We start from the raw sequence: 54,563 nt of genomic DNA on the forward strand, positions 1-54,563 counted from the left end.
TCTGTCGCGCACCAACGTGGTCGACGGCCAGGAAGTGGTGATCGTGCGCGACAAGGCGCTGCCGCTGTTCTACCTCAAGCGCTGGCTGGTCCAGGGCCAGGTGCATGAAGAACAGCGCGAAGGGCATGTGGTGATCCTGTCGGTCGGCACCCAGCGTATCGGCTTCGTGGTCGATCAACTGGTGGGCCAGGAAGAGGTGGTGATCAAGCCGCTGGGCAAGATGCTGCAGGGCACCCCGGGCATGTCCGGCGCCACCATCACCGGTGACGGTCGCATCGCGCTGATCCTCGACGTGCCGAGCATGCTCAAGCGTTACGCGGCACGGCGTATTTGATTTCGGCGGCGCACCCTGGCGGGCTGCGCCGCCTAATGGAGTGTTTATGGCAGTCAAGGTCCTGGTGGTGGATGATTCCGGTTTCTTCCGCCGCCGTGTCTCGGAAATCCTCTCGGCGGACCCGACGATCCAGGTCGTGGGCACTGCGACCAACGGCAGGGAAGCGATCGACCAGGCTCTGGCGCTCAAGCCCGATGTCATCACCATGGACTATGAAATGCCCATGATGGACGGCATCACCGCGGTGCGGCACATCATGCAGCGCTGCCCGACGCCGGTGTTGATGTTCTCGTCGCTGACCCACGAAGGCGCCCGGGTCACCCTCGACGCGCTGGATGCCGGCGCGGTGGATTACCTGCCGAAGAACTTCGAAGACATCTCGCGCAACCCGGAAAAGGTCAAGCAGCTGCTGTGCGAGAAGGTGCACACGCTCTCGCGCAGCAACCGCCGCTTCGCCAGCCATGCCAGCCCGGCGCCGGTCGCCGCGCCAGCTGCGACTGCCCCCGCAGCGGCCAGCAGCCTGGCCAACCCGGCACCTGCGCGCGCACCGTTGCCTGCCCGTGCGGCGACAACGGCAGCGGCGTCGACTCACTCGCCAGCCCCCAAGTGCAAGCCCTACAAACTCGTGGCCATCGGCACCTCCACCGGCGGACCGGTAGCCCTGCAGCGGGTGCTGACCCAACTGCCGGCGAGCTTCCCGGCGCCGATCGTGCTCATCCAGCACATGCCGGCCGCCTTCACCAAGGCGTTCGCCGAACGCCTCGACAAGCTGTGCAGAATCAGCGTCAAGGAAGCCGAGGACGGCGACCTGCTGCGCCCGGGCCTGGCGCTGCTGGCCCCCGGCGGCAAGCAGATGATGATCGACGGGCGCGGTGCGGTGAAGATCCTGCCCGGCGACGAGCGCCTCAACTACAAGCCCTGCGTGGACATCACCTTCGGTTCGGCGGCCAAGTCGTTCGGCGACAAGGTGCTCTCGGTGGTGCTCACCGGCATGGGCGCCGACGGCCGTGAAGGCGCGCGTCTGCTCAAGCAGGGTGGCAGCACGGTGTGGGCCCAGGATGAAGCCAGCTGCGTGATCTATGGCATGCCCATGGCCATCGTCAAGGCCAACCTGGCCGACGCGGTGTACAGCCTGGACGAGATCGGCAAGCACCTGGTAGAGGCTTGCGTCTGATGGATGTCCTCAGCCTGATTGGCCTGATCCTGGCCTTCGTCGCCATCGTCGGCGGCAACTTCCTCGAAGGTGGCCATGTCGGGGCGCTGCTCAATGGCCCGGCAGCGCTGATCGTGCTCGGCGGTACCCTGGCGGCGGCCTTGCTGCAGTCGCCGCTGCCGTCGTTCAAGCGCGCGCTGCAGATCCTGCGCTGGATCATCTTCCCGCCACGGGTCGACCTGGCCGGCGGCATCGACCGGGTGGTGAACTGGAGCCTGACGGCGCGCAAGGAAGGCCTGCTGGGTCTGGAGGGCGTGGCCGATGCCGAACCCGACCCATACGCGCGCAAGGGCCTGCAATTGCTGGTCGATGGTGCCGAGCCGGAGTCGATCCGCAGCATCCTCGAAGTCGATTTCCTGACCCAGGAAAGCCGTGATATCCAGGCTGCCAAGGTGTTCGAGAGCATGGGCGGCTATGCACCGACCATCGGCATCATCGGTGCGGTGATGGGCCTGATCCACGTCATGGGCAACCTGGCCGACCCCTCGCAATTGGGCAACGGCATTGCCGTGGCCTTCGTCGCCACCATCTACGGTGTGGCCAGTGCCAACCTGATCCTGCTGCCGATCGCCAACAAGCTCAAGACCATCGTGCTGCGCCAGTCGCGCTACCGCGAGATGCTGCTCGAAGGTTTGCTGTCGATTGCCGAAGGTGAAAACCCGCGCTCGATCGAGCTGAAGCTGCAAGGCTTCATGGAGTAACCCATGCGTCGCCGTCGTCACACCGAGGAGCATGAGAATCACGAGCGCTGGCTGGTGTCGTATGCCGACTTCATCACCTTGCTGTTCGCGTTCTTCGTGGTCATGTATTCGATTTCCTCGGTCAACGAGGGCAAGTACAAGGTCATTTCGCAAGCGCTGCTGGGGGTGTTCAACGATCCCGAGCGGAGCATGAAGCCGATCCCCATCGGCGATGAGCAGCCGCTGAGCGTCAAACCGGCCGAGCCGCTGATCAAGGACAGCGAGCAGACCGATGCGGGTCTGGCGCAGACCAACGTCGACCCGCTCAAGACCATCAGCGACGACGTGCGCGATGCCTTCGGCGACTTGATCAAATCCGACCAGATGACCGTGCGCGGCAATGAACTGTGGGTCGAGATCGAGCTCAACTCCTCGCTGCTGTTTGGCAGCGGCGATGCCATGCCCAGCGACAAGGCGTTCACCATCATCGACAAGGTGGCGAATATCCTCAAGCCGTTCGCCAACCCGGTGCATGTCGAAGGCTTCACCGACAACCTGCCGATCCGCACGGCGCAGTACCCGACCAACTGGGAGCTGTCGTCGGCGCGTGCGGCGAGCATCGTCCGCCTGCTGGCCATGAATGGGGTCAACCCGGGGCGCATGGCTTCGGTGGGCTATGGCGAGTACCAGCCGCTGGTCAGCAACGACACTGCCGAAGGGCGCGCCCGTAACCGCCGGGTGGTGCTGGTGATTTCCCGCAACCTTGAGGTGCGCCGCAGCCTCACCGGTACCGGCAGCGCCAATGCCTCCCCGGACGCCGCGCTGCGGCGGGCTGGCACACAAAGTGCACCGGCAACGCCAGCAACGAAGGCGGGGCAATAACTCGTCAATTCTCTGTCACCGCGTACGTTGTGGGAGCCGGCTTGCCGGCGATGCAGGCCACGCGGTGTGTGGCACCGGCTCCGCCGGTGATCGCCGGCAAGCCGGCTCCCACAGGGGTTCAGCGGCATCAATGAGTCAAGAGTTGTCCTATGAGAGTCTGGGCAGTAGCCAACCAAAAAGGTGGAGTCGGCAAGACCACCACCACCATCGCCCTGGCCGGCTTGCTGGCCGAGGCAGGCAAGCGCGTGGTCGTCGTCGACCTCGACCCGCATGGCTCGATGACCAGTTACTTCGGGCACAACCCCGACGCCCTGGAGCACAGCTGCTACGACCTGTTCCTGCACAAGGGGCAGGTCCCCGATGGCCTGCCCGGGCAGCTGCTGCTGCCCACCAGCGATGAGCGTATTTCGCTGCTGCCCTCGAGTACCGCGCTGGCAGTGCTGGAGCGCCAGTCGCCGGGGCAGAATGGCCTGGGCCTGGTGATCGCCAAGAGTCTGGCGCAGTTGTGGCAGGATTTCGACTTTGCCCTGATCGACAGCCCACCCTTGCTGGGCGTGCTGATGGTCAATGCCTTGGCCGCCAGCCAGCAGCTGGTGATCCCCGTGCAGACGGAGTTTCTCGCGGTCAAGGGCCTGGAACGCATGATCGGCACGCTGGCCATGATCAACCGCTCGCGCCGGCAGGCCTTGCCCTACCAGATCGTGCCGACCTTGTTCGATCGTCGTACCCAGGCCTCCCTGGGCACGCTCAAGGTGCTGCGCGATGCCTATGAGCATCAGGTGTGGCAGGGCTATATCCCGGTCGACACGCGCCTGCGTGATGCCAGCCGCAACGGCGTCACGCCGTCGCAGTTCGATGGCAAGAGCCGTGGCGTGATTGCCTACCGGGCGCTGCTCAAGCACCTGCTCACCTACAAGACCGCAGTGCAGGTGGCGTCATGACGTTGAAGACCGGCAGCCGGCCGCAGATGGCCTTGCAGTCTTACCTGGACGGCCTGCTGCAAGAGGCCACCGAGTGCGCAGACCTGCTCGACCTGCCGCCAGCCCATGACGAGTTCGCTGACGCCGTGCGTGAGGAGCAGGCCCGCGATGCGCGCCAGCCGGCGCCGGTCGCCAGCATCGCGGCCAAGCCTTTCGCCGAGCCGCAGCTCAAGATCTTGCCGACCGTGCTCCCCGTCGAGGAGCCGGTCGTGGTGGTGGTCGAGGCTGAGGTAGTGGCCGAGGCCAGCGTCCCGGTATTGACCGAGGTGCAGGCGCCCGAGCCGGTGGCGCCGCTGGTCGAAGTGCACCTGCCGGCAGCCGAATCGCCGCCGCCACGTGCCACGGTCGATGGCCGCCCGGCCTGGGCCGCCGAGCCATTCGAATGCCTGCTGTTCGACGTCGCCGGGCTGACCCTGGCGGTGCCGCTGGTGTGCCTGGGCTCGATCTACAGCCTGGAGGGGCAGGAACTGACGCCGTTGTTTGGCCAGCCGGACTGGTTCCTTGGCATCCTCACCTGCCAGGCGGGCAACCTCAAGGTGCTGGACACCGCGCGCTGGGTCATGCCCGACCGCTACCGCGACGACTTCCGCCAGGGCCTGAATTACGTGATTTCGGTGCAGGGCTACGAATGGGGGTTGGCGGTGCATCAGGTCAGTCGCTCGCTGCGCCTGGACCCGTCGGAAATCAAATGGCGCAGCCAGCGGGGCCAACGCCCGTGGCTGGCCGGCACGGTCATCGAACACATGTGTGCACTGCTCGACGTCGCCGAACTGGCCGAATTGATCGCCAGCGGCGCGGTCAAGCAGCTGCACGGCAAACACAAATAACTGTGAACACACCGCCATTGGCGGCATTTGAGGGCTAGGGGAATGAAAAAGTCGTCTGCACAAGGTTCCGAAGATCCGATCCTGCAGTGGGTAACCTTCCGTCTGGACAACGAGTCCTACGGCATCAACGTCATGCAGGTGCAGGAAGTGCTGCGCTATACCGAGATCGCCCCGGTACCGGGCGCGCCAAGCTACGTGCTGGGCATCATCAACCTGCGTGGCAACGTGGTCACGGTGATCGACACCCGCCAGCGCTTTGGCCTGATGCCATCGGATGTGACCGACAACACCCGTATCGTCATCATCGAGGCGGACAAGCAGGTGGTCGGCATCCTGGTCGACAGCGTGGCCGAGGTGGTCTACCTGCGCCAGTCGGAGATCGAGACGGCACCGAACGTCGGTAACGAAGAGTCTGCCAAGTTCATCCAGGGCGTGTGCAACAAGAACGGCGAACTGCTGATCCTGGTCGAGCTGGACAAGATGATGACCGAGGAAGAGTGGTCCGAGCTGGAGAACATCTGAGTTGATCTTCGAGGTTGCTGTCATCTTCCTGGCGCTGCTGTGGGCGCTGAGCCTGTGGTTCTTCCTCAACTACAGCAAGCGCCAGCGCGAACTGGCCGCCCAGCAGGCGGTCGGCGATGCGCTGCGTGACCAGCGCATCAAGGACCTGGTGAAAAGCCTGGAGGACTACCAGAACGGCACCGTGCGCATGGGTGATGCGATCCATGAGTTGCGGGCAACGGTAGCGACCCTGCCTGATCGCCTGGAACGGCTCGAGCAGCGCGACCCGAGCAATGTCACCTTCACCCAGGCCGCCAGGCTGGTGGGGATGGGGGCCAGTGTGGCGGAGCTCACCGAGACCTGCGGGCTGACCCAGGCTGAAGCGGAATTGATGAGCAAGCTGCATCGCAGCGAGTGAGGTCTGAGGCCGCGCCGCAACACTGGTCGGGGTCCAGTTCTGTGGTCATCCGTCGGGGGCGCAAAGTGCTTGAGTCTGGCGCTAACTCGGCGGCAGCAAACGGGGCAGGGGCGTGATGTCGCGCGGCGAGGTGGGCGGGTCGTTGAAGCCCGGCGGGACTTTGCCGCGCAATTGCCAGGCAAATGCAATGACTTCGGCAATGGTCAGGTACAGGGCCTCGGGAATCTGCTCGCCTAGCTCCAGTCGCGCCAGCAAGCGCACCAGTTCGGCGTTTTCGTAGATGGGCACCTCATGCTCACGGGCGATGGCGAGAATGGCCTCGGCCAGATCGTCGTCGCCTTTGGCGCTCAGGACAGGGGCCTGCTGGCCGTCGTAGCTCAGGGCAATCGCCTGGCGGGGCTGCTTGTCGGTCATGCGGTTTCGTCCACCCAGCGTTGATCCAGCCGTGTGCGCGGGCCTTGCGGCGGTGTGCCAGGGTGACAGGCCAGGTCGCCGACCTCCAGGCCCCGGGCTAGCAGGCGTTCGCGCAAGGTGCCCAGCTGACTGTCGATCAGGCGTGCGGTATCGGGCAGTTCTGCCCATAGCTGGCCGCTGAGGCGGCCCTGGCTCAATTGTGCCTGCACCTGCAGCGGCCCCAATGGTGGCAGGTCAAAAGCCAGTTCGATGCGCCACAGCGACTCCAGCGGGTCGCGTTGTGCGCGCTTGGGATCGCTTTGCTGCTGCGGGGTCTCTTCGCGCTGCAGCTTGGCCTGCAGCGGGATGAACTCCTGGCCGTGCCGCACCGGGATTTCCGTTTGCCAGGTGGTCTGCAGGTTGCCGTTTTCCAGCGTGCCGGTCTGCTGCAGGCTGCTCAGGGCATGGCTTTGCAGGCGTGAGACGGCGGCGGCGGCCAAGCGCAACAGTTGTTGCAGGTCGCCTTCGTCTTGCATGGCCTGCAACAGGCGCGAGGGCAGGGGGAACGCGCCTGGAGACTGGCGGGGGCTGACCCGCTCGAGCATGCCCAGAGCGCTGCGGGCCATGGCCGGCATGACTTGGGCCAGGGTCGAGGGGCTGCTCATGGCGATCGCGCCGTCGAGCGGGACCTGTGCCACCAGGCGCAGCAACTGGGCCTTGAAGTCCACACCGGTGGCCAAGCCGCCGAGCAGCTTGGCCTCGAGAAAAGCGCCGCTGTTGTTCAAAGCCTGGGCAAGGCTTTTGGCGTCGCCCAGTTGGCGCGCATCCGGCAGGCTGGCCAGCAGGCGTTCGGCGTTGCCGCGCAGCTCGCCATCGCCACTGCTGGCCAGCTGCTGCAGGGCACCGAGCAGCCCTGGCAGGGAGGCTTGCCGGGTTTGCTGGGTGGCCAGTTGCTGGGAAACGTCGAGTTGAGCCTGGCGTCCGCTCAAGGGCACGAAGCGTAGCGACTGGTCGCCTTGCACCAGGGCGCTGAGCAGGCTGCCGACCGCCAGTGGACGTGGGCTGTCGAGGGTCAAGGTGGCGCCGGCCTGGGCGCTGTTGAGCAGGCTGACCAGCGAGCGGAAAGTGGTCGACGCACCTGGATCCTGCAGCAGTTGGCTGGTCAGTACCTTCCCCTGCAGCAGCGTACCGACCGGCACCTTGCCGGTGTCGAGCTGGGTCAGGGTGGCGACATTGCTGGCATTGGCCTGTTGCACCATCACGGCCAGGCGATCGCTTTGCGGCTGGCTCACCGTGACCTGGCTGCCCGGCGCAAGCGGCTGGCTGGCATTGGCCTGCACCTGGGCCTGGTTGCCATTGGACTGCAGAATCCGCAGCAGCATCTGGAATTCGCTGCCGCTCTGCTTGAGCGTCAGCACCTCGGCCTGCGCGGTCTCGCCAGGCTTGAGCAGGCCGGGCTGCGGCTGGGTCAGGTTGATCAGCTCGCCGGTCATCGCCGCCTTGATCGCCTGGGGGCTTACCGCAGTTTGTGCGCCGAGACTATTGATTTCAGTCATGATTGTATACAACCTGTCGAGCCCGCCCTCTTGGCAGCGAAGCCGTGCATGTAATAATGCCGTCCGTCCGCCACTGCCAGTTTAACGGCAGCGAAGAGGGCGACTTGAGAATTGCATAAGGCGAAACCGTGACCTTTCACCTCCAAGCCGTGGGCCTGGCCTGCGAGCGCGACTGGCGCCTGCTGTTCGAGCAGCTGCATTTCGAACTGCGGCCCGGCGACATGCTGCAGATCAGCGGCCCCAACGGCAGCGGCAAGACCAGCCTGCTGCGTTTGCTCGCCGGGCTGATGCAACCGACTGCCGGGCAGATCCTGCTGGGCGGCCAGCCGTTGGCCGAACAGCGCCATGCGCTGGCCAGCATCCTGCTGTGGATCGGCCATGCCGCGGGCATCAAGGACCTGCTGACCGCCGAGGAGAACCTCACCTGGCTGTGTGCCCTGCACCAGCCGACCACCCGCGATGCCATCTGGTCCGCCCTGGAAGCCGTGGGTCTGCGTGGTTTCGAGGACGTGCCTTGCCATACCCTGTCGGCTGGTCAGCAGCGCCGCGTGGCCCTGGCTCGCCTGCACCTGGACAGCCCGCCGTTGTGGATTCTCGACGAACCCTTCACCGCCCTCGACAAGCAGGGTGTGGCGCAGCTCGAAGCGCACCTGGCGGCCCATTGCGAGCAGGGCGGCACGGTGGTGCTGACCACCCACCACACCCTGGAACGCAAACCCTCCGGTTACCGTGAACTCAACCTGGGGCAATGGGCAGCATGAGCGTATTCATCCTGTTGGTGCGCCGCGAAGCGCGTCTGCTGTTCCGCCGTCCGGCGGAGCTGGCCAACCCGTTGGTGTTCTTCGCCATTGTCGTGGCATTGTTCCCGTTGGCGGTAGGTCCGGAAAGCCAATTGTTGCAAACTTTGTCGCCCGGACTGGTCTGGGTCGCGGCATTGCTGGCGGTCCTGCTGTCACTCGACGGCCTTTTTCGCAGTGATTTCGAGGACGGCTCGCTGGAACAGTGGGTACTCTCGCCACACCCTTTGGCCATGCTGGTGCTGGCCAAGGTGCTGGCGCACTGGATCTTTTCCGGCCTGGCACTGGTATTGTTGGCGCCTCTGCTGGCACTGATGCTGGGTTTGCCCAGCCATTGCCTGCCGGTGCTGCTTGGCTCACTGTTGCTGGGTACACCGGTGTTGAGCCTGCTGGGCGCGGTAGGCGCGGCGCTGACGGTCGGCCTCAAGCGCGGTGGTTTGCTGCTGGCATTGCTGATTCTGCCGTTGTATATCCCTGTATTGATCCTGGGCAGTGGTGCGTTGCAGGCGGCGTTGCAGAATATGCCAGCCACCGGCCATCTGCTGTGGCTGGCGAGCCTGACTGCCCTGGCGGTCACCCTGGCACCCTTTGCGATAGCGGCCGGCCTGAAGATCAGCGTCGGCGAATAACGAGTCCCGGGCTTTCAAGCCCGGCTAATACCCTGGATGTACCCTGATGAAAATGAGCTGGACGTGGTTCCACAAACTGGGTTCCCCCAAATGGTTCTATGCCATCAGCGGCCGCATGCTGCCGTGGCTGACCGTCTCCGCCATCCTGCTGCTGGCCACCGGCGTGATCTGGGGCCTGGCCTTCGCTCCCGAGGACTACCAGCAAGGCAACAGTTTCCGCATCATCTATATCCATGTGCCGGCGGCCATGCTCGCCCAGTCGTGCTACGTGCTGCTGGCGGTAGCCGGGGCGGTGGGGCTGGTGTGGAAGATGAAGCTGGCCGACGTCGCCCTGCAATGTGCAGCGCCCATTGGTGCCTGGATGACCGCCGTGGCGCTGGTGACCGGGGCCATCTGGGGCAAGCCGACCTGGGGCAGCTGGTGGGTCTGGGATGCACGGCTGACCTCGATGCTGATCCTGCTGTTCCTGTATTTCGGCATCATCGCCCTGGGCCAGGCCATCACCAACCGCGACAGCGCGGCCAAGGCCTGTGCGGTGCTGGCTATCGTCGGCGTGATCAACATCCCGATCATCAAGTATTCGGTCGAGTGGTGGAACACCCTGCACCAGGGCGCCACCTTCACCCTGACCGAAAAGCCTGCCATGCCCGTCGAAATGTGGCTGCCGCTGCTGTGCACGGCACTGGGCTTCTATTGCTTCTTCGGCGCGGTGCTGCTGGTGCGCATGCGCCTTGAAGTGCTCAAGCGCGAAGCACGGGCCAGCTGGGTGCGGGAAGAAGTGTTGAACACCCTGGGTCGGAGGGCCGCGTGATGAGCTTTTCTTCATTCGGCGATTTCCTCGCCATGGGCCACCATGGCCTGTATGTCTGGTCAGCCTATGGCATCTGCCTGACGGTGCTGGCGATCAATGTCGCAGCGCCGCTGCTGGCCCGCCGTCGCTATCTGCAAGAAGAGGCGCGCCGTCTGCGCCGGGAGAACAACCTGTGAATCCGCAGCGTAAGAAACGCCTGTTCCTGATCCTCGGCCTGCTGGCCGGGGTCGCGGTGGCCGTCGGCTTTGCCTTGAGCGCCCTGCAGCAGAACATCAACCTGTTCTACACCCCGACCCAGATCGCCAATGGCGAGGCACCGCTGGATACGCGCATCCGCGCCGGCGGCATGGTCGAGAAGGGCTCGGTGCAGCGCTCGGGCGACTCGCTCGACGTGCGCTTCGTGGTCACCGATTTCAACAAGTCGGTGCCGATCACCTACCGCGGCATCCTCCCGGACCTGTTCCGCGAAGGGCAGGGCATCGTCGCCCTGGGCAAGCTCAATGGCGACGGCGTGGTGGTGGCCGACGAGGTGCTGGCCAAGCACGACGAGAAGTACATGCCACCTGAGGTCACCAAGGCCTTGAAGGAAAGCGGCCAGGCGGAGGCCAAACCATGAACGCAGCCCTGGTGATACCCGAACTCGGCCAGTTGGCGATGATCCTGGCGATCTGCTTTGCCGCCGTGCAGGCCACCGTGCCGCTGCTCGGCGCCTGGCGCGGCGACAGCTTGTGGATGGGGCTGGCACGCCCGGCAGCCTGGGGGCAGTTCGCCTTCCTCGCGTTTGCCTTCGCCTGCCTGACCCACGCGTTCATGACCGACAACTTCTCGGTGGCCTACGTGGCCAGCAACTCCAACAGCGCCTTGCCCTGGTACTACAAGTTCAGTGCCGTGTGGGGCGCGCATGAAGGCTCGCTGCTGCTCTGGGCGTTGATCCTCGGTGGCTGGACCTTTGCCGTGTCGGTGTTCTCGCGGCAATTGCCGCAGGTAATGCTGGCCCGGGTGCTGGCGGTCATGGGCATGATCAGCGTGGGCTTCCTGAGCTTCTTGATCATCACTTCCAACCCGTTCGAGCGCCTGCTGCCGCAAGTGCCGATGGACGGTCGCGACCTCAACCCGCTGCTGCAGGACTTCGGCCTGATCGTTCACCCACCGATGCTGTACATGGGCTATGTGGGCTTCTCGGTGGCCTTCGCCTTCGCCATCGCCGCCTTGCTCGGCGGGCGCCTGGATGCCGCCTGGGCGCGCTGGTCGCGGCCCTGGACCATCGTCGCCTGGGCGTTTCTCGGGGTAGGCATCACCCTGGGCTCCTGGTGGGCCTACTACGAGCTGGGCTGGGGTGGCTGGTGGTTCTGGGACCCGGTGGAAAACGCCTCGTTCATGCCGTGGCTGGTGGGCACTGCGTTGATCCACTCGCTGGCAGTGACCGAAAAGCGCGGGGTGTTCAAGAGCTGGACCGTGCTGCTGGCGATTGCCGCCTTCTCGCTGAGCCTGCTGGGCACCTTCCTGGTGCGCTCCGGCGTGCTGACCTCGGTGCACGCGTTCGCCGCCGACCCCTCGCGCGGCGTGTTCATCCTGATCTTCCTGCTGTTCGTGGTCGGTGGCTCGCTGACCCTGTTCGCCCTGCGCGCGCCGGTGGTCAAGAGCCAGGTCGGCTTTGCCCTGTGGTCGCGCGAGACGCTGCTGCTGGCCAACAACCTGGTGCTGGTGGTGGCCGCCTCGATGATCCTGCTCGGCACCCTGTACCCACTGGTGCTCGATGCCTTGACCGGTGCCAAGCTATCGGTCGGGCCGCCTTACTTCGATGCCTTGTTCCTGCCGCTGATGGCGCTGCTGATGGTGGTGCTCGGGGTAGGCGTGGTGGTGCGCTGGAAGGACACGCCGGGCAAGTGGCTGGCGAGCATGATGACGCCGGTACTGATCGGCAGCGCCGTGCTGGCGCCGCTGGCCGGTTTCATCGTCGACGACTTCGACTGGCCGACCCTGAGCGCCTTCGCACTGGCCGCCTGGGTGGTGCTCAGCGGGTTGCGCGACATCGTCGACAAGACTCGCCACAAAGGCCTGGCCAAGGGCGTGCGCGGCCTGACCCGCAGCTACTGGGGCATGCAGCTGGCGCACCTGGGCCTGGCGGTGTGCGCCCTGGGCGTGGTGCTGTCGAGCAACAACAGCGCCGAGCGCGACCTGCGCATGGCGCCGGGCGAAAGCGTGGAGCTTGGCGGTTACCACTTCCTGTTCCAGGGGGCCAAGCACTTCGAAGGGCCTAACTTCATCTCCGACAAGGGCACCATCGTGGTCAGTCGCGACGGCCGTGAAGTGACTACCCTGCATCCGGAGAAACGCCTGTACACCGTGCAGCAGTCGATGATGACCGAAGCGGGTATCGATGCCGGCTTCACCCGCGACCTGTACGTGGCCCTGGGCGAGCCGCTGGAAAACGGCGCCTGGGCGGTGCGGGTGCATATCAAGCCTTACGTTCGCTGGATCTGGCTGGGCGGTCTGCTGACCGGCCTGGGCGGTTTGCTGGCGGCCCTCGACCGGCGCTACCGCGTCAAGGTCAAGACCCGGGTGCGAGATGTCCTGGGCGTGTCTGGAGCAGCTGCATGAAGCGTTGGATCATGGTTGTGCCCCTGGCGGTGTTCCTGCTGGTGGCGGTCTTCTTGTACAAGGGATTGTTCCTCAAGCCCGATGAGCTGCCCTCGGCGATGATCGGCAAGCCTTTCCCGGCGTTTTCCCTGGCGTCGACCCAGGGTGATCGCAACCTCACCCAGGCCGACCTGCAGGGCCGCCCGGCGCTGGTCAACGTATGGGCCACCTGGTGCCCGTCGTGCAAGGTCGAGCACCCGTACCTGAACCAGCTGGCCGAGCAGGGGGTGGTGATCTACGGCATCAACTACAAGGACGACAACGCCGCGGCCTTGAAGTGGCTGGCCGAGTTCCACAACCCATACCAGTTGGACATCCGCGACGAGCAGGGCAGCCTTGGGCTGGACCTTGGCGTGTACGGCGCGCCGGAAACCTTCCTGATCGACGCCAAGGGCATCATCCGCTACAAGCACGTCGGCATCGTCGATGCCAGCGTCTGGCGCGAGCAGCTGGCGCCGCTGTACCAGGGGCTGGTCGATGAGGCCAAACCATGAGGCGCTGGATTGCAGCTGCCGTGCTGGGCATGAGCCTGGCCGGCGTGGCCAAGGCGGCCATCGACACCTATCAGTTCCGCGATGAGGCCGAGCGTGAGCGTTATCGGGAGTTGACCAAGGAGCTGCGCTGCCCCAAATGCCAGAACCAGGACATCGCCGACTCCAACGCACCGATTGCCGCCGACTTGCGCCGCGAGATCTTCCGCATGCTCGGCGAGGGCAAGAGCAACCAGCAGATCGTCGACTTCATGGTCGACCGCTATGGCGACTTCGTGCGCTACAAGCCAGCGCTCAGTGGGCGCACCTGGTTGCTGTGGTTCGGTCCCGGCATCTTGCTGGTCGGTGGTTTTGCGGTGCTGGCGGTGATTGTCCGCCGGCGCCGTCGGCCAGTGACCCAGGGCGCGGAGCACCTGTCCGTGGAAGAACGCGAGCGTCTCGCCAAACTGCTGGAAAAAGAACAGAACCATGACTGAATTCTGGCTAAGCGCGGGCCTGTTGCTGCTCGCCGCCCTCGGCTTTCTGCTGATCCCGATCCTGCGCGGCCGTCGCCAGCAGCAGGAAGAAGACCGTACTGCCCTGAACGTGGCCCTGTATCAGGAACGCGTTGCCGAACTGGCGGCCCAGCAGGCGGCCGGTGTGCTCGACGAAGCGCAACTGGCCACCGGTCGCGACGAGGCGGCAAGGGAATTGCTGGCCGACACCGAGGGCGCCGACAAGCCGCGCCAGGGGCACCTTGGCAAGGCCCTGCCGTTGCTGGCTGCGGTGCTGGTACCGGTGCTGGGGTTGGGGTTGTACCTGCACTTCGGTGCGTCCGACCAGGTCCAGCTGACCCGCGAATTCGCCAATGCACCGAAGACCCTGGAAGAAATGACCAAACGCCTGGAAAAGGCGGTCGAAGCCCAGCCCGATTCCGCCGAAGGCCTATACTTCCTCGGCCGCGCCTACATGGCGGACGAGCGCCCGGCGGATGCCGCCCGTGCGTACGAACGTGCCGTGGCACTGGCCGGCCGTCAGCCCGAGCTGCTCGGGCAGTGGGCGCAGGCCTTGTACTTCGCGGCCAACAAACAGTGGAATGCACAGGTACAGGCACTGACCGACGAGGCGCTCAAGGCCGACCCCAACGAGGTCACCAGCCTTGGCCTGCGCGGTATCGCGGCCTTCGAAGGCGAGCGCTACCAGGAAGCGATCGATTACTGGACGCGCCTGCTGGCGCAGCTGCCAGAGGGCGATGAATCGCGCATGGCCTTGCAGGGCGGCATCGACCGCGCCACGGAGCGCCTGGGCGGGACCGTCAGCAAGCCGGTCGCAGCGCGCCTGAAGGTGCGGGTGGAACTGGCCGCAGCGCTCAAGGACAAGGTCAAATCCGACGACACCGTGTTCATCTTCGCCCGTGCCAGCAATGGGCCGCCCATGCCGCTGGCGGCCAAGCGGGTGACCGTGGCGCAGCTGCCGTTGGAGGTCGAGCTGTCCGATGCCGACGCAATGATGCCGCAGATGAAACTGTCGGACTTTGCCGAAGTCCAACTGGTTGCGCGTGTATCCCGCGCCGGTCAGCCCACCAAGGGGGAATGGATCGGCAAGGGCGCACCCCTGGCCACATCGACCCAGGCCACCCAGCAACTGATCATCGACAGCCCCGACCCGTAAGAGACCCATGCCATGCACAGTACCGTTCGCCTGACCCTGATCACCCTGGCCCTGGGTTTGTCCGCGTGTACGGTGCGTGAGCCGTACGAGCAGCCTTCGCCACCGGTCGAAACGGCGCCGCCGCACCCGGGGCCGGTGGTCAAGCCGCTGCCCGGTGGCCAGCCCTCGACCCAGCCGAGCAAGCCAGCGGCGATCCCCAAGCCGATGCCGCGTACCTCAGCCAGTTTCGCCCCGCCACCTGGCGGTGCCAGCCATTGGGACCCGAAGCTTGGCGTGTATGTGCTGGAGAAGCAGCCCAACACGTTCTACCGGCAGCGTACCTACTACCGTTATGACAATGGCTGGAGCTGGTCGCTGAACCCGGACGGGCCGTGGCAGGAAACCGACAGCAGCGGTGTGCCGGGTGGCCTGGGGCGGGCGTTCGCGCAGTAGGTGCATGGGCGATGATTATTTGGCGCCTATGAAATCGAGCGCCGCCCGCGCGGCGCATCGCGGGCGGCGCTCGATCTAAAGGCCGACAAAAACGCATCGGCATACACCCCCCAATTCCGCATAATGCCTCCCTGACATTCAAGGAGGTGGCATGCACAAGACAGTCCTGGTGCTGGTAGAAACCGTCGACGATTACCTGCCTTTGCTCGAAAAGGCCGGTTATCGCCTGATCCGCGCCCCCTCTCCATTGCTGCGCGCCGAGGCGATCCAGCGCCATGGCGCCGAGATCGACGCCGTGCTGACCCGTGGCCCCCTGGGCCTGACCGCCGCTGAAATCCAGGCACTGCCTGCGTTACAGATCATCTGCGTGATCGGCGCCGGTTACGAGCAGGTCGATCTGGCTGCCGCCGCTGCACGGGGCATCACCGTCACCAATGGCGCAGGGGCCAACGCTGCCGCCGTTGCCGACCACACCCTGGCGATGCTGCTGGCGCTGTTGCGCGATATCCCCCGTGCCGATGCCAGCACCCGCCGTGGCGAGTGGAACCGTGTCATCAGCCCTTCGGTCAGCGGCAAGCGCCTGGGTATCCTCGGCCTGGGTGCAGTCGGCCAGGCCATTGCCAAACGTGCCAACCTGGGCTTCGACATGCGCATCGGCTACCACAGCCGCACCCCGCGCCAGGACATGCCCTACAGCTGGTATGACAGCCCGCTGCACCTGGCTGAAGCCGTCGACATCCTGGTGGTGTCCACCCCGGGCGGCGCCAGCACACGTCACCTGATCGATGCCCAGGTACTCGACGCGCTGGGTGCCGAGGGCTACCTGGTGAATATCGCCCGCGCCAGCGTGGTGGACACCCAGGCGCTGGTCGCAGCCTTGCAGCAAGGTCGCATCGCTGGCGCTGCGCTGGACGTGTTCGACGATGAGCCGGCCGTGCCCGAAGCCCTCAAGGCCCTCGCCAACACTGTGCTCACGCCCCATGTGGCTGGGCAGTCGCCTGAGGCCGCGCGCGACACCGTCACCCTGGTGTTGCGCAACCTGCAGGCGTTCTTCGCCGGTGAACCGGTGCTCACACCGGTCCGCGGCTAGCCTTCGCTTTCGATACTGCCCGGCGCCGCCCGGGCCTCAAGGAGTGTTTGCATGCAACTCGAGATCTTCCAGGTCGATGCCTTTTCCGCCGAACCGTTCGGTGGCAACCCTGCGGCGGTAATCCCCCTCGAAAGCTGGCTGCCCGATGCCGTGCTGCAGCGTATCGCCGAAGAGAACAACCTTTCCGAGACCGCCTATTTCGTGCGCAACGGTGATACCTTCGACCTGCGCTGGTTCACCCCGACGGTGGAAGTCGACCTGTGCGGCCATGCCACGCTTGCGTCGGCCTACGTGCTGTTCGAGCAGTTGGACGAGCAGGCCGCCGTGCTGCGCTTCAACACGCGTAGCGGTGAACTGCGAGTCAGCCGAGACCCGCACGGGCTGCTGGCCATGGATTTCCCGGCCAAGCAGCCGGTAGCCGTGGACATTCCATCAGGTTTGCTGGAGGCCCTGGGCTTGAGTACTGCCAGCGCTGTGTATCGCTCCGACGACTATGTGGTGATGATCGAAGATGCCACCTTGCTCGACCCACTCAAGCCTGACTTCGTTGCCTTGTCGGCCTTCGAGGTACGCGGCATCGCGGTGACGGCCCCGGGCCGCGGTCACGATTTCGTTACCCGTTGGTTCGGCCCTCGGGTGGGTGTCAACGAAGACCCAGTCACCGGCTCCGCCCATACTTCGCTGGCGCCCTTGTGGGCGCAGCGGTTGGGCAAGCACGCGCTCAGCTGCGAGCAGGGCGGTACCCGAAAAGGCCAGTTGCACTGCCAGGTGCCGGGCAATGGCCGGGTGATCATCAGCGGGCGAGCGGCCTTGTACCTGCGCGGCAGCATCTTCATCTGAGCCTGCGAGTGGGGTGACGGGCCTTCATCGGGGCCCGTTCTATACTTGTGCACCCACCCCTCGCAAGGAGCTTCACCATGACCCTGGAAAAAAGCGGCAGCTGCCTGTGTGGCGAAACCCATCTGCACGTCACTGTCGACAACACCCATGTCAGCGCCTGTCACTGCAGCATGTGCCGCAAGTGGACCGGTGGCCCGCTGTTGGTGGTGGATTGCAGCCAGCCCCCGGTGATCGAGGGGCGTGAACCCAGTGTCTACGAGTCGTCCGACTGGGCCCAGCGCGGCTTTTGCGGCAAGTGCGGAACGCACCTCTACTACCGGCTCAAGGCCAAGGACTTCTACGCGGTACCCGTGGGCCTGCTCGACGGCGATGAAGATTGGCATTTCGACATGCAGATCTTCGTAGAGCAGAAACCTGCCTGGTACTGCTTTGCCAACCAGACCAAACAACTGACCGGCCAGGAAGCCTTCGAGCAACTGGGTTGACCCCTCTGGCTTGCCAAACCACTGTATTCCTGCGAAAAGGGCGGCCTTGAATTTCAGCGATGGAGCCTGCCCATGAGCAGCGAACTGCATGTCACCGATATCGTCGAAGGCGACGGCAAGGCCGTCGTCAAAGGCGCCCTGATCACCACCCAGTACACCGGCTGGCTCGCCGATGGCAGCGAATTCGATTCGTCCTGGTCGCGGGGCAAGCCCTTCCAGTGCGTGATCGGCACCGGCCGGGTGATCAAAGGCTGGGAGCAGCCTCTCGGTAAATGACACTGTGGTGTATCCTGTCTTTTTGAACAGCAGGAAGCAGGTCAATGCCAGCCGCCATTCCCTACATTCGATTCAGCAGTGCTCGTCAGGCGAGCGGCACCAGTACTGAACGCCAGCATCAAATGGTGATGACGTGGATGGGGCAGAACCCCGATTACACCTTGTCTGACCTCAACTATCGAGACCTCGGCAAGAGCGGGTACAAGGGTGAGCACACCAAGGACGGTGGTGGATTTGCCATGCTCCTAGACGCCGTCAAAACTGGTGGTATCAAAGCTGGTGACGTTGTGCTGGTCGAGGCGATCGACAGAGCCGGACGTCTTCACCCACTCATAATGTTGAACGAAGTTATTACACCAATCCTTGCAGCTGGTGTATCGATCATCACGCTCGACGACAATACTACTTACACCATTGATTCAGCCGCTGGCGGTCACTTGTTCTTGTTAGTTGCGAAGATTCAAGCAGCACACGGGTACTCCAAACAACTGAGTGAACGAGTAACTGCTAGCTATGAAATACGAAGACAAAAGGCAATCAGTGGTGAGCCCGTAAAGCGGTGGACCCCAATCTGGCTGACTGTTGATGGTGTATTGAAAGAGACCATTGCACCTAACATCAAGAACGCATTTGAATTGTATGTGTCAGGTGTTGGTAAAAATACAATTGCTAATCGACTTCGTGCTACTGGTGTGCCTGAGTTAGCAAGTTGTTCAGGTCCAACGATTGAAGCATGGTTGCGGAACAAAGCAGCTATTGGCTACTGGAATGAAATTCCTAACGTATACCCTGCTGTTGTTTCTAATGAATTGTTTATGCAGGCACAACTACGTAAGAAGCAAGCAGCGACGAAGCCTAGAGAACGTACATCAAAGCATTTCCTTGTCGGTTTGGTTAAGTGTGGAACATGCGGTTCAAACTACGTCATTCATCACAAGGATGGTAAACCGAACAACATGCGATGTGTTAGGCATCACCGATTGAAATCGGCTGGTTGTACCAATGCTGAGACCGTGCCTTATCAAGTGGTGTATAAAATGTATACCGCTACTGCACATATGTCTATCGGCAAGGCGTTGAATGCAATCCGGCTTACTGAGAATGATAAAAGAAAGCTAGCTCTCACCGTAGAAAGGGACGAAGTGATCGCCTCTTTTGCACGACTTGCAAAGGCGCTGGCTAAATACGATTCACCAGCGATTGAGGCAGAGTTGGATGAAGCTAACGAACGTCGTAAAGCGATTGATGAGGAGTTGAGTATACTTGATCGTGTGGTTGAGCAACCTGTTAGAAGGCAAGCATTCGATATCATTCATGACTCGGCGGTGGAGCATGATCGAATGTTTAAAGACGATCCAATACAACTGAGTGCTTTGCTGCGGCAAGCAGAATATGCAATCACTGTACATGAGGGGCGTACACTATTTGTAACTGGCGATGATGTCCCGCTCATTTACGTTGGTACAGTAAGGAAAGGAAATCAGACATTGGGCTACCGCGTTCTTGAAGGTGGCCATGAATTTGTTATTTCACCTATCATTCCAGAAATACCAACTGCATTTAACCACGATGACAAATCAAACTATGTGGTCAGTCGATCAGGTAAGGTTTTGAGTATGAAGTTGGCGGTCCACGAAGTGGATGGAGAGTGAAATAAAGTTCAAAAAACATATGTAACGTATGGACAAATTCAATTTAAAATGATACAATTTACACATTGAGAGAATGAAAGCTAACCGCTTACAGGTTGACCATTTCCCTGTTCTCTCAGTGATCCCATAATGTCGTGTTCTCGACGTTAATGAGCAACGTGGTCTTGCCTTCCTTCATGATCAGCGTTGCTCCCTACCACTGCGATTCTCCCATAGTGGTCCATTTTCTCCTTAGCCTCCCTCTTACACTTAATTAGGTGGAGAGGGGGCTTTCTTTTGTCCATCGGAACATGCGTTCTGATAGACACCACTACACATATTCATATGGAGGTTTCATCTATGGGGCAAAATCGACTGTGCCTGTCTTGCCACTTGCCACTAACAAACAAACGAATTGATGCTGTAACTTGTAGTGGCAAGTGCAGAAGTAAGAAATGGAGAGCCTTGAAAGAGCAATCAGTTTTGATTCCCTTTCGTCTGCCAACTTCTGTGCATCTTGATTTGTTCCTAGCGGCCTATGCAGCTAACAAGGGCGTAGACGCCTATTTGACTTCGTTGGTGAGTAATCACCTGTCTAGCAATTTTTGAAGGGTATCTACAATGACTAACAAAGAGATTTACCATCAGATGAAGCATTACAAATCGTTGCGAGCAGCGGCAGCCTGTACTGGTAACCGTGCAGAGCATCAACGGTGCAGTGATATTCTAGAGCTGCTGTCTTCATACATTACAGTTGGAGCGAGGCATGAGTATTGACTCTACTATTCAAGGTTTGAACCGTGCGTTCGCTCGACTTAAGCAACGCCAAGCCATTCAGCAACAAACTGACGCAGCAAGTAGCAAACCAACTGGTATCAAGTCAGTGTTCGATGAACGCTCTCCTGCACTCACTAGCATGCCAGCGTTTGATTTGGAGCTATACCGCATCGACATCATTGCGAAGGCAATTGCACACATCATACGCAACAGACAAAAGCAATAACGAACATTGCAGAGAGAATCAAGATTAGTGGTACGCACTCCCCAGTGGAGTCAGGAAGAGTATGGCCGTCGAGTAGAAGCATGAGCAGTTCAGTTGAACAGTTCCGACGTTCTCTCCTGCGGGCAAGTGATCGAGTTCAGAAAGAGAAGAGTACGGTGGCAGATCAACTTGTTGGTGAAGATCCTGTTGATCCCGATAAGGTGTACCGCACCAGCATCCTGAACAAGATGCGCAATCACATTAACGAAATGAAGAAGGAGCAAAATCAATGAGCACCAAAAGCGTAACCATCCAAGGAGTTCCACCTGTCTGGGAGGATTCAGAATACCAGCGACGCCTGACGCTCGAACTGCACCGATATCGTAATACACGCGACTGCATGGAATTCATTCACACAGCATTAGAGTATGACTTTCTCAATCTCTTGATTGAAAAGCACGGTCAAGGCTATCGACTGAACAAGCACTACCCTGCCAGCCATGAACAATTGTCCCACGCGATCTGGTTAACCAAGCCAGATGATCAACAGCAAGCCGATATTGAACAGGTTAAAGAGAAGGTCAAGTGCGAGTATGTCGAACATTTACGTGTGCAGCATGACAAGTACAAAGAGCATTTACGAAAACAACTCCTACAAGCTCAGGAAGAGAAAGAACGTAAAGCAGTTGAACAAGCCCAAGCCAAGAGGTTGGCAGCCATCGACAAAGAAGTTTCCGAGTGCTTCGGTGAGCTGGTGGTTCCAGATGGTATTCCAGAACAGAAGCCTGCCGAGGCTACTCCTGCTGAGTTCTCTCTGGCCTTCGCGTGAAACAGGACGCCCCTGTCGATCTACTGGCATTTGCTGGTTGGTCGTCAGGGGCGCTTTTGCATCTGGAATATGTTCGAAGCCTGATTCCTACCGGTGTTGCAAGTTGACAGGTCAAGCACTTCCTTGCCATTCACCGCTGAATTCATCGTAGCAGCACGGTTTCTACACCTTTTCGACTGGAAAGTATCGGTGAGTCAATTGAATCGCAGTGCCTAGCGCCCTGTGAGCGCCATTACAGGGTGAATCTGCTCGCGGCAACCCTGACCCACAGGCTCCAACAGATCAAGCCGTAGATCGCGCAGGAGGAGCTTCTGGGATGGGTAGGCGAAGTCGGAACGTCCACTTCGGGGAGACACACGCCTCAAACACACCTTGCAGTTCGACTGGAACGAGCCGATGTGAACAGCATCGGAGGTTGACGAGCGTGTAGATGGCGCATCAACAAATGCCGGTAAGTGCAGGGAAGTCACGGAAGGATGTTCAGCATTAGCGCCACAAGCGTTTGTGGGCTCCGTGGGAAGTCATATCGCACTCTGCCTAGTCGTCCCCGGCCTTTTCAAAAGTCTTTGCCCTGTGATCCTCCAGCGCAACCTCAGGGCCATCGGTCTGGCTGGTTCGAGCGCATCGGAGCAAAGAACGTGCCAAGGGTATTGACAGATTCAAATTGTTCATGTATGCTAGGGAAATCCCGCCGAGCGAAGCGAGGTGGGTGGTGCTTGTCTTTCAATAAATATGATTATTTCAAAGCGTAAGCTTTGAACTACATTCTCTTTAAAGAATATGTAAGGAAGGAGAGAGCAGTAGCTCGAACAAATCAAAAAGAATGTTATCTCTGTACTACGTACAGAATATTCATCTTTGTACTACGTACAGAAGACAGATCAAAAGCTTGGTAGGCTGTCTGCCTCCCTATTGAAAAGCATTCACTCACTCCGTTCGCTCACCTGCGATCACTGGGTGTATGAGAGTGATGATGTTCTGATTGTCAATCAGTGATCGCCAAGGAAACCGGTAGGTTGACGTTGTTGAGGAACCATCCTCCATGATCAGCCTTCAGTGTCAACGCTGAACGGGATTAGCCTAGATCGTTGAAAGTGAGAGAGAAACAAACTCACAAGCACCGTGTCATCATCCTCACCGTCGAACGGTGGAGAGTGTTCGCCAACACCTGTTGACGTACACCAATGTCTCCACACTGTCCCTACAATTTCGCTAGGGAGTGGTTTGATTTTCACGCGATCTCAAATTCGATCACTGGTTGTTTCAACATTCCCAACTCATGCTGATGATGGTCACCGGCTTACGATGATCGATTAGCGAACAAACTGAATCTGTCAAGGGAATTTATTTTCTCGGTTTCCAATGCTTCGTTGTTCCACCTAGCTTTGACAATCCATGGGTTGGAATGTAAAATCAGCACCATCAGGAAGAGACTCAGCCGAGTCAGACAGGATTCAGATTCAAATGAAAAACGTGATCGCATACCTTCGAATCTCCAGTGGTAAACAGGAGCGGAGCGGTTTAGGGATCAAGGCTCAGCGTGAATACATTGCAACCGCTGCCAAGTCGAATGGCTGGAACGTTGTTGCTGAGTTTGTCGAAACTGTCAGCGGCACCATCGCACCAGCTGACCGCCCTGAATGCTTCAAAGCCATTGCAGCCTGCAAAGAACATGATGCCGACTTCGTGGTCGCCAAGCTGGACAGGGTTGGTCGAGACGTTGAGCACGTTGCTGGTCTGATGAAGCGTGTAGATGTAAAGGTGGCCACCATGCCGAACGCTGATAACTTCGCACTGCACTTGTTCGCCGCCCTAGCTGAACAGGAACGTGAGTTCATCGCCCAGCGTACCAAGGATGCAATGGCAGTTTTGCAGCGTGATGCTGATGCTGGTAAAGCTGAGGCCGTGGCGAAGGTGCAACGTCGCACACATGGACTTGAGAAAGGTCGTGGTAAAGCTACAGGTAGGGATGGTAAGGCAACCATGGCAGCAGTAGCGAAAGCAGCCGCGTTGAACGCTGTGGTTCGTCCGCATCTAGAGTCGTGCCTGTACAACAAACTCACCACGTTGCAGGCAGTAGCTGATTGTTTGAATGCCAAGGGCTTGCGTACTTCGCGCGGTAGCGAGTTCAATCCTACGGCAGTACGTCGTTTGATGCTGGCTCTCAACTTGTCATTCGATAAGACAGCATAAAATAGCCCCATACAGCAACGCTGGCTGTTACCCTGTGGGGTAAGGGTAGACATACATTCAATCGCACCTCTAGGAGCTTCCTGTAAGCTCTGGCGAGGTGTTTTCGTTCTCGTCTGCCATCAATCACCACTGGATTTCCATAATCTCAGGCTTCGAAGTGTGCTGACAGTGCGGTCAGGTTAGGCAGGTTCGATCAATATCCCTGCTTATACCAGATCGTACCACTCGAGTTCGAGTGGGGTGCACGATTTGTTTTGCGGCCTACCATGTTCCATCACTTTTGATAATTTCATCCAAAACACTATCCATTCCAAATACCTTCCCTTTGACGAGGGTGTGAAGTTCTCTCAGCGAGTCTTTCGCCTCTTTGGTTCCTAGGTCTTTTGAATTGTATGAAACCATGTCGTTAAAGTCGTGCCAAACTTCATCTGGCCAGCTTGCCATGTCTTTTAATTCATATCTTCCGGAATAGTAGCTAAGATAGTAATCCCCGGAGTCATTTTTTAGTATCGACCATTTGTACTTATTGGCATATCTAAAAAAAACTTCGCCTGCATAAGTGCCTTGATACACCTGATCAATGTTTGCATGATTCGAAATCATGACATTTATTGCCTCAATAATTTTGCTCATGAGTTTTCCTCTCCAATCAGATTGTCGATGCTCGCAACGTTCAAGTTTCTCAGTCTTTCTCTTAGCTCACTTACCACGGCTCGTTTTTTCGGCTCGGTGAGTTTCTTTCGATTGGATGTAAGTTCTTCCATTCTTACCACAAGCTCCGCAAAGTGACCGTTAAGTTTGTCGTTCCCGCGGATTTGACCAATTATTTCATGGAATATGTTTTCAATGATTTCGCAACTTTCTTGGTCTTTCGCATTGTAATCATTCAAGCGTTCAAGCTTTTCTTTGATTTCCGAAAGAGACATTTGAAAGGTGTAGTTAACTAGCAAGGAAAATACAGATGATATTTCCTTGCGTTTGGTAATGAATAAATAAATAGCGATAGATGAAGCTGCGATGGTTAGCAAATTTGAGCTAAATGATGCAGCGTCTATAATGAATTTCATCACACCATTCTCCGCCACCAATCGCCTCCTAGCTCTTGCGTTCTAATCATAATCCGATGGAGGATTGTGACTTTATAATTTAGCAGAGGGTTGTTAGATGCCACCCTATGGCCATCATACCTGAACCTTTTACCGATTCGAAGCAGTGAGCGCCGAGCAATGCCACGCGAAGTGTGGGATGATTCGTAGTGTGACTTACGAAAATGTTGTGACCAGGGCCTGATGGGCATGCGCGTCGGCGGCAAGCGCAAGCTGCAGGTGCCGGCGCACCTGGGGTATGGCGAACGCAGCGTGGGCTCGATACCACCGAATTCGGATTTGACGTTCGAGATCGAGTTGCTGGAAGTGTTGACCCGGGATGATTGAGTGGGTATGGCTTGAGATTTGAGTCGCCGTTGAGATCGAGCGCAGCTCGCGATGCGCCGCGCGGGCGGCGCTCGATCTCAACGGCGATGCAAAGCGCCTGTCGAGCCCATGGCAGCCATACCGCGACCTTTAATAATCCAGCAACACAATCCCCCTAAGGTGATCCATGCCCAGGGAACGGCATCCACACCTCGGAGGGAACCAAACGGGCTGATGGCACTCTGAGCCCTACTCGTTGCCAGGGAAGGCACTCACTCCAGGGGCGTCTTGGGCACAGTCCGCAGGGCAAGTGGCGGGTAAACCGATACCTTTTTGCCACAAGAGCTGCCTTTCCATGAAGTTGCCATCTTTCCTCCGGCGCCGTCGCCACCTGCTGCTGAGCCTGGCCTTGATCGGCGCGGCGGCGCCTCTGGCACTGGAGGTGGTCGAAAGTCGGGCGCAGCCGGTCGACGGTACCCAGACCCTGGTGTTCCTGCGTCACGCCGAAAAACCTGGCGAAGGATTGGGCCAGCTGAATTGCCAAGGGCTCAACCGCGCACTGGACCTTGCCACGCTGCTGCCGGAACGCTTTGGCAAGGCGGATTACGTATTCGCGGCCAACCCAACGCGGGAAGTCGAGGAAGGTAGCCAGGACCAGAGCTACAGCTACATCCGCCCATTGATGACGATCACCCCGAGCGCGATTCGACTGGGGCTGCCGGTGAACATCGACTTCGGTGCCAACGACACCGACGAGCTCGCCGAAGAACTGCTCAGCGAAAAGTACCGCAACGCCACCGTCTATACGGCCTGGTCCCACGGTTACCTGCCGGAGCTGATCAACACGGTAGCCGGTAAGGCACTGGGTGAGGATCGGGTGATCACCGAGGACTGGAACGGGGATGACTTCGATAGCCTGTATGTGCTGACCCTGACCTGGCACGACGGCAAGGCCAGCCTGCTCAGCCGTAGCGTGCGCCAAGGCTTGGACGGCGGGGAGCATGCTTGCCCGACTTGATACCCTGCTGGGCCTTATCGCCGCGGTTCGTCGCCACGACAAGCCGGCTCTCACAGGTACACCACAGGCCTTGAAAGCAGTGGTTTCGCTGTGGGAGCCAGCCTGCTGGCGATGAGGCCCGAGGCTTAGCGCCCGAACCGCATCGGCCAGCCCACCACTTTCTTCACCCGCGGCGTGGCATAGGTGCGCACCTTGGAGGTGCTCAACCCCATGCGCACCAGCGACTCGGCAATGGTCACCGCCGCACTCACACCATCCACCACCGGCACCCCGGTACGCTGGCGAATCTGCTCATCCAGCCCGGCCATGCCGCCGCAACCCAGGCAGATCACCTCGGCCTTGTCATCGCGCACGGCCCGTTCGGCCTGCTCGACGATTGCCTCCACCGCACGTTGCGGGTCGGCTTCCAGTTCCAGCACAGCCAAGCCACTGGCGCGTACCGACGCACAGCGGTCGTACAGCCCGGACAACTTCAGGCGGTCCTCGATCAGTGGCACGGTGCGGTCCAGGGTGGTCACCACCGAATAGGCGTGGCCCAGGTACATCGCCGTGCTGGCGGCGGCATCGGTAATGTCCACCACCGGCACATCGAGCAGTTCCTGCAGGCCTTCGCGACCATGTTCGCCGTAGCCGGCCTGGATCACCGCATCATAGGGGCCGTCATAGGCCAGCACGCGGTCCATCACGGCAATGGCGGCCAGGTAACTCTCGAAGTTGCCCTCCACCGACTCGGCACCGAACCACGGCGTCAGGCCGATGATTTCGGTACCGGGCGATGCCACGCTGCGTGCCTGTTCGGCGATGGCTTCGGTGATGGCGGCGGTGGTGTTGACGTTGGCGATAAGGATACGCATGGACAGTCCTCCCTGATCAGTGGCTGCTGTGGTCGACGGCGATGCATTCGCCGCTGACGTCGAGGTATTGGCGATTGCGCGGGGCGATCAGCAGGTACACCGCGGCGGCGATGCCGGCACCGATCAGCCAGGAAAACGGCGCGATGGCGTGGAAGTTCGGCACCAGGGCCAGGACGATGGCCAGCAGGGCGGCCGGCAGGAAGGCGGCCACGGCGCGCAGGTTGATGCCCTTGCTGTAGTGGTAGGCGCCGGCCGGGTGCTCGCTGTACAGCTCCGGCACGTTGATGCGGCCTTTGCGCAGCAGCCAGTAGTCGGCCATGATCACGCCGTACAGCGGGCCGAGCAGGGCACCCAGGCCGGACAGGAAGTACACGATCACCAGCGGGCTGTTGTACAGGTTCCACGGCAGGATCAGCACGGCGAGGGTGGCGCTGATCAGCCCGGCGCGGCGGAAGTTCAGATGACGCGGCGCCAGGTTGCTGAGGACGAAGGCCGGGGCGACGAAGTTGGCCATGATGTTCACCGCCACGGTGACGATCAGGAAGGCCAGGCAGCCCAGGACCAGGAAGGGCGTGCTGGGAATGCTGGCGACGATCTGGGTCGGGCTGTCGATGATCTGGCCGTTGATCTGGAACTGCGCGCCGCATAGCACCACGGTGATCATGGCGAACACCAGGATATTTACCGGCAAGCCCCAGAAGTTGCCGACGCGGATGGTCTTGCGGCACGGCGAGGAGCGGGCGAAGTCGCAGAAGTTCAGCACCAGGGTGCCGTAGATCGCCAGCCACAGGGCGCCACCGGCGAAGATGTTGCGCCACATCTCATAGCCGCTCAGCGGCTCGGTCACCGACCAGGCGATGCGTGCACCGGCCTGGAAGTACATGAACACCGCCAGGCTCGCCACGGTCAACAGGATCACCGGGCCGGCGAAGGCTTCATAGCGGCGCACCATCTCCATGCCGTAGGCCAGGATCACCAGTTGCACCAGCCAGATCGCCACGAAGCACACCCAGCCCAGGCTCGACAGGCCCAGCACGCTGTCGTGGTCGAAGCTTGCCAGTTGTGGCTACACGGCGGTGAGCAGCACGCGTAGCACCACGGAGGCGAGATAGGTCTGGATGCCGAACCAGGCAATCGCGATCACCGCGCGGATCAGCGCCGGGATCTGCGCGCCATGGATGCCGAACGCGATCCGGCTGATCACCGGGAACGGCACGCCGGTCTTCTGGCCCATGTAGCCGGAAAGGTTCATGAAGAAGTACACCAGCGCCGCACCGATCGCCAGCGACAAGAGAATCTGCCAGCCACCCAGGCCCAGGGCGAACAAGCCCATGGCGAAGGAGTAGTTGGCGATGTTGTGCACATCGTTGGTCCACAGCGCGAAGATGCTGTAACGCCCCCAGCGCCGGCCTTCGATACGGGTCGGGGCAAGGTCGCGGTTGTGCAGGCGCGGGCTCAGTTCAAGCAGCGGAACTTCGCCCGCATGGGTAGAGGAGGGGGAAGTGCTGGCGACGGATAGTTCAGGGGCAAGGTCGAGGCTGGTACTCATTCCGGCAGGCTCCTGATGCACGTGGACTGCGATGAGCGGGCATGCGCACGGGCTCGCCATCTCGTCGGTGCAGCGTTGGCATCACTGGGTTCTGGGCGCGGCGGTTGACTTTTGGGTCAACGTCGCGAGTTCTTGTGTATTTATGTTTTGTCGAATTTGTATACAAAACACGAACACACAAAAGCGAGTTCCATGCCAGGCACAAGGCGACTTTGCGGGTGCCAGTATTTTGAATCTATGTAGTTGATAGATAAGTGAATGAAATAGCGAAACTATAAGTTGACCAAATGAACAGGTTTAAATTTTTAGTTGGTAGACTAGTTGATCAATTGGTCAAATTTAGTTAAACGGAATGTGTAACGTATTGGGGCGTTACCTGGGTAAGTGCACACAAAAATGGCACCTATGGTGACATTTTTGTGTACAAAAATTAGTCAGCTTTTTCTGCGCTGGCTCTATCGCCGGCAAGCCTCATTCCATCGGCGGCAACCGCCGCTTCACCGGTGATTTCTTGATGATTGCAGTATTGGTCTCGGCCAGCACATTGATCCGGTCCAGCAGGGTATCGAGCTGTTCCATCGAGCGCACATGCAGCCGGGCAACGAAGCAGTCCTCGCCGGTCACCTTGTCGCACTCGGTAAACTCCGGGATGGCGATGATCTGCCGCTCCACCTCCTGCAACTGCCCCGGCAGCGGGCGGATCCGCACGATGGCCTGCAGTTGGTAGCCGAAACTGCGTGGGTCGACATCAACGGTGTAGCCCCGCAGCACGCCTCGCTCTTCAAGGCGCCGCAGCCGTTCGCTCACGCTGGGGGCCGACAGGCCGCTGATTTGCGCCAGTGCCTTGAGCGATCGGCGTGAGTCTTCCATCAGGGCATTGATCAGCAATTGGTCAATGGCATCGGTCATGGTCACCTCGTTAGGCATATTTGCGGATTTGCCTTGATAGTAAAGGTGAACGGTTCACAAGGCCTTGGTTATCCGCTGGAAGGCAAGCAGTGGCCCTGCGCATACTAGGCCCATCGTCAACGGGAGGTGTGAGATGGACAGTTCATTGCGCCGCGGCTCGCTGGAAATGATCGCCGCCATGCTGATTTCCGGGACCATCGGCTGGTTCGTGCTGGTCAGCGGTCAACCCGTGCTGGAGGTGGTGTTCTGGCGTTGCGTGTTCGGCACCGGCACCTTGCTGCTGATCTGCGCAGCGCTCGGCTTTCTCAAGCCCGGCATCATCACCCGCAGCGCGCTGCTCCTGGCGATTGCCAGTGGTATCGCCATCGTCGGCAACTGGGTGTTGCTGTTCGCGTCCTATTCGCGGGCGTCCATCACCATCGGCACTGCCGTGTACAACGTGCAGCCGTTCATGCTGGTGGGGCTGGCGGCGCTGTTTCTTGGCGAGAGGATCACCTTGCCCAAGGTCACCTGGTTGAGTGTCGCCTTTCTCGGCATGCTGGCCATCGTCAGCGCCCATGGTGCCGGGCAGGCCAGTGGCGAGGAGTATCTGCTGGGCATTGCCCTGGCCTTGGGCGCGGCCTTGCTGTATGCCATCGCCGCGTTGATCATCAAGCGCTTGAAAGGGACGCCACCGCACCTGATCGCCTTGATCCAGGTGGCCACCGGCGTGCTGCTGCTGGCGCCCTGGGTCAAGCTGGGCGGCCTGCCGGGCGAGCCCTCGGCGCTGGCCAGCCTGCTGACCCTGGGCATGGTGCACACCGGGTTGATGTACGTGCTGTTGTACAGCGCCATCCAGCGCTTGCCCACTGCCCTGACCGGCGCATTGTCGTTCATCTACCCGATCGCGGCGATCCTGGTCGACTGGGTGGCGTTCGGCCACCGCCTGGCACCGCTGCAGTGGTTGGGCGTGGCGTTGATCCTGCTGGCGGCGGCGGGCATGCAGCAGGGTTGGTGGTTCCGTTCGGCGCAGGTCGCGGCCAAAGGGTAGAATGCCCGTCTTTCACTTGCTTGCGACCCGCCATGACTTCGCCGATCCAGACCCTCGAACAGCACCTGCTCACCGCCCTCGACCCCGCCCCGCAGGAAACCCGCCGCCTGTTCCATGGTCGCGGCCGCTGCTGGCCGGGGTTGGAGCAGGTGACGGTCGATTGGCTGCAGGGTGTGCTCTCGGTGGCGCTGTTCCGCGAACCGCCACAAGGCCAGCTGGCGGAGCTCGAGGCCATGCTCGGCCACCTGGCGGCGCAGCCGCAATGGGTTGGCCAAGCCATGCTGATCCAGCACCGCTACCTGCCCGACAGCCCAGGCCAGTGGGTGTGGGGCGAGCCGTGCCAGCAACGGGAAGTGATCGAGGACGGTCTGAGCTATCTGCTCGACCTCGGCGTGCGGCAGAACAATGGCCTGTTCCTCGACATGCGTCACGGCCGCCGCTGGGTGCGCGAGCAGGCCGCGGGCAAGCGCGTGCTCAACCTGTTCGCCTATACCTGCGGCTTCTCGGTGGCGGCGATAGCCGGCGGTGCCGAGCAGGTGGTCAACCTGGATATGGCCAAGTCGGCGCTTTCACGGGGGCGTGAGAACCACCGGCTCAACGGCCACGATGCGTCGCGGGTGGCTTACCTGGGCCATGAACTGTTCAAGTCATGGGGCAAGGTGCGCAAGTACGGGCCGTATGACCTGATCATCATCGACCCGCCGACGTTCCAGAAGGGCAGTTTCGTGCTGACCCAGGACTACGCCAAGATCCTGCGGCGATTGCCGGAGCTGCTGAGTGAAGGTGGCACCGTGCTGGCGTGCGTGAACGATCCAGGGATCGGGCCGGAATTTCTGATCGAGGGCATGGCCGAACAGGCGCCGTCGCTAAGCTTTGTCGAGCGGCTGGAGAACCCGCCAGAGTTTCCTGATGCGGATCCGGCGGGGGGCTTGAAGGCGTTGGTATTCCGCCAAGGTTGATGTTGTTTTTACTGGCCTTATCGCCGGCAAGCTGCCGGCGATGGGGCCAGCTCAATTACTGATTGGTGTAGATCTGGTCGAACACGCCACCGTCGTTGAAGTGGGTCTTCTGCACGGTGCGCCAGTCACCAAAGGTCTTCTCCACCGACAGGAAGTCCACTTTCGGGAAGCGGTCGGTGTACTTGGCCAGTACCGTCGCATCACGTGGGCGCAGGTAGTTCTGCGCGGCAATTTCCTGGGCCTCTGGCGACCACAGGTACTTCAGGTACTCTTCGGCCACGGCCTGGGTGCCTTTCTTGGCCACCACCTTGTCGACCACGCTCACCGGCGGCTCGGCCTCGGCCGACACGCTCGGGTAGACCACCTCGAACTGGTCGCGACCGAACTCGCGAGCGATCATTTCGGCTTCGTTCTCGAAGGTCACCAGTACATCGCCGATCTGGTTGGTCATGAACGTGGTGGTAGCGGCGCGGCCGCCGGTATCGAGCACCGGCGCCTGCTTGAACAGCTTGCCGACGAAGTCGCGGGCCTTGGTTTCGTCGCCACCCTGCTTGAGCACATAGCCCCAGGCCGACAGGTAGGTGTAGCGACCGTTACCCGAGGTCTTGGGGTTGGGCACGATCACCTGCACGCCATCCTTGAGCAGGTCCGGCCAGTCCTTCAGCGCTTTCGGGTTGCCCTTGCGCACGATGAACACGGTGGCCGAGGTGAACGGAGCGCTGTTGTTCGGCAGGCGGGTCACCCAGTTGTCCGGCACCAGCTTGCCGTTGTCGGCCAGGGCGTTGATGTCGGTAGCCATGTTCATGGTGATGACATCGGCCGGCAGGCCATCGATCACTGCGCGCGCCTGTTTGCTCGAACCGCCGAAGGACATCTGCACATTGACCTTCTCCTTGTGCTCGGCTTCCCAGTGCTTCTGGAATGCCGAGTTGTAGTCCTTGTAGAAGTCGCGCATCACGTCATACGAAACGTTGAGCAGGGTAGGGGCAGCCTGGGCGAGGTTGCCGAGGGCCATGCCTGCGACGAGCAGCGAGGCGGTGAACAGTTTTTTCACTGAGGCTTTCCTTGTTGTTCAAGTGTTTGGCAAATTGCCAGCGACTATAGCGTTTCGTTCCGGAGCGATTAAAGACCCAATGGTTCTTTGCTTATTTGGTTTTCGGGAACAGCGCATTGCCACAACGCGAGCAGAAAGCCGCACCGTGTTCGTGGCTGTTCTTGCGGCAGGTCGGGCAGTCGTGCTGCAGCTGTTCGCCACGCATGGCGTTGGCCAGTTCAGCGGTGAAAATCCCGGTGGGTACGGCGATGATCGAGTAACCGGTGATCATCACCAATGACGACAGCACCTGGCCCAGCGGCGTCTTCGGCACGATGTCGCCGAAGCCTACGGTGGTCAGAGTGACGATGGCCCAGTAGATGCCCTTGGGGATACTGGTGAAGCCATGCTCCGGGCCTTCGATCACGTACATCAAGGTGCCGAACACGGTGACCAGGGTCGACACGCTGACCAGGAACACGATGATCTTCTGCTTGCTGCCACGCAGCGCCTCCATCAGGTAGTGCGCCTGCTTGAGGTACGGGCTGAGCTTGAGCACGCGGAATATCCGCAGCATCCGGATCACCCGGATGATCAGCAGGTACTGGGCGTCGCTGTAGTACAGGGCGATGATCCCCGGCACGATCGCCAGCAGATCCACCAGGCCGTAGAAGCTGAAGGCATAGCGCAGGGGCTTGGGCGAGCAATACAGGCGCGCCAGGTATTCGACCAGGAAGATGGCCGTGAAGCCCCATTCGATGCCCGCCAGCAACCCTGCGTAGCCCCTGTGCACCTCGTCGATGCTGTCGAGAATGACCGTGACCAGGCTGGCGAGAATGATCAGCAAAAGGATCTTGTCGAAGCGTCTTCCAGCCACGGTGTCGGTCTGGAAGACGATGACGTAGAGCCGCTCGCGCAGGCTCGCAGGGTTGTTCATGAGCTCGTTCCATTGAGTGATGGGCTGAGCCTAGGGGCTGGCTTTCAGCTGTGCAAGCGGCGGGTGTTGCCGCGCAGGTTGTGCTGTGTCAGGTGGTTGCCCAGGTGCATGAGCCAGCAGGCGACGACGAAGGGTGCGGTCAGCCCGGCCACTGGCAGCAGCTTGAACAGGGGCTGCAGCAGCAGGGCCAGGGCAATTGCCAGCAGAGTCACCCAGGGGCGTTCGCCCTGCCGGCTGAAGGCCAGCGCCGCCAAGGCCGCGTTGAAACCGTACAGGCCCAGCCAGGCCGCCTGGGCCTGGTCGGCGAGCAGCGCCACGCCGCCGCCGATGGCCGAGGCGATCACGGCCCACATGGCCGCATAGGGGTTGGCGATGAACATCCCGGCGATGATCAGCAGGCCGGCCAGTGGCTGGTCGAGCAGGAAGATCTGCCCCACGCCCCGCGCCAGTGCATGCAGCGGGTCGGCTTCGACGAAGCCGCCGGGCGCAGGCGTGGCGATCAGCAGCGTGGCCCAGCCGAGCAGCACGAAGGGCGCCGTGTAGGCGATCAGCAGCTTGCCACCGCGCTTGCGCCACTGGTGGGTGATGATGCTGGACAGGCCGCCGGCGGCGATGATCAGCGGTGGCAGGATGGCCGACCAGGGCAGCACGGCGCTGATCAGGATGCCGATCAGCACGCCGTTGTAACAGTACAGCCCCGCCTGGCGGTCGGCGCGGTCGTAGCCCCGGCGTTGTGCCGTGAGCAGGCCTGCAAGGGCACCGAGCAGGGCGCCGCCGACCAGGTTGGGGGCGGTCAGCAGGATGGCCAGCAGGCAGCACAGGCCGCACAGGGGATTGCGCAGCAGCAGCACCTGGCTGAAGCCGTTGAGCAAGGCCGTGGCCCAGTCGGGGCACGGGTTGACGAAATTCTTGGTGTACATGGGCAGTCGGTAAGGTTGAGGGAAGAGCGGTGGGCCTCTTTGGGCCTCGGTTTTCCGCGTGAAGGGGAGGGCTTCGCCCTCCAATCGCTGGCAAGCCAGCTCCCACAGGTACAGCAGTGCTTGCAGAAGCAGCAGAGAACGCTGTGGGAGCCGGCTTGCCGGCGATTGGGGCGCAAAGCGCCCCCAGGGATTTCAGACCAAGGTCTCGATCCGCAGCGTATTAGTCGAACCCGGCTTGCCAAAAGGCACACCGGCGGTAATCAGCAGCGTATCGCCACGGCTGGCCATGCCCTGCGCCTGGGCAATTTCCAGTGCAGTGGAAACCACCTCGTCCACCTGGCGCAGGCGGTCGTTGACCACCGAGTGCACGCCCCAGGCCACGCTCAGGCGGCGTGCGGTCTTCAGGTTCGGCGTCAGGTTGAGGATCGGTGCCCGCGGCCGTTCGCGCGCCGCCCGCAGCGTCGAGGTCCCCGACTCGCTGTAGTTGACCAGCACCGCCACCGGCAGGATGCCGCTGATACGGCGGATCGCGCAGCTGATGGCGTCCGACACGGTCGCCTCGGCCTTCGGCCGGCCCACGTCGAGCTGAGCCTGGTAATCCGGGCCGTTCTCCACCTGGCGGATGATCTTGCTCATCATCTGCACCGCTTCCAGCGGGTAGTCGCCCGAGGCGGTCTCGGCCGACAGCATCACCGCGTCCGTGCCTTCGGCCACGGCATTGGCCACGTCGGTGACTTCGGCGCGGGTCGGCGCCGGCGAGAAGCGCATGGATTCGAGCATCTGCGTGGCCACCACCACCGGTTTGCCCAGTTGGCGGCAGGTGTCGATGATGCGCTTCTGGATCTGCGGCACGCTCTCGGCCGGCACTTCCACGCCCAGGTCGCCACGGGCGACCATGATCGCGTCGGCCAGCTCGGCGATGGCCTGCAGTTGCTCGACCGCCGACGGTTTCTCGATCTTGGCCATCAGGTAGGCGCGGTCGCCGATCAGCTGGCGAGCCTCAAGGATGTCTTCCGGGCGCTGCACGAACGAAAGCGCTACCCAGTCCACGCCCAGTTCCAGGCCGAAGGCCAGGTCGCGACGGTCTTTCTCGGTGAGCGGGGAGAGGTCGAGCACCGCTTGCGGCACGTTGACACCCTTGCGGTCGGACAGCTCACCGCCGGCCAGCACTTCGGTGTCGATGGCGTCACTGTGCTTGGCGGTGACCCGCAGGCGCAGCTTGCCGTCGTCCAGCAGCAGGTCCATGCCCGGCTCCAGCGCGGTGATGATTTCCGGGTGCGGCAGGTTGACCCGGCGGCTGTCGCCCGGGGTCTTGTCCAGGTCCAGGCGCAGGGCCTGGCCGCGCTGCAGCTGGACCTTGCCTTCGGCAAAGCGACCCACACGCAGTTTCGGGCCCTGCAGGTCCATGAGGATGCCCAGCGGGTAGTTGAGCTGCTGCTCGACTTCGCGGATCCACTGGTAGCGCAGGGCGTGGTCGGCGTGTTCGCCGTGGCTGAAGTTGAGGCGGAAGATGTTCACCCCGGCTTCGACCAGCTGGCGGATGTCGTCTTTGCCTTTGATCGCAGGGCCGAGGGTGGCGAGGATCTTTACTTTTTTATCAGGCGTCATGATTGGGCAGTCTCGAGGATCAGGATGGCGCGGAAGTCGTTGACGTTGGTGCGGGTCGGTTCGGTGACGATCAGCGCATCCAGCGCGGCGAAGTAGCCGTAGCCGTTGTTGTTGTCCAACTCGTCGCTGGCTGACAGGCCGAGGGCCTCGGCGCGGGCGTAGCTGGCCGGGGTCATGAAGGCACCGGCGTTTTCTTCCGAGCCATCGATACCGTCGGTGTCACCGGCCAGGGCGTACACGCCCGGCAGGCCTTTGAGGCTTTCGGTCAGGCTGAGCAGGAACTCGGCGTTGCGCCCGCCACGGCCATTGCCGCGCACGGTCACGGTGGTCTCGCCGCCGGAGAGGATCACGCAGGGGGCCTTGAGCGGCTGGCCGTGCAGGACGATCTGCCGGGTGATACCGGCATGCACCTTGGCCACTTCGCGCGATTCGCCTTCCAGGTCGCCGAGGATCAGCGGGCTGAAGCCGGCCTGGCGGGCCTTGACGGCGGCGGCCTCGAGCGACTGCTGGGGCTTGGCGATCAGCTGGAAGTGGCTGCGGGCCAGCGCCGGGTCGTCGGCCTTGACGGTTTCCGAGGCGGGGTTGTTCAGCCAGTCGATGACGGCCTTGGGTGCTTCGATGTTGTAGCGCTTGAGGATCGCCAGGGCATCGGCCGAGGTGCTCGGGTCGGCCACGGTGGGGCCGGAGGCGATGACCGTGGCCAGGTCGCCGGGCACATCGGAAATGGCATAGGTGTAGACAGTGGCTGGCCAGCAGGCCTTGGCCAGGCGGCCGCCCTTGATCGCCGAGAGGTGCTTGCGCACGCAGTTCATCTCACCGATGGTGGCGCCGGACTTGAGCAGGGCCTTGTTGATCTGCTGCTTGTCGGCCAGGGTCAGGCCTTCGGCGGGCAGGGCCAGCAGGGCGGAACCGCCGCCGGAGAGCAGGAAGATGACGCGGTCGTCTTCATTGAGGTTGCTGACCAGTTCCAGCACGCGCTTGGCCACGGCCAGGCCGGCAGCGTCGGGGACCGGGTGGGCGGCTTCGACCACCTCGATCTTCTGGCAGTTGGCGCCGTGGCCGTAGCGGGTCACGACCAGCCCGGAGACTTCGCCCTGCCAGCTTTTCTCGACCACTTCGGCCATGGCGGCGGCGGCCTTGCCGGCACCGATGACGATGACCCGGCCGCTACGGTCGGCGGGCAGGTAGGGTTCGAGGACTTGGCGCGGGTGGGCGGCGGCGATGGCTGTGTCGAACAGCTCGCGGAGAAGTTTTTGCGGATCGACCGACATGGCAGGCTCCCAGAATTCTTGTTGTTCTCAAAATCGAAAACGCCCCTGGAACTGCCTCCGTGCAGGCCGAACCAGGGGCGGGTGTTGCTCGGTGTCACTGACTGATCTGTGGTCGCAGGTCAGCCAGCGTGTGCTGCATCGCGAGCTGCGCTCGCTCCTACAGGTCGCGGATCGAGAAGTTGGCCATGTGCTCCAGCCCTTTGATCAGCGCCGAGTGGTCCCAGTTGCCGCCGCCCAGGGCCTGGCAGGTGTTGAACACTTGCTGGGCGTTGGAGGTGTTGGGCAGGTTGATGCCCAGCTCCTTGGCGCCTTGCAGGGCCAGGTTCAGGTCTTTCTGGTGCAGGTTGATGCGGAAACCTGGGTCGAAGGTGCCTTTGATCATGCGCTCGGCGTGCACTTCGAGGATCTTCGACGAAGCGAAGCCGCCCATCAGTGCTTCACGCACCTTGGCTGGGTCCGCGCCGTTCTTGGCGGCGAACAGCAGGGCTTCGGCAACGGCCTGGATGTTCAGGGCAACGATGATCTGGTTGGCCACCTTGGCGGTCTGGCCGTCGCCGTTGCCGCCGACGCGGGTGATGTTCTTGCCCATGGCTTCGAACAGCGGCAGGGTGCGCTCGAAAGCTTTCGGGCAGCCACCGACCATGATGCTCAGGGTCGCGGCCTTGGCGCCGACTTCACCGCCGGACACCGGGGCGTCCAGGTAGGCGGCGCCAGTGGCCTTGATCTTCTCGGCGAAGGCCTTGGTGGCGGTCGGCGAGATCGAGCTCATGTCGATCACCACCTTGTTCGGACCGACGCCTTCGGCGACGCCGTTTTCACCGAACAGGACGCTTTCCACCTGCGGGGTGTCCGGGACCATGACGATGATGAATTCGGCTTCCTGGGCAACCTCTTTCGGGTTGGCCAGGGCCACGGCGCCAGCGGTGACCAGGTCGGCCGGGGCAGCATCGTGGTGGGTGGAAACGAAGATGCTGTGACCTGCTTTCTGCAGGTTCTGAGCCATGGGCTTGCCCATGATGCCAGTGCCGAGGAATCCGATTTTAGCCATGAGAAATTACCTCTTTTATATTTGTTCGCGGGCCCGAAGGCGCGGTGATTCAGATCGCGTTATGGGTCTTCAGCCAGCCCAGGCCTGCTTCAGTGGTGGTCAGCGGCTTGTATTCCGCGCCCACCCAGCCCTGGTAACCGATGCGGTCCAGGTGTTCGAACAGGAAGCGATAGTTGATCTCGCCGGTGCCTGGTTCGTTGCGGCCCGGGTTGTCGGCCAGCTGGATGTGGTTGATCAGTTGCAGGTTGGTTTCCATGGTGCGAGCCAGGTCACCTTCCATGATCTGCATGTGATAGATGTCGTATTGCAGGAACAGGTTGTCGCTGCCCACCTCGGCCTGGATTTCCAGGGCCTGCTTGGTGGTGTTCAGGTAGAAACCCGGGATGTCGCGGGTATTGATCATTTCCATGACCAGGCGAATACCGGCGGCCTTGAGCTTGTCGGCGGCGTAGCGCAGGTTCTCGACGAAGGTCTTGCGCACGCTGGCGCAGTCCGGGCCTTGTGGACGAATGCCGGCCAGGGCGTTGACCTGGGTGTTGCCCAGCACCTTGGCGTACTCGATGGCCTTGTCGACACCGGCGCGGAACTCTTCGATGCGGTCAGGGTGGCAGGTAATGCCGCGTTCACCTTTCGACCAGTCGCCAGCCGGCAGGTTGAACAGCACCTGGGTCAGGCCATGGGCATCGAGCTGCTGTTTGATTTCGGCGGCGCTGAAATCATACGGGAAGAGGTATTCGACACCGCTGAAACCGGCGTCGGCTGCAGCCTTGAAGCGGGCCAGGAAGTCCTGTTCGGTGAACAGCATGGACAGGTTGGCAGCGAAGCGAGGCATGAGTTGTCTCCTTGCGTTGAAGGCCCCCGGGCAGCCCGGGGGCGTCAGGCGATCAGTCGAGCAGCGAGATGGCGGTTGGCGCGTCGTTGCCGACCAGGGCCAGGTCTTCGAACTCGTTGACCGCGTTGATCTCGGTGCCCATGGAAATGTTGGTCACACGCTCGAGAATCACTTCGACCACCACCGGTACGCGGAACTCTTCGGCCATCTTCTGCGCCTTGAGCAGGGCAGGGGCGATGTCGTTCGGCTCGAACACGCGAATGGCCTTGCAACCCAGGCCTTCGACCACGGCCACGTGGTCGACACCGTAGGTGGCGGCGTCGGTGGAGTTGATGTTCTCGAACGCCAGTTGTACACAGTAATCCATGTCGAAGCCACGCTGTGCCTGGCGAATCAGGCCCAGGTAGGCGTTGTTCACCAGCACGTGGACGTATGGCAGGTTGAACTGCGCACCCACCGCCAGCTCTTCGATCATGAACTGGAAGTCGTAGTCACCCGACAGCGCCACAACCTTGCGTTTCGGGTCGGCCTTGACCACACCCAGCGCGGCAGGGATGGTCCAGCCCAGCGGGCCGGCCTGGCCGCAGTTGATCCAGTGACGTGGCTTGTACACGTGCAGGAACTGCGCGCCGGCGATCTGCGACAGGCCGATGGTGCTGACGTAGCAGGTGTCCTTGCCGAACACCTGGTTCATCTCTTCGTACACGCGCTGCGGCTTGACCGGCACGTTGTCGAAGTGGGTCTTGCGCTGCAGGGTGGCCTTGCGCTGCTGGCAGTCTTCCAGCCAGGCCTTGCGGCACTTGAGCTTGCCAGCGGCTTTCCACTCGCGGGCCACTTCGAGGAATACGTCCAGGGCCTTGCCGGCATCGGAAACGATGCCCAGGTCCGGGGTGAACACACGGCCGATCTGGGTCGGTTCGATGTCGACGTGCACGAACTTGCGGCCTTCGGTGTAGACGTCGACGGAACCGGTGTGGCGGTTGGCCCAGCGGTTGCCGATACCGAACACCAAGTCCGACTTCAGCATCGTGGCGTTGCCGTAGCGGTGCGACGTCTGCAGGCCGACCATGCCGACCATCAGTTCGTGGTCGTCCGGGATGGTGCCCCAGCCCATCAGGGTCGGGACCATCGGCACGCCGGTCAGTTCGGCGAACTCGACCAGCTTGTCGCTGGCGTCGGCGTTGATGATGCCGCCACCGGCTACCAGCAGTGGGCGCTCGGCGTCATTGAGCAGGGCCAGGGCTTTTTCGGCTTGTACGCGGGTAGCGGACGGCTTGTTGACGGCCAGCGGCTCGTAGGCGTCGATGTCGAATTCGATCTCGGCCATCTGCACGTCGAACGGCAGGTCGATCAGCACAGGGCCTGGGCGGCCGGTACGCATTTCATAGAAGGCCTTCTGGAAGGCGTAAGGCACCTGGCCTGGTTCCAGAACGGTGGTGGCCCACTTGGTGACCGGCTTGACGATGCTGGTGATGTCGACGGCCTGGAAGTCTTCCTTGTGCAGGCGAGCACGCGGAGCCTGGCCGGTGATGCAGAGAATTGGAATGGAGTCGGCCGACGCACTGTACAGGCCGGTGACCATGTCGGTGCCGGCTGGGCCGGAAGTACCGATGCACACGCCGATGTTGCCCGGGTTGGCGCGGGTGTAACCCTCGGCCATGTGCGAGGCGCCTTCGACGTGACGAGCGAGGACGTGATCGATGCCACCCACTTTCTTCAGGGCCGAATACAACGGGTTGATGGCAGCCCCCGGGATGCCGAATGCGGTATCTACACCTTCACGGCGCATGACCAGAACGGCTGCATCGATTGCTCTCATTTTGCTCATGGTTTGTGCCTCATCGATTTTGTAATTGTATACAACTTGCTTTGTGCCAGAGTGTATTCATGGCTGGCGGCTCAGGTCAACGGGTTTTCGTCGGAGGAGGGCGCTTTCGTTCGAGCGCCCATGAAAACGGCTGTTTGCGGTCTCGCATACGATCGTTTCAATTTATTGTATACAAAAATACATTCAGTTGTGTTCTATTGCCTTATCGGTTTTTCACCTGCCCTCAGGGCTTCTGACAACAAGAAGAGGACCTTTCCATGAACGCTTTGAACCTGAAAGTCGCTGTCAGCCTGGTCAACGCCGCGCTGGCGGCGGGCCGCAAGATCGATGCCGCACCTTTGACGGTGGCGGTGCTGGATGCCGGTGGGCACCTGTTGGCGCTGCAGCGCGAAGACGGGGCCAGCCTGATTCGCCCGGAAGTGGCCACGGGCAAGGCCTGGGGTGCGATCGCCCTGGGCAAGGGCTCGCGCCTGCTGGCGCTGGATGCGCAGCAACGGCCGGCGTTTTTTGCGGCGTTGAACGGGTTGGGGGAGCGGCCGGTGGTGCCGGCGCCGGGCGGCGTGCTGATTCGTGATCAGGACGGCAAGGTGCTGGGCTCGGTGGGGATCAGCGGCGATACGTCGGATATCGACGAGCAGTGCGCGATCAGTGCGATCGAGGAGGTGGGGTTGAAGGCGGATGCTGGGGTGGCTGCCTAAATCCCTCTTGCCGGCGATGGGGCTGCAAAGCAGCCCCATTGGCCCTGTCAGGCGGCCTCAGGCTCACATCCCTTGAGCACCAGGCGAATGATGGTCTGCGCCGCCGCTTCATAATCACTGTCGGCCAGCTTGGCCTTGCCGGTGATGACCGAGATCTGCCAATCGAAATCGGCATAGGTCTGGGTCGCCGCCCAGATACTGAACATCAAGTGGTGTGGGTCGACATTGGCGATCTGCCCACGCTCGATCCAGCGCTTGATGCATTCGATGTTGTGGTGAGCCTGATCGTTCAGCTGCTCGACCTGGCTCGGCGACAGGTGCGGCGCGCCGTGCATGATCTCGCTGGCGAACACCTTCGAGGCATGCGGCAGGTCGCGCGAGATGCGGATCTTCGAACGGATGTAGGCACTCAGCACTTCCTTTGGGTCACCGTCGGCATTGAACGGCGTCGACGCCTGCATGATCGGCGCGATGATGCTCTCCAGGACCTCGCGGTAGAGGTTGTCCTTGGACTTGAAGTAGTAGTACACGTTCGGCTTGGGCAGGCCGGCCTTGGCCGCGATATCGCTGGTCTTGGTGGCCGCGAAGCCCTTGTCGGCGAATTCCTCGCTGGCCGCGCGCAGGATCAGTTCCTTGTTGCGCTCGCGAATGGTGCTCATGGTCGGGGGTCTTCCTCGTGTCTGGCCACCTCTAAGAGTGACCGGCCATGTTAGCACCGGCTTCGACAGGCGCTCAAGGCAGCGACTTTCGGCTAGACTCCGGCCCATTCATTTCAACGGAAACCCACAATCATGGCAGGCAGCAGTCTACTGGTACTTCTCGACGACATCGCCACGGTACTCGACGACGTCTCGCTGATGACCAAGGTCGCGGCGAAGAAGACCGCGGGCGTGCTGGGCGATGACCTGGCGCTCAATGCCCAGCAGGTCACGGGGGTGCGCGCCGAGCGCGAGATCCCGGTGGTCTGGGCGGTGGCCAAGGGGTCGTTCATCAACAAGGCGATCCTGGTGCCGGCGGCGCTGCTGATCAGCGCATTCATCCCGTGGGCGGTGACGCCGCTGCTGATGATCGGCGGCGCCTACCTGTGCTTCGAAGGGTTCGAGAAGCTGGCGCACAAGTTCCTGCACAGCAAGCAGGAAGATGCGCTCGAGCACAATGCGCGGGCCGAGGCCATGGCCGATCCGAACGTCGACCTGGTGGCGTTCGAGAAGACCAAGATCAAAGGGGCGGTGCGTACCGACTTCATCCTGTCGGCGGAGATCATCGCCATTACCCTGGGCACTGTGGCGGATGCGCCGCTGAGCCAGCAGATCATCGTGCTGTCGGGCATCGCCATTGTCATGACCGTCGGCGTCTATGGACTGGTGGGTGGCATCGTCAAGCTCGATGACCTGGGCATGTGGATGACCCAGAAGGCCTCGAAGGTTGCCCAGGCGGTAGGCAACGGCATCCTGCGTGCCGCGCCGTACATGATGAAAAGCCTGTCGGTGATCGGCACCGCGGCGATGTTCCTGGTGGGCGGCGGGATTCTGGTGCATGGCATCGCGCCCCTGCATCACGCCATCGAGGCGTTCAGCGTGGGGCGCGGTGGCGCACTGACCGGTGCGTTGCTCAACGGCGTTGCCGGTGTGCTGGCCGGGGCCGTGGTATTGGCTGTGGTCAGTGCCGTGTCCAAGCTGTGGCGTGCGGTCAGGGGCTGACGACCACATCGCTGTCGGCCGGTTTCCAGCTCAGCAGGCCCTGGCTGAAGCCGTAGGCTGCGCTCTGGTAGTAGGCGATTGCCCGGCGTACCAGCGGGTTGTCATGGTTCACCGTGATCTCGCGGCTGTTGCCCAGTGCATCCTGATGCACGCGCATGCCGCCACGCGGGCTGAGAATGGCCAGGTCCTGGCCATCGAACAGGCCCAGGTGCTGGTAGTTGCCGATCAGTACCCGGGGTGGCAAGTCGTCTTCCTTGAGCAAGTCCCGGCCAAAGAAGGTCGAGGTGTAGTCCAGGTTCAACAAGCCCAGCAGGGTAGGCGCCAGGTCGATCTGGCTGGCCAGCCTGTCCACCTCGCGTGCCTTGACCAGCTTTGGTGCGTAGATCCACAGCGGGATCTGGTAGTTGTTCACTGGCAGGTCTTCCACGCCGGCACTGCCCGCGGTGTGGTCGGCGACGAAGATGAACAGCGTGTTGTCGAACCAGGGCTTGCCCTTGGCTTCCTCGAGGAACTGGGCGATGGCGTGGTCGGTGTACTTCACGGCGCCTTCACGGCCTTCGCCGGAAGGAATGTCGATACGTCCATCAGGGTAGGTATAGGGACGGTGGTTGGACGTAGTCATCAGTTGCAGCAAGAACGGCTGCTGCTTGGCATGGTCGGCATCGGCCAGTTTCAGGGTCTGCCGGTACAGGTCCTCGTCGGCCATGCCCCAGGCATTCTTGAAGCTGATTTCGCTTTCATCGACGCTGCTCTGGTCGACGATGCGGTAACCGTTACCGCTGAAGAACGCGTTCATGTTGTCAAAATAGCCGCGGCCACCATAGACGAACACGGCATCGTAGCCCACCGCCTTCAATTGCTGGCCAAGGCTGGCATAACCGCTTTCGCGGCCGATGCGCTTCACGATCGAGCGTCCCGGGGTGGGCGGAATCGATAGAGTGATAGCTTCCAGGCCGCGGTCGGTACGGGTGCCGGTGGCGTAGAAGTTGTTGAAATACAGGCTTTCACGGCGCAGTGCATCCAGGTTTGGCGTGAGGTTGCGCGCGTCGCCGTTGCTGCCCATGTACTTGGCGCTGAGGCTTTCGATGGTTACCAGGATGATGTTCGGTGTGCGCTGCGGGCCGTCGGCGACGACCTGGCGGCGAATGTCCTGCGGGTCGCTGCCGGCGAGCTGCACGCGCGGTTCGGCCAGTTCCTTGTGCATCTGTACGCCGACATCGGCGGCGTCGAGGCTCGCATAGAACTGGGTGTAGTCCAGCTCATTGTTGCGGAAGGCGGCGAAGAACTGGTATGGACCATTGCTGCCCAGCTCGCGCTGGTAGGCATTGCCACCTTCTCCGCGCGGGAACTCTTGATCGATCACCAGCGTGTTCAGGCCGACCAGAGCAGCCAGCAGGGCGACACCCGACAGGCGCTGACGCGGCGTTGCAGAGGGGGCGGCCAACGCCTTGGCCAGCGGCTTGCGCAGCAACAGGGCAAGCACGGTCGCGGTCACTGCGATGGCGCTGAGCAGGGTGGGCAGTGGGTAGGATTCGCGGATGTTGTCCAGCACTTCCTTGGAGTACACCAGGTAGTCGACGGCAATGAAGTTGAAGCGTACGCCGAACTCGTCCCAGAACAGCCATTCGGCCACGGCGACGAACAGCATGATGAACAGACTCACCACCAGCAGCACGCTCAACAGCCGGCGATGCAGGCGCGAACGCCACAAGGCGGCAGGGCACAAGGCTGCATAAAGACCCAGCGGCAGGGCCGCATAGATCAGGAAGCTGAGGTCGTAAATGGCGCCGGTGAAGAATAACGAGAAGTAGTTGCCATTCACTTCGTCCAGATGGGTGACTAGCAGGACGATCCGTGTCAGCAGGAAAACCCCGAGCCAGAGTGAGCAGACAAGTAGCAGATACCGCCAAGGGGCGGCAATGGATGTACGCATAGTGTTGGTCCGATGTTCTTTTTAACTTTTGAAGCCCGGCAGTTTAAAAGAAAGTGTGCGAAAAAATCTGTCAAAATTTCGCAGTGCGTACATGGCAAGTAAGAATTATAGTCGTAAATTATTAACACTTTCTGAATGGGAGGTCTGAATCATGTTTGGCGGCGTACTGACTTACGATGCCTACCACCTGGCGCTTTATCTGCTCACGGTCCTGGCCTGGGCAGCCCTGGGGTGTTTCATTCTGCTGCGAGGGCTCGACGTACTGGCGTTGTACCGGTGTTGCGCGATGTTTGGTCTGGCGCTGACGATCAGTTCGGTGATGCTGGTGCTGGATATCTTGCGAGTACTTGAGCATACCCAGGTGGAGATGACGTTGTTGATACTGGGTATCGTCTTGCCGGTGTCGATTATTTTGACTTCAAAGGCAACTTACTTGCTGAGTAAGCTTTTTCCTAGGCAGTTGTAAGTTATGCCTTACACGATAGTCGGTGACAGCGTCGCTGCTGCACGACGCTGTCACGATTCAGCCGCTTAGAAGTGCACTTTGACCAGGAAGCTTGCGGTGTTCTGGTCGGTGGTGAACCCGTCGGAATCCTTGATCCCGTACTTGTCTTTCCAGTAGTCGTATTCGAAACCGACGTACAGCTGCTTCGCGCCCAGGTGCAACGCCTTGCCCAGGTCGTACTTGACCTGCGGGTTGAAGTGCAGGTTGGCGTGGTATTCGCCGCGGCTGTTCACGTCGTTGTCGACCACCCAGTCCATGTAGCCGTCGATGAGGATGTCGGACGAGCCCACAGGGAGGGTGTAGGACCACACCGGGGTGATCTGCCAGACGTTGTCACCCGGTCGGCTGCCGTCGGTGGTGCGCTGGTAGAAGTTCAGCTGGAAGTAGTCGAAGCCCGGGATGGCCAGGTCGAAGCCCGGGCCGATCAGGTAAGACTCGGTGTCACCCTCGCCGAACTCGTAGGTCATGGCCAGCAGCACGTCCTTGACCGGGCCGAATTCCAGCTTCTGGTCGAAGATCTTGCCGAACGACAGGCGCGGGCTGAATTCACCGTAGTAGGTGTTGTCGCCGTTGTTGAAGTCCTTTTTGCCGTTGTAGAAGATCTTGTCGACGAAGAAGAAGTTGTCGCCGTACTTCCAGCCGTCGGCGTGCTCGAAGGTGACCGTTTGCTGGATTTCCGGGTTGACCTTGAAGTTCTTGCCCCACAGGTAGGTCAGGCTGTTGTTCTGCCACTGCAGCAGGTCGCCGGCGAAGGTGGTGCCGCAGGCCAGCAGGCCGCCCGCGAGAATCAGGCTGTTGATGGTACGCATTGCGAGAGTCGCTCCCTTGTTTTGATCTGTTGTCAGCGCTCGTACAGGCGCTGTTTTTGTCTTTTGAGTCAGCTTTTTTCGATAGGCCACAGCTGTTTGGCAAGAGCTGGGCCAACTTTTCCGGGTTGGCTACAGCGGTCCTGCTCGACTCGTTCTGAACGGATGAAAATGGGTATTTCAGGCTGGCAACACGTTGGCCAACCGCCCGAACTCATTGACTGAGCGGTCAGTAAACGCAGGCAGGATCCGTCCTGCCCCGATCGAGGGGGCGCGCAGATTACTGGCTTGCGCGCCTTGCCTCAAGTGCTCCTTCCTGAAGCACAGTGTTACAAACTTGTGCGTTCGGTCAGGTTATCAGAAATGCACCTTGATCAGTGCACTGGCCACGCTTTCGTTGCTTTGCAGATTGCCACGGCTGTCGATGCCGTACTTGTCCTTCCAGTAGCTGTACTCGAAGCCGACGTAGAGCTGTTTGGCGCCCAGGTTCAGGGCCTTGCCCAGGTCATACTTGACCTGCGGGTTGATGTGTAGGTTGGCGTGGTAGGTGCCGCGGCGGGTTTCGTCGTTGTCGGGCACCCAGTCCATGTAACCGTCGATCAGAATGTCGGATTTGCCCACCGGGACGGTGTACGACCAGCCCGGGGTAATCTGCCAGACATCGTCGCCAGGCCTGCTGCCTTCGGTATTGCGTACATAGAAATTGAGGGTGAAGTAGTTGAAGCCGGGAATGTCCAGGTCGAAGCCGGGGCCGATCAGGTAGGCCTCGTTGTCGCCTTCGCCGCTTTCGTAGGTCATGGCCAGCAGCACGTCCTTGATCGGGCCGAAGGACAGCTTCTGATCGAGGATCTTGCCGAACGACAGGCGCGGGCTGAACTCACCGTAGTAGGTGGTCACGCTTTTGTTGCGGTCAGGCTTGCCGTTGTAGAAGGTCTTGTCGACGAACATGAACGTGTCGCCGTACTTCCATTTGTTGGCGTGTTCGAAGGTGATGGTCTGCTGGATGTCGGGGTTGACCTGAAAGTCCTTGCCGTACAGATAGGTCAGGCTTTCGCCATGCCACAGCAGCCATTCGCCTGCATGGGCGGGGAGGGTGGCCAGCAGGCTGCTGCCCAGCAACAGGCTTGATGCGATGCACTTCATGTTGTGATTCCCGGACTTATTGTTTTTGTTGGCGGTTTTTTTGGCGCGCAGGCGCCCCGAGCGGCCCATTCCGGCGGGCCGACGGTGAAGCGGTTACTGCGGATATGAGCAGGGGCGGCAATCGCTGCCGCCCCGTCTGGCTCAATGCTGGTGACAGGCGTCGTTGTGCGCGGCGCGGTCGGCACCACCGAGGATGTTGAACAGCACGTTCAACACCAGGGCACTGACCGTGGCCATGGCGATACCGCTGTGGGTGATGGGTTCCATCCACTGCGGCATCTGCGCGAAGAACTCCGGCCGGACCACGGGGATCAGGCCAAAGCCGACGCTGACTGCAACCAGCAGCTGGTTGCGACGGTCACCGATGTCGGCTTCCTGGAGGATCTTGATCCCGGTGGCGGTGACCATGCCGAACATGGCGATGGACGCGCCGCCCAGTACCGCAGGCGGGATCGAGGCGATCAGGAAGGCCGCCTTGGGCAGCAAGCTGAGCAGGATCAGCAGCGCGCCGGCGACCACGGTGACATAGCGGCAGCGCACCCCGGTCATCTGCACCAGGCCGATGTTCTGGGCGAACGAGGAGTGGGTGAAGGTGTTGAAGAAACCGGCGACGAAGGACGCGCCGGCATCGCACAGCAGGCCGCGACGCAGCATGCCAGGCGTGACTTCACGGTCGGTCACCTTGCCCAGGGCGAGGAACATGCCCGTGGACTCGACGAAGATGATCACCACCACCAGGCACATCGACAGGATCGGTGCCAGGCTGAAGGTCGGCATGCCGAAGTGCAGTGGGGTCACCACTTGCAGCCACGGCGCCTCGTTCAGGCCGGACAGGTCGACCATGCCGATGGAGCCGGCCAGGATGTAACCCAGGCCCATGCCCACCAACACCGAGACGTTGACCCAGAAGCCGCGCATGAAGCGGTTGATCAGCAGGATCACCGCCAGCACCAGGCCGGCCACCATCAGGTAGATCGGCGAGCCGAAGGCTTCTGCCTCATGACCGCCACCTGCCCAGTTGACGGCGACCGGGAACAGCGACAGGCCGATCGAAGTGATGACGGTACCGGTGACCAGCGGTGGGAAGAAGCGCACCACCTTGGACATGAACGGCGCGATGATCATGCCGAAGAACCCGGCGGCGATGGTCGCGCCGAAGATCCCCTGCAGGCCTACGCCAGGCATGCCGGCCATGGCCACCATGCTGCCGACGGCAGCAAAACTGGCGCCCATCATCACTGGCATGCGGATCCCTACCGGGCCGATACCGAACGACTGGATGATGGTGGCGACGCCGGCGACCAGCAGGTCGGCGTTGATCAGGAAAGCGACTTCTTCACGGGACAATCCGGCAGCCTGACCGATGATCAAAGGCACGGCGATCGCGCCTCCATACATCAGCAGGACATGTTGCAGGCCCACCAGGATCAGTTGGAACAGGGGCAGGGGCTGTCGCGGCGGCGCCACTGGAATGTACGCCTTGCGTGACTCGGACATGCAGCACCTCGAGTTTTGTTTTTATTCTCGGATCCAAGCGCCAGGCCAGGGCCCGTGCGCTCGATGCTTGCTTGTTGCGTGTTTCTCGTAACTTGGGCCGGCAGTGCCGGCCCATTCGCGGCGCAAGGCCGCTCCCGCCAGGGCGCGCGGACGCCCTGCGGGAGAGGTGTATCAGTTGACCTGCGCGCCTTTGGCGATCCAGTCACCGACCAGCTTGCGCTCTTCGGTGGTCATCTGGGTGATGTTGCCCAGCGGCATGATCTGGCTGGCAACCGCTTGCGCCTGAATGCGCGCGGCCTGGGCCTGGATCTGCTGCGGGGTGTCGAACATCACGCCGGCAGGGGCAGCGCTGAACAGTGGGCTGGTCGGTTTCGACGAGTGGCACACGCTGCAGCGTTCCTGGATGACTTTGTGGATCTTGTCGAAGTCGCCACCGGCAGCCTGGGCGGTCGCCTGGGCCGGGGCTTGGGCCGGTGCGGCTGGCGCTTCGGCGGCCTTGGCGGCGTCTTCGGCACGCTGCTCGGCAGCGGTCTTGCCACCGACTGCAGTTGCCGGCAGTGGTTGGTACTCGACCTTCGCCGCAGCCTGCTCAGGCGCAACAGCCATCGGTTTAGGACCGGTGACGTAGGCCAGGCAGATCATCGCCAGAGCGCCGACCGGGAGGGTCCAGGCGTACTTGTTGCTGTCGTGGCGGGTGTTGAAGTAGTGGCGGATCAGAACCGCGGCTACTGCGATACCGGCCAGGATCAGCCAGTTGTACTGGCTACCGTAGGTGCTCGGGAAGTGGTTGCTGATCATGATGAACAGCACCGGCAGGGTGAAGTAGTTGTTGTGACGCGAGCGCAGCAGGCCCTTGGCCGGCAGTACCGGGTCCGGGGTCTGGTTGTTCTCGATCGCCGCCACCAGCTGGCGCTGGGCCGGCATGATGATGCGGAACACGTTGCCGACCATGATGGTGCCGATGATCGCGCCGGTGTGCAGGTACGCACCACGGCCGCTGAACACCAGGCTGAAGCCGAAGCAGGCAGCGATGATCAGGACGAACAGCACGGCACCGAGCAGGGCAGGGTGCTTGCCCAGCGGCGAGTCGCACAGGAAGTCGTAGATGAACCAGCCGGCGACCAGCGAACCGATACCGATGGCCACGCCTTCGGCACCGCTCAGGGTGCTGCCGGGTGCCAGCAGGTACAGGCTCGGGTTCCAGTAGAACACCACGCACAGCAGGGCGATACCGGACATCCAGGTGAAGTAGGCTTCCCATTTGAACCAGTGCAGGTTCTCGGGCATTTTCGGGGGTGCGAGTTTGTATTTCTCCAGGTGGTAGATACCACCGCCGTGAATCGCCCAGAGATCACCCGACAACCCATCGCGCGGGTTGCTTCGGTTCAGGTGGTTCTCCAGCCAGACGAAGTAGAACGATGCACCGATCCAGGCGACACCGGTGATCATGTGAACCCAGCGAATGCTCAGGTTCAGCCATTCGTGAAGGTGTGCTTCCACAGTATGTACCTCTGCCGATCACCTGAAGATGATCGACCTTTTCTTATTGGTGGGGATTGAGGATCAGCATCTGTTCCTCGGTGAAGTAATGCTCATCGCAGTTGTTGCCGGAACCACTGCGATCAACCACCAGGAAATCATCCCGCTTTTCGATCGTAAGCACCGGATGGTGCCAAACGCCGCGATGGTAATTGACGCCCTGCCTGCCGTTACTGCGGAAGGCTCGGACCAAGCCTGATACAGGTGCATCGCCAACTGGCGCGACCACGATCAGAAAGGGGTTGCCGAGCAGCGGAATGAAAGCCTGGCTGCCCAGCGGATGGCGTTCCAGCATGCGCACGGTCAACGGCATGTCCTGCGCGTCGGCGCGGAAGATGCTGATGATGGCGTTGTCTTCAGGCTCGGCGGTCTCGACCGTGGCGAGCTTGTGAAAGCGCATGGTCGAGCCGTTGTTGATCATGAAGTGGTCGCTGCCATCGGTTTCGATCACGTCTCCGAAGGGGGCGAAGGCTTCTTTGGTCAGGGGCTCGATCATCAGGGTGCGCATGCGGTTATCTCTTCTATGTTCGTTGTTCTGGATAAGGCTCTTACGTCGCGACGGCTTTTACAGCTGCAGCAGACGGAACAGGGCGATCAGGTTGATCTGCGCCAGGGCTTCCTTGAATTCGGCATCGGCGTCGTTGTGGATGCGTTTTTCGAAGGAGGCGAGGATCTGGTGCCGGTTGCTGCCCTTGACCGCCATGATGAACGGGAACTGGAACTTGGCCTTGTAGGCGTCGTTCAGTTCGGTGAAACGGGCGAACTCTTCGGCGGTGCACTGGTGGATACCGGCGCCGGCCTGCTCGTTGGTGCTCGATTCGGTCAGCTCGCCCTGGATCGCGGCCTTGCCTGCCAGGTCCGGGTGAGCGTTGATCAGTGCCAGCTGGTCTGCGTGGTTGGCGCTGAGCAGGATGTCGCTCATGCGCTGGTGCAGCGCCTCGATCTCGTCCAGTTCACCCAGTTGGCCCAGGTCATAGGCTTTTTCGGCGACCCACGGCGAGTGCTCGTAGATATCGGCGAAGACCTTGACGAAGGCGTCACGGTCCAGGGTGGATGGCTTGAGGGTCTTGAAGGCGGTCATCAGGCGTTCTCTTTCTTGTACGGGTGGGTGGTGTGCCAGTGGCGGGCGATGTCCACGCGACGGGCGAACCAGACCTGGTCGTGGCTCTTGGCGTAGTCGACGAAGCGCTTGAGCGCGGCCAGGCGCGCCGGGCGGCCGACCAGGCGGCAGTGCAGGCCGATGGAGAGCATTTTCGGTGCCTCGGCACCTTCGGCGTAGAGCACGTCGAAGGCGTCCTTGAGGTACTGGAAGAACTGCTCGCCGCAGTTGAAGCCCTGGACCTGGGTAAAGCGCATGTCGTTGGTGTCCAGGGTGTAGGGGATCACCAGGTGCGGTTTGCCGGTGGGGTTGTTCGGTTCCCAGTAGGGCAGGTCGTCGTCGTAGGTGTCGCTGTCATACAGGAAGTTGCCTTCTTCCATCACCAGGCGACGGGTGTTCGGGCCGGTGCGACCGGTGTACCAGCCCAGCGGGCGCTCGCCGGTCAGTTCGGTGAGGATGCGGATGGCTTCGAGCATGTGCTCGCGCTCCTGGGCCTCGTCCATGTTCTGGTAGTCGATCCAGCGGTAGCCGTGGCTGCAGATCTCGTGGCCGGCCTCGACCATCGCGCGGATCACGTCCGGGTGGCGCTGGGCGGCCATGGCCACGGCGAACACGGTCAGCGGCACGCCGCTGTCCTTGAACAGCTTGAGCAGGCGCCAGACACCGGCGCGGCTGCCGTATTCGTAGAGCGATTCCATGCTCATGTTGCGCTGGCCCTGCAGCGGCTGGGCAGCGACCATCTCGGACAGGAAGGCTTCGGACTCTTTGTCACCGTGCAGGATGTTGCGCTCGCCGCCTTCTTCGTAATTGAGGACGAACGACAGCGCGATGCGAGCGTTGCCCGGCCATTGCGGGTGAGGAGGGTTGTTGCCGTAACCGATCAGGTCGCGAGGGTAGTCAGCGCTCACTGCAGTCTTCCTTCTTGTGTGTTAGTGCGGGGTGGGCGGGCCGCGTCGGGATGTCGCACCACCGGATGGGCTGATTGTATACAACTTCTGAAATCTTTTGTAAGCCTGTTTTTCCGCATTTCTTCCCTTTTGTCGCATGAGAATGTATTGCAAGAAACCTGCCCAGTTGGTCAGCAATTACCATGGGGGTCTGCGCAGGCCTTGAATTTGCGACAAAAAGCATTGCGCGCAGGGGTGTGACAGATGGGTTTAAAAAATTGTGTACAATTTGCTGATGAAATGTCTTAATAACGTCATTCCCGCCCATCGCAGGCGCTTTGCCGTGGCGATGGCTGTGTATTTTTTGCCCACAGATTGAACAAGAGGCGACAAGCAATGGGACGTTTGACCACACACGTACTGGACGCCGCTCACGGCTGCCCAGGCAGCTCGATCAAGGTTGAGCTGTATCGCGTCGAAGGCCAGCAACTGGAGCTGGTGAACACTGCCCTGACCAACAGTGATGGCCGCGTCGACGCGCCACTGCTGCAGGGTGACGACTACCGTACTGGCGTCTATCAGCTGCAGTTCAGCGCTGGCGCCTATTACCGTGCTCGCGGCGTACAGCTGCCGGAGACGGCGTTTCTTGATGTTGTCGTGCTGCGCTTTGGCATCGACGAGAAGCAGGAGCACTACCACGTACCGCTGCTGATCTCGCCGTACAGCTATTCGACCTATCGCGGAAGCTAGTTGGTCGCTAGAAGAATCTTCGTAGGTCCTTTGGCCCGCTCTCACACTGGCGGGCTTTTTTTCGTCTGCTGGAAAGTGACGCAGCATGTACGCCGTGAGTGTTGCGGTGGGCATGAAATCGAGCGCCGCGCGGGCGGCGCTCGATCTCGATAACACTAAAAATCTACAGCCAAGCTATCGGCAGTCAGAGGAACACGAACTTGGCAATGAAGATCGCGCACAGTACCCACAGGCTGGCCGAGATGTCCTTGAACTTGCCGGTCCCGGCCTTCAGCGCCACATAGCTGATGAAGCCCAGGGCGATACCATCGGCCACCGAGAACGTCAGTGGCATCATGATCACCGTGACGATCGCCGGAATGCTGTCGGTGGCTTCGTCCCAGTTGATATGCGCCATGCTGCCCATCATCAGCATGGCCACGTAGATAAGCGCACCGGCAGTCGCATAAGCCGGAATCATCCCGGCCAGCGGGGCGAAGAACATCGCGGCGATGAACAGCAGGCCGACCACCACGGCAGTCAGCCCGGTACGGCCACCCGCTGCCACACCTGCGGCACTTTCCACGTAGCTGGTCACGGGCGGCACGCCGACCACGGCGCCGAACACGCTGGAAGCACTGTCGGCCTTCAGCGCTCTGGACAGGTTCTCGATGCGTCCGTCAGGTGCTACCAGGTTGGCCCGCTGGGCAACGCCCATCAGCGTGCCGGCGGTGTCGAACATGTGCACGAAGAGGAAGGCCAGTACCACGCTGATCATGCTGACGTTGACCACGCCCGCCACATCCATGGCCATCCAGGTCGGAGCCAGGCTTGGCGGCATCGACATCACCCCGCCGAACTTGACCAGGCCCAGGCCCCACCCGGCCAGGGTGACGCCGATGATGCTGATCAGGATCGCGCCGAACACACGCTTGTAGCTGAAGATGGCGATCAGCAGGAAGCACACGGCCGCCAGCAGCGGGCCGGGCTCGTGCAGCGAGCCCAGCTTGACCAGGGTGGCCGGGCTGTCGACGATGATGCCTGCGGTTTTCAGGCCGATCAGTCCGAGAAACAATCCGACGCCGGCCCCCATGGCATGTCGCAGGCTCACCGGGATGCTGTTGAGCAGCCACTCGCGAACCCGGGACAAGGTCAGGAACATGAACAGCACGCCCGAGACGAATACCGCCCCCAGCGCCGTTTCCCAGTTGTAGCCCATGGTGCCGACCACGGTGTAGGTGAAGAAGGCATTCAGGCCC

57 protein-coding genes and 3 pseudogenes (2 of these 60 cut by a window edge) are annotated in these 54,563 nt (G+C 61.3%); 35 read left to right on the forward strand and 25 right to left on the reverse strand.

Going from position 1 to position 54,563, the window contains the following annotated elements; all coding sequences use genetic code 11:
- From PPL01S_RS06005 to PPL01S_RS06040, 8 genes are all read left to right on the forward strand, one after another.
- Positions 1-334, forward strand: partial view of a chemotaxis protein CheA gene (locus PPL01S_RS06005; RefSeq protein ID WP_016393808.1) — the 3' portion only. 1,889 nt of this gene lie to the left of the window's left edge; the window shows 334 of its 2,223 coding nt (coding positions 1,890-2,223); the start codon falls outside the window, past its left edge; its stop codon occupies positions 332-334.
- A gap of 46 nt (positions 335-380) precedes the next feature.
- Entirely contained in the window at positions 381-1,508 is a 1,128-nt protein-coding gene (locus PPL01S_RS06010) for a protein-glutamate methylesterase/protein-glutamine glutaminase (RefSeq protein WP_028625133.1), read from the forward strand.
- Entirely contained in the window at positions 1,508-2,248 is a 741-nt protein-coding gene (locus tag PPL01S_RS06015; RefSeq protein ID WP_016393806.1) for a flagellar motor protein, read from the forward strand. Before PPL01S_RS06010 ends, PPL01S_RS06015 begins: the two co-directional genes overlap by 1 nt.
- A 3-nt stretch (positions 2,249-2,251) precedes the next feature.
- Positions 2,252-3,109 carry a flagellar motor protein MotD gene (motD, locus tag PPL01S_RS06020; protein ID WP_016393805.1) on the forward strand — a complete coding sequence of 286 codons (858 nt, stop codon included), beginning with the start codon at positions 2,252-2,254 and terminating at the stop codon, positions 3,107-3,109.
- A 149-nt stretch (positions 3,110-3,258) separates the two neighbouring features.
- Positions 3,259-4,050 (forward strand): ParA family protein, encoded by a 792-nt coding sequence (locus tag PPL01S_RS06025; RefSeq protein WP_016393804.1) that lies wholly within the window; start codon positions 3,259-3,261, stop codon positions 4,048-4,050.
- Complete coding sequence (locus tag PPL01S_RS06030; protein ID WP_016393803.1) at positions 4,047-4,916, forward strand: CheW domain-containing protein; 870 nt, start codon at positions 4,047-4,049, stop codon at positions 4,914-4,916. The genes PPL01S_RS06025 and PPL01S_RS06030 overlap by 4 nt, the downstream gene beginning before the upstream one ends.
- Before the next feature lie 42 nt (positions 4,917-4,958).
- Complete coding sequence (locus tag PPL01S_RS06035) at positions 4,959-5,438, forward strand: chemotaxis protein CheW (RefSeq protein WP_016393802.1); 480 nt, start codon at positions 4,959-4,961, stop codon at positions 5,436-5,438.
- Position 5,439: 1 nt separating this feature from the next.
- Positions 5,440-5,835, forward strand: coding sequence for a DUF2802 domain-containing protein (locus tag PPL01S_RS06040; RefSeq protein WP_016393801.1), 396 nt, complete (start codon positions 5,440-5,442; stop codon positions 5,833-5,835).
- A gap of 81 nt (positions 5,836-5,916) precedes the next feature.
- Here PPL01S_RS06040 and PPL01S_RS06045 read toward each other — a convergent pair whose 3' ends face one another.
- Entirely contained in the window at positions 5,917-6,249 is a 333-nt protein-coding gene (locus tag PPL01S_RS06045; protein ID WP_016393800.1) for an EscU/YscU/HrcU family type III secretion system export apparatus switch protein, read from the reverse strand.
- Complete coding sequence (fliK, locus tag PPL01S_RS06050) at positions 6,246-7,784, reverse strand: flagellar hook-length control protein FliK (RefSeq protein WP_016393799.1); 1,539 nt, start codon at positions 7,782-7,784, stop codon at positions 6,246-6,248. Before fliK ends, PPL01S_RS06045 begins: the two co-directional genes overlap by 4 nt.
- A 128-nt stretch (positions 7,785-7,912) precedes the next feature.
- On the opposite strand from fliK, the gene ccmA reads away from it, so the two are divergent.
- From ccmA to PPL01S_RS24525, 19 genes and pseudogenes are all read left to right on the forward strand, one after another.
- Positions 7,913-8,545 carry a cytochrome c biogenesis heme-transporting ATPase CcmA gene (ccmA, locus tag PPL01S_RS06055; protein WP_016393798.1) on the forward strand — a complete coding sequence of 211 codons (633 nt, stop codon included), beginning with the start codon at positions 7,913-7,915 and terminating at the stop codon, positions 8,543-8,545.
- Entirely contained in the window at positions 8,542-9,210 is a 669-nt protein-coding gene (gene ccmB / locus PPL01S_RS06060; RefSeq protein WP_028625132.1) for a heme exporter protein CcmB, read from the forward strand. Before ccmA ends, ccmB begins: the two co-directional genes overlap by 4 nt.
- A gap of 46 nt (positions 9,211-9,256) precedes the next feature.
- Positions 9,257-10,021 (forward strand): heme ABC transporter permease, encoded by a 765-nt coding sequence (locus PPL01S_RS06065; protein ID WP_028625131.1) that lies wholly within the window; start codon positions 9,257-9,259, stop codon positions 10,019-10,021.
- Positions 10,021-10,197 carry a heme exporter protein CcmD gene (ccmD, locus tag PPL01S_RS06070; RefSeq protein ID WP_016393795.1) on the forward strand — a complete coding sequence of 59 codons (177 nt, stop codon included), beginning with the start codon at positions 10,021-10,023 and terminating at the stop codon, positions 10,195-10,197. Before PPL01S_RS06065 ends, ccmD begins: the two co-directional genes overlap by 1 nt.
- Complete coding sequence (ccmE, locus tag PPL01S_RS06075; RefSeq protein WP_016393794.1) at positions 10,194-10,637, forward strand: cytochrome c maturation protein CcmE; 444 nt, start codon at positions 10,194-10,196, stop codon at positions 10,635-10,637. Before ccmD ends, ccmE begins: the two co-directional genes overlap by 4 nt.
- A gap of 11 nt (positions 10,638-10,648) precedes the next feature.
- The gene (locus tag PPL01S_RS06080) at positions 10,649-12,622 is read left to right on the forward strand and encodes a heme lyase CcmF/NrfE family subunit (protein WP_016393793.1); all 1,974 of its coding nucleotides are present in this window, start codon (positions 10,649-10,651) and stop codon (positions 12,620-12,622) included.
- The gene (locus PPL01S_RS06085) at positions 12,619-13,155 is read left to right on the forward strand and encodes a DsbE family thiol:disulfide interchange protein (RefSeq protein WP_016393792.1); all 537 of its coding nucleotides are present in this window, start codon (positions 12,619-12,621) and stop codon (positions 13,153-13,155) included. The genes PPL01S_RS06080 and PPL01S_RS06085 overlap by 4 nt, the downstream gene beginning before the upstream one ends.
- Positions 13,152-13,628: a cytochrome c-type biogenesis protein gene (locus PPL01S_RS06090; RefSeq protein WP_016393791.1), complete on the forward strand. Its 477-nt coding sequence runs from the start codon at positions 13,152-13,154 to the stop codon at positions 13,626-13,628. Before PPL01S_RS06085 ends, PPL01S_RS06090 begins: the two co-directional genes overlap by 4 nt.
- Entirely contained in the window at positions 13,621-14,802 is a 1,182-nt protein-coding gene (gene ccmI / locus PPL01S_RS06095) for a c-type cytochrome biogenesis protein CcmI (RefSeq protein WP_016393790.1), read from the forward strand. The genes PPL01S_RS06090 and ccmI overlap by 8 nt, the downstream gene beginning before the upstream one ends.
- A gap of 12 nt (positions 14,803-14,814) precedes the next feature.
- The gene (locus tag PPL01S_RS06100) at positions 14,815-15,234 is read left to right on the forward strand and encodes a hypothetical protein (protein WP_016393789.1); all 420 of its coding nucleotides are present in this window, start codon (positions 14,815-14,817) and stop codon (positions 15,232-15,234) included.
- A gap of 151 nt (positions 15,235-15,385) precedes the next feature.
- Positions 15,386-16,324, forward strand: a complete 939-nt coding sequence (locus tag PPL01S_RS06105) for a 2-hydroxyacid dehydrogenase (RefSeq protein WP_028625129.1) — start codon at positions 15,386-15,388, stop codon at positions 16,322-16,324.
- A gap of 51 nt (positions 16,325-16,375) precedes the next feature.
- Positions 16,376-17,164 (forward strand): PhzF family phenazine biosynthesis protein, encoded by a 789-nt coding sequence (locus tag PPL01S_RS06110; RefSeq protein ID WP_016393787.1) that lies wholly within the window; start codon positions 16,376-16,378, stop codon positions 17,162-17,164.
- A gap of 77 nt (positions 17,165-17,241) precedes the next feature.
- Positions 17,242-17,649, forward strand: a complete 408-nt coding sequence (locus PPL01S_RS06115) for a GFA family protein (protein ID WP_016393786.1) — start codon at positions 17,242-17,244, stop codon at positions 17,647-17,649.
- Positions 17,650-17,721: 72 nt separating this feature from the next.
- Positions 17,722-17,916, forward strand: a pseudogene (locus tag PPL01S_RS06120) (FKBP-type peptidyl-prolyl cis-trans isomerase); the annotation flags it as partial.
- A gap of 53 nt (positions 17,917-17,969) precedes the next feature.
- Positions 17,970-19,577 carry a recombinase family protein gene (locus tag PPL01S_RS24520; RefSeq protein ID WP_081833290.1) on the forward strand — a complete coding sequence of 536 codons (1,608 nt, stop codon included), beginning with the start codon at positions 17,970-17,972 and terminating at the stop codon, positions 19,575-19,577.
- A gap of 745 nt (positions 19,578-20,322) precedes the next feature.
- A complete protein-coding gene (locus tag PPL01S_RS06130; RefSeq protein ID WP_042155545.1) occupies positions 20,323-20,559 on the forward strand; it encodes a hypothetical protein in 237 nt (78 codons plus the stop codon).
- Between the two features lie 80 nt (positions 20,560-20,639).
- The gene (locus PPL01S_RS25050; protein WP_156042656.1) at positions 20,640-20,831 is read left to right on the forward strand and encodes a hypothetical protein; all 192 of its coding nucleotides are present in this window, start codon (positions 20,640-20,642) and stop codon (positions 20,829-20,831) included.
- Positions 20,828-21,367 (forward strand): hypothetical protein, encoded by a 540-nt coding sequence (locus tag PPL01S_RS06140; RefSeq protein ID WP_028625126.1) that lies wholly within the window; start codon positions 20,828-20,830, stop codon positions 21,365-21,367. Before PPL01S_RS25050 ends, PPL01S_RS06140 begins: the two co-directional genes overlap by 4 nt.
- A gap of 1,464 nt (positions 21,368-22,831) precedes the next feature.
- Positions 22,832-23,560: a recombinase family protein gene (locus PPL01S_RS24525; RefSeq protein WP_028625125.1), complete on the forward strand. Its 729-nt coding sequence runs from the start codon at positions 22,832-22,834 to the stop codon at positions 23,558-23,560.
- A gap of 261 nt (positions 23,561-23,821) precedes the next feature.
- On the opposite strand, the gene PPL01S_RS06150 is transcribed toward PPL01S_RS24525, so the two are convergent.
- Both PPL01S_RS06150 and PPL01S_RS06155 read right to left on the reverse strand, forming a co-directional pair.
- A complete protein-coding gene (locus PPL01S_RS06150) occupies positions 23,822-24,193 on the reverse strand; it encodes a hypothetical protein (protein WP_028625124.1) in 372 nt (123 codons plus the stop codon).
- Positions 24,190-24,645 (reverse strand): hypothetical protein, encoded by a 456-nt coding sequence (locus PPL01S_RS06155; RefSeq protein WP_248694064.1) that lies wholly within the window; start codon positions 24,643-24,645, stop codon positions 24,190-24,192. The genes PPL01S_RS06150 and PPL01S_RS06155 overlap by 4 nt, the downstream gene beginning before the upstream one ends.
- 192 nt (positions 24,646-24,837) lie before the next feature.
- Between PPL01S_RS06155 and PPL01S_RS06160 the strand changes: the two are divergent.
- Positions 24,838-24,993: pseudogene (locus tag PPL01S_RS06160) on the forward strand (FKBP-type peptidyl-prolyl cis-trans isomerase); the annotation flags it as partial.
- Between the two features lie 334 nt (positions 24,994-25,327).
- Positions 25,328-25,990: a histidine phosphatase family protein gene (locus tag PPL01S_RS06165; RefSeq protein ID WP_016393784.1), complete on the forward strand. Its 663-nt coding sequence runs from the start codon at positions 25,328-25,330 to the stop codon at positions 25,988-25,990.
- Positions 25,991-26,115: 125 nt separating this feature from the next.
- Here the strand turns inward: PPL01S_RS06165 and PPL01S_RS06170 are convergent, their stop codons facing one another.
- From PPL01S_RS06170 to PPL01S_RS06180, 3 genes and pseudogenes are all read right to left on the reverse strand, one after another.
- Positions 26,116-26,844, reverse strand: coding sequence for an aspartate/glutamate racemase family protein (locus PPL01S_RS06170; RefSeq protein ID WP_016393783.1), 729 nt, complete (start codon positions 26,842-26,844; stop codon positions 26,116-26,118).
- Between the two features lie 16 nt (positions 26,845-26,860).
- Positions 26,861-28,393, reverse strand: a pseudogene (locus PPL01S_RS06175) (NCS1 family nucleobase:cation symporter-1).
- 471 nt (positions 28,394-28,864) lie between these two features.
- Positions 28,865-29,302 carry an Lrp/AsnC family transcriptional regulator gene (locus PPL01S_RS06180; protein ID WP_016393781.1) on the reverse strand — a complete coding sequence of 146 codons (438 nt, stop codon included), beginning with the start codon at positions 29,300-29,302 and terminating at the stop codon, positions 28,865-28,867.
- Between the two features lie 133 nt (positions 29,303-29,435).
- Between PPL01S_RS06180 and PPL01S_RS06185 the strand changes: the two genes are divergently transcribed.
- Together PPL01S_RS06185 and PPL01S_RS06190 are read left to right on the forward strand one after the other, a co-directional pair.
- A complete protein-coding gene (locus PPL01S_RS06185) occupies positions 29,436-30,332 on the forward strand; it encodes a DMT family transporter (RefSeq protein ID WP_016393780.1) in 897 nt (298 codons plus the stop codon).
- Between the two features lie 32 nt (positions 30,333-30,364).
- Positions 30,365-31,291 carry a class I SAM-dependent methyltransferase gene (locus PPL01S_RS06190; RefSeq protein WP_016393779.1) on the forward strand — a complete coding sequence of 309 codons (927 nt, stop codon included), beginning with the start codon at positions 30,365-30,367 and terminating at the stop codon, positions 31,289-31,291.
- 55 nt (positions 31,292-31,346) lie between these two features.
- Here the strand turns inward: PPL01S_RS06190 and PPL01S_RS06195 are convergent, their stop codons facing one another.
- From PPL01S_RS06195 to gcl, 8 genes are all read right to left on the reverse strand, one after another.
- Positions 31,347-32,345 carry a sulfate ABC transporter substrate-binding protein gene (locus PPL01S_RS06195; protein WP_016393778.1) on the reverse strand — a complete coding sequence of 333 codons (999 nt, stop codon included), beginning with the start codon at positions 32,343-32,345 and terminating at the stop codon, positions 31,347-31,349.
- A gap of 91 nt (positions 32,346-32,436) precedes the next feature.
- Positions 32,437-33,261, reverse strand: coding sequence for an ion transporter (locus PPL01S_RS06200; protein WP_016393777.1), 825 nt, complete (start codon positions 33,259-33,261; stop codon positions 32,437-32,439).
- Positions 33,262-33,305: 44 nt separating this feature from the next.
- Entirely contained in the window at positions 33,306-34,181 is an 876-nt protein-coding gene (locus PPL01S_RS06205; RefSeq protein ID WP_016393776.1) for an urea transporter, read from the reverse strand.
- A gap of 192 nt (positions 34,182-34,373) precedes the next feature.
- Positions 34,374-35,789, reverse strand: a complete 1,416-nt coding sequence (pyk, locus tag PPL01S_RS06210) for a pyruvate kinase (protein WP_016393775.1) — start codon at positions 35,787-35,789, stop codon at positions 34,374-34,376.
- Positions 35,786-37,060: a glycerate kinase type-2 family protein gene (locus PPL01S_RS06215; protein WP_016393774.1), complete on the reverse strand. Its 1,275-nt coding sequence runs from the start codon at positions 37,058-37,060 to the stop codon at positions 35,786-35,788. The genes pyk and PPL01S_RS06215 overlap by 4 nt, the downstream gene beginning before the upstream one ends.
- 157 nt (positions 37,061-37,217) lie before the next feature.
- Complete coding sequence (locus tag PPL01S_RS06220) at positions 37,218-38,108, reverse strand: 2-hydroxy-3-oxopropionate reductase (RefSeq protein WP_016393773.1); 891 nt, start codon at positions 38,106-38,108, stop codon at positions 37,218-37,220.
- A gap of 49 nt (positions 38,109-38,157) precedes the next feature.
- On the reverse strand, positions 38,158-38,940 hold the full coding sequence (gene hyi, locus PPL01S_RS06225) for a hydroxypyruvate isomerase (protein WP_016393772.1): 783 nt from the start codon (positions 38,938-38,940) through the stop codon (positions 38,158-38,160).
- A 52-nt stretch (positions 38,941-38,992) separates the two neighbouring features.
- Positions 38,993-40,768, reverse strand: coding sequence for a glyoxylate carboligase (gcl, locus tag PPL01S_RS06230; protein WP_028625122.1), 1,776 nt, complete (start codon positions 40,766-40,768; stop codon positions 38,993-38,995).
- Positions 40,769-41,025: 257 nt separating this feature from the next.
- Between gcl and PPL01S_RS06235 the strand changes: the two genes are divergently transcribed.
- A complete protein-coding gene (locus tag PPL01S_RS06235; protein WP_016393770.1) occupies positions 41,026-41,466 on the forward strand; it encodes a GlcG/HbpS family heme-binding protein in 441 nt (146 codons plus the stop codon).
- A 47-nt stretch (positions 41,467-41,513) separates the two neighbouring features.
- Here PPL01S_RS06235 and PPL01S_RS06240 read toward each other — a convergent pair whose 3' ends face one another.
- The gene (locus tag PPL01S_RS06240; protein WP_016393769.1) at positions 41,514-42,125 is read right to left on the reverse strand and encodes a TetR/AcrR family transcriptional regulator; all 612 of its coding nucleotides are present in this window, start codon (positions 42,123-42,125) and stop codon (positions 41,514-41,516) included.
- A 132-nt stretch (positions 42,126-42,257) separates the two neighbouring features.
- On the opposite strand from PPL01S_RS06240, the gene PPL01S_RS06245 reads away from it, so the two are divergent.
- Entirely contained in the window at positions 42,258-43,166 is a 909-nt protein-coding gene (locus PPL01S_RS06245) for a DUF808 domain-containing protein (RefSeq protein ID WP_028625121.1), read from the forward strand.
- On the opposite strand, the gene PPL01S_RS06250 is transcribed toward PPL01S_RS06245, so the two are convergent.
- Positions 43,156-45,099 (reverse strand): LTA synthase family protein, encoded by a 1,944-nt coding sequence (locus PPL01S_RS06250; protein WP_028625120.1) that lies wholly within the window; start codon positions 45,097-45,099, stop codon positions 43,156-43,158. The genes PPL01S_RS06245 and PPL01S_RS06250 overlap by 11 nt on opposite strands.
- A gap of 151 nt (positions 45,100-45,250) precedes the next feature.
- Here PPL01S_RS06250 and PPL01S_RS06255 point away from each other — a divergent pair, with 151 nt between their 5' ends.
- The gene (locus tag PPL01S_RS06255) at positions 45,251-45,565 is read left to right on the forward strand and encodes a hypothetical protein (RefSeq protein WP_016393766.1); all 315 of its coding nucleotides are present in this window, start codon (positions 45,251-45,253) and stop codon (positions 45,563-45,565) included.
- Between the two features lie 65 nt (positions 45,566-45,630).
- Here PPL01S_RS06255 and PPL01S_RS06260 read toward each other — a convergent pair whose 3' ends face one another.
- From PPL01S_RS06260 to puuE, 7 genes are all read right to left on the reverse strand, one after another.
- Positions 45,631-46,413 carry an outer membrane protein OmpK gene (locus PPL01S_RS06260; RefSeq protein WP_016393765.1) on the reverse strand — a complete coding sequence of 261 codons (783 nt, stop codon included), beginning with the start codon at positions 46,411-46,413 and terminating at the stop codon, positions 45,631-45,633.
- A 354-nt stretch (positions 46,414-46,767) separates the two neighbouring features.
- Positions 46,768-47,553, reverse strand: a complete 786-nt coding sequence (locus PPL01S_RS06265; protein WP_028625119.1) for an outer membrane protein OmpK — start codon at positions 47,551-47,553, stop codon at positions 46,768-46,770.
- 141 nt (positions 47,554-47,694) lie between these two features.
- Complete coding sequence (locus tag PPL01S_RS06270; RefSeq protein WP_016393763.1) at positions 47,695-49,050, reverse strand: nucleobase:cation symporter-2 family protein; 1,356 nt, start codon at positions 49,048-49,050, stop codon at positions 47,695-47,697.
- Between the two features lie 171 nt (positions 49,051-49,221).
- Positions 49,222-50,550, reverse strand: a complete 1,329-nt coding sequence (locus PPL01S_RS06275; RefSeq protein WP_016393762.1) for a urate hydroxylase PuuD — start codon at positions 50,548-50,550, stop codon at positions 49,222-49,224.
- A gap of 43 nt (positions 50,551-50,593) precedes the next feature.
- The gene (locus tag PPL01S_RS06280) at positions 50,594-51,097 is read right to left on the reverse strand and encodes an ureidoglycolate lyase (protein ID WP_016393761.1); all 504 of its coding nucleotides are present in this window, start codon (positions 51,095-51,097) and stop codon (positions 50,594-50,596) included.
- Between the two features lie 57 nt (positions 51,098-51,154).
- Complete coding sequence (gene uraD, locus PPL01S_RS06285; protein ID WP_016393760.1) at positions 51,155-51,670, reverse strand: 2-oxo-4-hydroxy-4-carboxy-5-ureidoimidazoline decarboxylase; 516 nt, start codon at positions 51,668-51,670, stop codon at positions 51,155-51,157.
- Positions 51,670-52,596 (reverse strand): allantoinase PuuE, encoded by a 927-nt coding sequence (gene puuE / locus PPL01S_RS06290; protein ID WP_008091642.1) that lies wholly within the window; start codon positions 52,594-52,596, stop codon positions 51,670-51,672. The genes uraD and puuE overlap by 1 nt, the downstream gene beginning before the upstream one ends.
- A 375-nt stretch (positions 52,597-52,971) precedes the next feature.
- On the opposite strand from puuE, the gene uraH reads away from it, so the two are divergent.
- Positions 52,972-53,325, forward strand: a complete 354-nt coding sequence (gene uraH / locus PPL01S_RS06295) for a hydroxyisourate hydrolase (protein WP_016393758.1) — start codon at positions 52,972-52,974, stop codon at positions 53,323-53,325.
- Between the two features lie 184 nt (positions 53,326-53,509).
- On the opposite strand, the gene PPL01S_RS06300 is transcribed toward uraH, so the two are convergent.
- A protein-coding gene (locus tag PPL01S_RS06300) for an NCS2 family permease (protein ID WP_028625118.1) crosses the window boundary here: on the reverse strand, positions 53,510-54,563 show its 3' portion. It continues 296 nt past the right edge of the window; 1,054 of the gene's 1,350 nt are visible here — the last part of the coding sequence; its start codon lies off the right edge, out of view; its stop codon occupies positions 53,510-53,512.

The organism is Pseudomonas plecoglossicida NBRC 103162 = DSM 15088, from assembly GCF_000730665.1.
GTDB lineage: Bacteria > Pseudomonadota > Gammaproteobacteria > Pseudomonadales > Pseudomonadaceae > Aquipseudomonas > Aquipseudomonas plecoglossicida.

What these genes read in the sequence shown, in the direction of transcription:
- motD (WP_016393805.1), top strand. Translation starts at nt 2,252, where the DNA reads ATGCGTCGCCGTCGTCACACCGAGGAGCATGAGAATCACGAGCGCTGG.
- PPL01S_RS06240 (WP_016393769.1), bottom strand. Translation starts at nt 42,125, where the DNA reads ATGAGCACCATTCGCGAGCGCAACAAGGAACTGATCCTGCGCGCGGCC.
- PPL01S_RS06215 (WP_016393774.1), bottom strand. Translation starts at nt 37,060, where the DNA reads ATGTCGGTCGATCCGCAAAAACTTCTCCGCGAGCTGTTCGACACAGCC.
- PPL01S_RS06260 (WP_016393765.1), bottom strand. Translation starts at nt 46,413, where the DNA reads ATGCGTACCATCAACAGCCTGATTCTCGCGGGCGGCCTGCTGGCCTGC.
- uraD (WP_016393760.1), bottom strand. Translation starts at nt 51,670, where the DNA reads ATGACCGCCTTCAAGACCCTCAAGCCATCCACCCTGGACCGTGACGCC.
- PPL01S_RS06235 (WP_016393770.1), top strand. Translation starts at nt 41,026, where the DNA reads ATGAACGCTTTGAACCTGAAAGTCGCTGTCAGCCTGGTCAACGCCGCG.
- PPL01S_RS06010 (WP_028625133.1), top strand. Translation starts at nt 381, where the DNA reads ATGGCAGTCAAGGTCCTGGTGGTGGATGATTCCGGTTTCTTCCGCCGC.
- ccmD (WP_016393795.1), top strand. Translation starts at nt 10,021, where the DNA reads ATGAGCTTTTCTTCATTCGGCGATTTCCTCGCCATGGGCCACCATGGC.
- PPL01S_RS06150 (WP_028625124.1), bottom strand. Translation starts at nt 24,193, where the DNA reads ATGAGCAAAATTATTGAGGCAATAAATGTCATGATTTCGAATCATGCA.
- PPL01S_RS25050 (WP_156042656.1), top strand. Translation starts at nt 20,640, where the DNA reads ATGAGCAGTTCAGTTGAACAGTTCCGACGTTCTCTCCTGCGGGCAAGT.
- PPL01S_RS06185 (WP_016393780.1), top strand. Translation starts at nt 29,436, where the DNA reads ATGGACAGTTCATTGCGCCGCGGCTCGCTGGAAATGATCGCCGCCATG.
- PPL01S_RS06110 (WP_016393787.1), top strand. Translation starts at nt 16,376, where the DNA reads ATGCAACTCGAGATCTTCCAGGTCGATGCCTTTTCCGCCGAACCGTTC.
- PPL01S_RS06100 (WP_016393789.1), top strand. Translation starts at nt 14,815, where the DNA reads ATGCACAGTACCGTTCGCCTGACCCTGATCACCCTGGCCCTGGGTTTG.
- PPL01S_RS06180 (WP_016393781.1), bottom strand. Translation starts at nt 29,302, where the DNA reads ATGACCGATGCCATTGACCAATTGCTGATCAATGCCCTGATGGAAGAC.
- PPL01S_RS06045 (WP_016393800.1), bottom strand. Translation starts at nt 6,249, where the DNA reads ATGACCGACAAGCAGCCCCGCCAGGCGATTGCCCTGAGCTACGACGGC.
- PPL01S_RS06025 (WP_016393804.1), top strand. Translation starts at nt 3,259, where the DNA reads ATGAGAGTCTGGGCAGTAGCCAACCAAAAAGGTGGAGTCGGCAAGACC.
- pyk (WP_016393775.1), bottom strand. Translation starts at nt 35,789, where the DNA reads ATGACGCCTGATAAAAAAGTAAAGATCCTCGCCACCCTCGGCCCTGCG.
- PPL01S_RS06250 (WP_028625120.1), bottom strand. Translation starts at nt 45,099, where the DNA reads ATGCGTACATCCATTGCCGCCCCTTGGCGGTATCTGCTACTTGTCTGC.
- ccmB (WP_028625132.1), top strand. Translation starts at nt 8,542, where the DNA reads ATGAGCGTATTCATCCTGTTGGTGCGCCGCGAAGCGCGTCTGCTGTTC.
- PPL01S_RS06265 (WP_028625119.1), bottom strand. Translation starts at nt 47,553, where the DNA reads ATGAAGTGCATCGCATCAAGCCTGTTGCTGGGCAGCAGCCTGCTGGCC.
- gcl (WP_028625122.1), bottom strand. Translation starts at nt 40,768, where the DNA reads ATGAGCAAAATGAGAGCAATCGATGCAGCCGTTCTGGTCATGCGCCGT.
- PPL01S_RS06065 (WP_028625131.1), top strand. Translation starts at nt 9,257, where the DNA reads ATGAAAATGAGCTGGACGTGGTTCCACAAACTGGGTTCCCCCAAATGG.
- PPL01S_RS06255 (WP_016393766.1), top strand. Translation starts at nt 45,251, where the DNA reads ATGTTTGGCGGCGTACTGACTTACGATGCCTACCACCTGGCGCTTTAT.
- PPL01S_RS06105 (WP_028625129.1), top strand. Translation starts at nt 15,386, where the DNA reads ATGCACAAGACAGTCCTGGTGCTGGTAGAAACCGTCGACGATTACCTG.
- PPL01S_RS06205 (WP_016393776.1), bottom strand. Translation starts at nt 34,181, where the DNA reads ATGTACACCAAGAATTTCGTCAACCCGTGCCCCGACTGGGCCACGGCC.
- PPL01S_RS24520 (WP_081833290.1), top strand. Translation starts at nt 17,970, where the DNA reads ATGCCAGCCGCCATTCCCTACATTCGATTCAGCAGTGCTCGTCAGGCG.
- PPL01S_RS06165 (WP_016393784.1), top strand. Translation starts at nt 25,328, where the DNA reads ATGAAGTTGCCATCTTTCCTCCGGCGCCGTCGCCACCTGCTGCTGAGC.
- PPL01S_RS06245 (WP_028625121.1), top strand. Translation starts at nt 42,258, where the DNA reads ATGGCAGGCAGCAGTCTACTGGTACTTCTCGACGACATCGCCACGGTA.
- PPL01S_RS06015 (WP_016393806.1), top strand. Translation starts at nt 1,508, where the DNA reads ATGGATGTCCTCAGCCTGATTGGCCTGATCCTGGCCTTCGTCGCCATC.
- PPL01S_RS06170 (WP_016393783.1), bottom strand. Translation starts at nt 26,844, where the DNA reads ATGCGTATCCTTATCGCCAACGTCAACACCACCGCCGCCATCACCGAA.
- fliK (WP_016393799.1), bottom strand. Translation starts at nt 7,784, where the DNA reads ATGACTGAAATCAATAGTCTCGGCGCACAAACTGCGGTAAGCCCCCAG.
- PPL01S_RS06200 (WP_016393777.1), bottom strand. Translation starts at nt 33,261, where the DNA reads ATGAACAACCCTGCGAGCCTGCGCGAGCGGCTCTACGTCATCGTCTTC.
- PPL01S_RS06085 (WP_016393792.1), top strand. Translation starts at nt 12,619, where the DNA reads ATGAAGCGTTGGATCATGGTTGTGCCCCTGGCGGTGTTCCTGCTGGTG.
- PPL01S_RS06035 (WP_016393802.1), top strand. Translation starts at nt 4,959, where the DNA reads ATGAAAAAGTCGTCTGCACAAGGTTCCGAAGATCCGATCCTGCAGTGG.
- PPL01S_RS06190 (WP_016393779.1), top strand. Translation starts at nt 30,365, where the DNA reads ATGACTTCGCCGATCCAGACCCTCGAACAGCACCTGCTCACCGCCCTC.
- PPL01S_RS06140 (WP_028625126.1), top strand. Translation starts at nt 20,828, where the DNA reads ATGAGCACCAAAAGCGTAACCATCCAAGGAGTTCCACCTGTCTGGGAG.
- PPL01S_RS06130 (WP_042155545.1), top strand. Translation starts at nt 20,323, where the DNA reads ATGAGTATTGACTCTACTATTCAAGGTTTGAACCGTGCGTTCGCTCGA.
- uraH (WP_016393758.1), top strand. Translation starts at nt 52,972, where the DNA reads ATGGGACGTTTGACCACACACGTACTGGACGCCGCTCACGGCTGCCCA.
- PPL01S_RS24525 (WP_028625125.1), top strand. Translation starts at nt 22,832, where the DNA reads ATGAAAAACGTGATCGCATACCTTCGAATCTCCAGTGGTAAACAGGAG.
- PPL01S_RS06270 (WP_016393763.1), bottom strand. Translation starts at nt 49,050, where the DNA reads ATGTCCGAGTCACGCAAGGCGTACATTCCAGTGGCGCCGCCGCGACAG.
- PPL01S_RS06280 (WP_016393761.1), bottom strand. Translation starts at nt 51,097, where the DNA reads ATGCGCACCCTGATGATCGAGCCCCTGACCAAAGAAGCCTTCGCCCCC.
- hyi (WP_016393772.1), bottom strand. Translation starts at nt 38,940, where the DNA reads ATGCCTCGCTTCGCTGCCAACCTGTCCATGCTGTTCACCGAACAGGAC.
- PPL01S_RS06220 (WP_016393773.1), bottom strand. Translation starts at nt 38,108, where the DNA reads ATGGCTAAAATCGGATTCCTCGGCACTGGCATCATGGGCAAGCCCATG.
- PPL01S_RS06115 (WP_016393786.1), top strand. Translation starts at nt 17,242, where the DNA reads ATGACCCTGGAAAAAAGCGGCAGCTGCCTGTGTGGCGAAACCCATCTG.
- PPL01S_RS06030 (WP_016393803.1), top strand. Translation starts at nt 4,047, where the DNA reads ATGACGTTGAAGACCGGCAGCCGGCCGCAGATGGCCTTGCAGTCTTAC.
- ccmI (WP_016393790.1), top strand. Translation starts at nt 13,621, where the DNA reads ATGACTGAATTCTGGCTAAGCGCGGGCCTGTTGCTGCTCGCCGCCCTC.
- PPL01S_RS06090 (WP_016393791.1), top strand. Translation starts at nt 13,152, where the DNA reads ATGAGGCGCTGGATTGCAGCTGCCGTGCTGGGCATGAGCCTGGCCGGC.